At 38.9% G+C, this 57,671-nt stretch carries 51 protein-coding genes and 1 tRNA gene (1 of these 52 running past the window's edge); 19 read left to right on the forward strand and 33 right to left on the reverse strand.

The features are described 5' to 3' along the window. The first annotated feature begins 732 nt into the window (after positions 1–732). The 4 genes from tgt to mgtE are packed head-to-tail and all read left to right on the forward strand — an operon-like array spanning position 733 to position 5,106. The gene (gene tgt, locus J4N46_RS11155) at positions 733–1,863 is read left to right on the forward strand and encodes a tRNA guanosine(34) transglycosylase Tgt (RefSeq protein WP_208059357.1); all 1,131 of its coding nucleotides are present in this window, start codon (positions 733–735) and stop codon (positions 1,861–1,863) included. Positions 1,864–1,876: 13 nt separating this feature from the next. After that, positions 1,877–2,953, forward strand: a complete 1,077-nt coding sequence (locus tag J4N46_RS11160) for an LptF/LptG family permease (RefSeq protein ID WP_009415451.1) — start codon at positions 1,877–1,879, stop codon at positions 2,951–2,953. A 4-nt stretch (positions 2,954–2,957) separates the two neighbouring features. Beyond that, a complete protein-coding gene (gene rsmA, locus J4N46_RS11165; protein ID WP_208059358.1) occupies positions 2,958–3,722 on the forward strand; it encodes a 16S rRNA (adenine(1518)-N(6)/adenine(1519)-N(6))-dimethyltransferase RsmA in 765 nt (254 codons plus the stop codon). A gap of 28 nt (positions 3,723–3,750) precedes the next feature. Beyond that, on the forward strand, positions 3,751–5,106 hold the full coding sequence (mgtE, locus tag J4N46_RS11170) for a magnesium transporter (protein ID WP_208059359.1): 1,356 nt from the start codon (positions 3,751–3,753) through the stop codon (positions 5,104–5,106). Here mgtE and J4N46_RS11175 read toward each other — a convergent pair. Beyond that, positions 5,078–5,809 (reverse strand): 16S rRNA (uracil(1498)-N(3))-methyltransferase, encoded by a 732-nt coding sequence (locus J4N46_RS11175; RefSeq protein ID WP_208059360.1) that lies wholly within the window; start codon positions 5,807–5,809, stop codon positions 5,078–5,080. The genes mgtE and J4N46_RS11175 overlap by 29 nt on opposite strands. 179 nt (positions 5,810–5,988) lie before the next feature. Between J4N46_RS11175 and J4N46_RS11180 the strand changes: the two genes are divergently transcribed. Together J4N46_RS11180 and bshC are read left to right on the forward strand one after the other, a co-directional pair. After that, on the forward strand, positions 5,989–6,291 hold the full coding sequence (locus J4N46_RS11180; RefSeq protein ID WP_208059361.1) for a hypothetical protein: 303 nt from the start codon (positions 5,989–5,991) through the stop codon (positions 6,289–6,291). A 20-nt stretch (positions 6,292–6,311) separates the two neighbouring features. Further along, positions 6,312–7,913 (forward strand): bacillithiol biosynthesis cysteine-adding enzyme BshC, encoded by a 1,602-nt coding sequence (gene bshC / locus J4N46_RS11185; RefSeq protein WP_208059362.1) that lies wholly within the window; start codon positions 6,312–6,314, stop codon positions 7,911–7,913. Positions 7,914–8,279: 366 nt separating this feature from the next. Here the strand turns inward: bshC and J4N46_RS11190 are convergent, their stop codons facing one another. The 7 genes from J4N46_RS11190 to J4N46_RS11220 form a co-directional block, all read right to left on the reverse strand. Next, on the reverse strand, positions 8,280–8,900 hold the full coding sequence (locus J4N46_RS11190) for a WbqC family protein (RefSeq protein ID WP_208059363.1): 621 nt from the start codon (positions 8,898–8,900) through the stop codon (positions 8,280–8,282). Further along, positions 8,900–10,462: a signal peptidase I gene (gene lepB, locus J4N46_RS11195; RefSeq protein ID WP_208059364.1), complete on the reverse strand. Its 1,563-nt coding sequence runs from the start codon at positions 10,460–10,462 to the stop codon at positions 8,900–8,902. Before lepB ends, J4N46_RS11190 begins: the two co-directional genes overlap by 1 nt. Before the next feature lie 16 nt (positions 10,463–10,478). Then, entirely contained in the window at positions 10,479–11,294 is an 816-nt protein-coding gene (locus J4N46_RS11200; protein WP_208059365.1) for an HAD family hydrolase, read from the reverse strand. Positions 11,295–11,375: 81 nt separating this feature from the next. After that, positions 11,376–12,077: a 4-hydroxy-tetrahydrodipicolinate reductase gene (gene dapB / locus J4N46_RS11205; RefSeq protein ID WP_208059366.1), complete on the reverse strand. Its 702-nt coding sequence runs from the start codon at positions 12,075–12,077 to the stop codon at positions 11,376–11,378. A 6-nt stretch (positions 12,078–12,083) separates the two neighbouring features. Beyond that, entirely contained in the window at positions 12,084–12,845 is a 762-nt protein-coding gene (locus tag J4N46_RS11210) for a C40 family peptidase (RefSeq protein ID WP_009415461.1), read from the reverse strand. A 24-nt stretch (positions 12,846–12,869) separates the two neighbouring features. Then, on the reverse strand, positions 12,870–15,323 hold the full coding sequence (priA, locus tag J4N46_RS11215) for a replication restart helicase PriA (protein ID WP_208059404.1): 2,454 nt from the start codon (positions 15,321–15,323) through the stop codon (positions 12,870–12,872). Then, positions 15,323–16,234, reverse strand: a complete 912-nt coding sequence (locus J4N46_RS11220; protein WP_208059367.1) for a YihY/virulence factor BrkB family protein — start codon at positions 16,232–16,234, stop codon at positions 15,323–15,325. The genes priA and J4N46_RS11220 overlap by 1 nt, the downstream gene beginning before the upstream one ends. A gap of 732 nt (positions 16,235–16,966) precedes the next feature. Here J4N46_RS11220 and J4N46_RS11225 point away from each other — a divergent pair. The 5 genes from J4N46_RS11225 (at position 16,967) to J4N46_RS11245 (ending at position 24,847) form a co-directional block, all read left to right on the forward strand. After that, on the forward strand, positions 16,967–20,122 hold the full coding sequence (locus J4N46_RS11225; RefSeq protein ID WP_236013963.1) for a SusC/RagA family TonB-linked outer membrane protein: 3,156 nt from the start codon (positions 16,967–16,969) through the stop codon (positions 20,120–20,122). 11 nt (positions 20,123–20,133) lie between these two features. Next, complete coding sequence (locus J4N46_RS11230; protein ID WP_208059368.1) at positions 20,134–21,612, forward strand: RagB/SusD family nutrient uptake outer membrane protein; 1,479 nt, start codon at positions 20,134–20,136, stop codon at positions 21,610–21,612. 126 nt (positions 21,613–21,738) lie between these two features. Beyond that, a complete protein-coding gene (locus J4N46_RS11235) occupies positions 21,739–22,896 on the forward strand; it encodes an ATP-binding cassette domain-containing protein (RefSeq protein WP_208059369.1) in 1,158 nt (385 codons plus the stop codon). A gap of 4 nt (positions 22,897–22,900) precedes the next feature. After that, positions 22,901–23,890, forward strand: a complete 990-nt coding sequence (locus J4N46_RS11240; RefSeq protein WP_208059370.1) for a hypothetical protein — start codon at positions 22,901–22,903, stop codon at positions 23,888–23,890. A 24-nt stretch (positions 23,891–23,914) separates the two neighbouring features. Continuing rightward, positions 23,915–24,847: a PorP/SprF family type IX secretion system membrane protein gene (locus J4N46_RS11245; protein WP_208059371.1), complete on the forward strand. Its 933-nt coding sequence runs from the start codon at positions 23,915–23,917 to the stop codon at positions 24,845–24,847. 126 nt (positions 24,848–24,973) lie between these two features. Here J4N46_RS11245 and J4N46_RS11250 read toward each other — a convergent pair. The 10 genes from J4N46_RS11250 to J4N46_RS11295 all read right to left on the reverse strand — a co-directional run bounded on the left by J4N46_RS11250 (position 24,974) and on the right by J4N46_RS11295 (position 31,493). Then, positions 24,974–25,047: transfer RNA gene (locus J4N46_RS11250), tRNA-Asp, on the reverse strand. A 138-nt stretch (positions 25,048–25,185) separates the two neighbouring features. Next, positions 25,186–26,529, reverse strand: a complete 1,344-nt coding sequence (gene dgt / locus J4N46_RS11255) for a dGTP triphosphohydrolase (RefSeq protein WP_208059372.1) — start codon at positions 26,527–26,529, stop codon at positions 25,186–25,188. Between the two features lie 39 nt (positions 26,530–26,568). Next, on the reverse strand, positions 26,569–26,778 hold the full coding sequence (yidD, locus tag J4N46_RS11260) for a membrane protein insertion efficiency factor YidD (RefSeq protein WP_009751382.1): 210 nt from the start codon (positions 26,776–26,778) through the stop codon (positions 26,569–26,571). Between the two features lie 22 nt (positions 26,779–26,800). Further along, the gene (locus J4N46_RS11265) at positions 26,801–27,607 is read right to left on the reverse strand and encodes an enoyl-ACP reductase FabI (RefSeq protein ID WP_208059373.1); all 807 of its coding nucleotides are present in this window, start codon (positions 27,605–27,607) and stop codon (positions 26,801–26,803) included. A gap of 139 nt (positions 27,608–27,746) precedes the next feature. After that, positions 27,747–28,991, reverse strand: a complete 1,245-nt coding sequence (gene rocD / locus J4N46_RS11270; RefSeq protein ID WP_208059374.1) for an ornithine--oxo-acid transaminase — start codon at positions 28,989–28,991, stop codon at positions 27,747–27,749. 12 nt (positions 28,992–29,003) lie between these two features. Continuing rightward, the gene (locus tag J4N46_RS11275; RefSeq protein ID WP_208059375.1) at positions 29,004–29,417 is read right to left on the reverse strand and encodes a type II toxin-antitoxin system VapC family toxin; all 414 of its coding nucleotides are present in this window, start codon (positions 29,415–29,417) and stop codon (positions 29,004–29,006) included. 3 nt (positions 29,418–29,420) lie between these two features. Further along, on the reverse strand, positions 29,421–29,753 hold the full coding sequence (locus J4N46_RS11280) for a hypothetical protein (protein ID WP_208059376.1): 333 nt from the start codon (positions 29,751–29,753) through the stop codon (positions 29,421–29,423). A gap of 34 nt (positions 29,754–29,787) precedes the next feature. Then, on the reverse strand, positions 29,788–30,006 hold the full coding sequence (locus tag J4N46_RS11285) for a PIN domain-containing protein (RefSeq protein WP_208059377.1): 219 nt from the start codon (positions 30,004–30,006) through the stop codon (positions 29,788–29,790). After that, the gene (locus J4N46_RS11290) at positions 29,987–30,205 is read right to left on the reverse strand and encodes a hypothetical protein (RefSeq protein WP_208059378.1); all 219 of its coding nucleotides are present in this window, start codon (positions 30,203–30,205) and stop codon (positions 29,987–29,989) included. The genes J4N46_RS11285 and J4N46_RS11290 overlap by 20 nt, the downstream gene beginning before the upstream one ends. Before the next feature lie 49 nt (positions 30,206–30,254). After that, positions 30,255–31,493, reverse strand: a complete 1,239-nt coding sequence (locus tag J4N46_RS11295) for a sulfate adenylyltransferase subunit 1 (protein ID WP_208059379.1) — start codon at positions 31,491–31,493, stop codon at positions 30,255–30,257. Positions 31,494–32,149: 656 nt separating this feature from the next. Here J4N46_RS11295 and J4N46_RS11300 point away from each other — a divergent pair. The 8 genes from J4N46_RS11300 to J4N46_RS11335 all read left to right on the forward strand — a co-directional run bounded on the left by J4N46_RS11300 (position 32,150) and on the right by J4N46_RS11335 (position 41,846). After that, positions 32,150–33,160, forward strand: coding sequence for an IS110 family RNA-guided transposase (locus J4N46_RS11300; protein ID WP_208059380.1), 1,011 nt, complete (start codon positions 32,150–32,152; stop codon positions 33,158–33,160). 352 nt (positions 33,161–33,512) lie between these two features. Then, entirely contained in the window at positions 33,513–35,093 is a 1,581-nt protein-coding gene (dnaB, locus tag J4N46_RS11305) for a replicative DNA helicase (RefSeq protein ID WP_009416809.1), read from the forward strand. A 183-nt stretch (positions 35,094–35,276) separates the two neighbouring features. Continuing rightward, positions 35,277–35,960: a PAS domain-containing protein gene (locus J4N46_RS11310; RefSeq protein WP_208059381.1), complete on the forward strand. Its 684-nt coding sequence runs from the start codon at positions 35,277–35,279 to the stop codon at positions 35,958–35,960. Positions 35,961–36,010: 50 nt separating this feature from the next. Continuing rightward, positions 36,011–36,688 carry a PAS domain-containing protein gene (locus J4N46_RS11315; protein WP_208059382.1) on the forward strand — a complete coding sequence of 226 codons (678 nt, stop codon included), beginning with the start codon at positions 36,011–36,013 and terminating at the stop codon, positions 36,686–36,688. A gap of 73 nt (positions 36,689–36,761) precedes the next feature. After that, entirely contained in the window at positions 36,762–39,617 is a 2,856-nt protein-coding gene (locus J4N46_RS11320; RefSeq protein WP_208059383.1) for a DEAD/DEAH box helicase, read from the forward strand. 88 nt (positions 39,618–39,705) lie between these two features. Next, positions 39,706–39,996: a hypothetical protein gene (locus J4N46_RS11325; RefSeq protein WP_009416813.1), complete on the forward strand. Its 291-nt coding sequence runs from the start codon at positions 39,706–39,708 to the stop codon at positions 39,994–39,996. 42 nt (positions 39,997–40,038) lie between these two features. Then, positions 40,039–40,551 (forward strand): DUF4252 domain-containing protein, encoded by a 513-nt coding sequence (locus tag J4N46_RS11330; RefSeq protein WP_236013964.1) that lies wholly within the window; start codon positions 40,039–40,041, stop codon positions 40,549–40,551. Between the two features lie 2 nt (positions 40,552–40,553). Next, entirely contained in the window at positions 40,554–41,846 is a 1,293-nt protein-coding gene (locus J4N46_RS11335; RefSeq protein ID WP_208059384.1) for a dihydrolipoamide acetyltransferase family protein, read from the forward strand. Between the two features lie 81 nt (positions 41,847–41,927). Here J4N46_RS11335 and ftsZ read toward each other — a convergent pair whose 3' ends face one another. From ftsZ to J4N46_RS11410, 15 genes are all read right to left on the reverse strand, one after another. Then, positions 41,928–43,682 (reverse strand): cell division protein FtsZ, encoded by a 1,755-nt coding sequence (gene ftsZ / locus J4N46_RS11340; RefSeq protein ID WP_208059385.1) that lies wholly within the window; start codon positions 43,680–43,682, stop codon positions 41,928–41,930. 47 nt (positions 43,683–43,729) lie between these two features. After that, on the reverse strand, positions 43,730–45,202 hold the full coding sequence (gene ftsA / locus J4N46_RS11345) for a cell division protein FtsA (RefSeq protein ID WP_208059386.1): 1,473 nt from the start codon (positions 45,200–45,202) through the stop codon (positions 43,730–43,732). A 216-nt stretch (positions 45,203–45,418) separates the two neighbouring features. After that, on the reverse strand, positions 45,419–46,165 hold the full coding sequence (gene kdsB / locus J4N46_RS11350) for a 3-deoxy-manno-octulosonate cytidylyltransferase (RefSeq protein WP_208059387.1): 747 nt from the start codon (positions 46,163–46,165) through the stop codon (positions 45,419–45,421). A gap of 78 nt (positions 46,166–46,243) precedes the next feature. Beyond that, entirely contained in the window at positions 46,244–47,596 is a 1,353-nt protein-coding gene (gene accC / locus J4N46_RS11355) for an acetyl-CoA carboxylase biotin carboxylase subunit (protein WP_208059388.1), read from the reverse strand. Positions 47,597–47,608: 12 nt separating this feature from the next. Then, positions 47,609–48,118, reverse strand: a complete 510-nt coding sequence (gene accB, locus J4N46_RS11360) for an acetyl-CoA carboxylase biotin carboxyl carrier protein (protein WP_208059389.1) — start codon at positions 48,116–48,118, stop codon at positions 47,609–47,611. 44 nt (positions 48,119–48,162) lie between these two features. Then, positions 48,163–49,158 (reverse strand): beta-ketoacyl-ACP synthase III, encoded by a 996-nt coding sequence (locus J4N46_RS11365; RefSeq protein ID WP_208059390.1) that lies wholly within the window; start codon positions 49,156–49,158, stop codon positions 48,163–48,165. A 202-nt stretch (positions 49,159–49,360) separates the two neighbouring features. Next, positions 49,361–51,763, reverse strand: coding sequence for a DUF2339 domain-containing protein (locus J4N46_RS11370; protein ID WP_208059407.1), 2,403 nt, complete (start codon positions 51,761–51,763; stop codon positions 49,361–49,363). A 125-nt stretch (positions 51,764–51,888) separates the two neighbouring features. Then, on the reverse strand, positions 51,889–52,626 hold the full coding sequence (locus J4N46_RS11375; protein ID WP_009416823.1) for an energy transducer TonB: 738 nt from the start codon (positions 52,624–52,626) through the stop codon (positions 51,889–51,891). 45 nt (positions 52,627–52,671) lie between these two features. Continuing rightward, positions 52,672–53,049, reverse strand: coding sequence for a VanZ family protein (locus J4N46_RS11380; protein WP_208059391.1), 378 nt, complete (start codon positions 53,047–53,049; stop codon positions 52,672–52,674). Further along, complete coding sequence (gene gcvH / locus J4N46_RS11385; protein WP_208059392.1) at positions 53,036–53,401, reverse strand: glycine cleavage system protein GcvH; 366 nt, start codon at positions 53,399–53,401, stop codon at positions 53,036–53,038. Before gcvH ends, J4N46_RS11380 begins: the two co-directional genes overlap by 14 nt. Further along, positions 53,398–54,882, reverse strand: coding sequence for a GH3 auxin-responsive promoter family protein (locus J4N46_RS11390; RefSeq protein ID WP_208059393.1), 1,485 nt, complete (start codon positions 54,880–54,882; stop codon positions 53,398–53,400). Before J4N46_RS11390 ends, gcvH begins: the two co-directional genes overlap by 4 nt. Further along, positions 54,879–55,487 (reverse strand): peptide-methionine (S)-S-oxide reductase MsrA, encoded by a 609-nt coding sequence (gene msrA, locus J4N46_RS11395; RefSeq protein ID WP_208059394.1) that lies wholly within the window; start codon positions 55,485–55,487, stop codon positions 54,879–54,881. Before msrA ends, J4N46_RS11390 begins: the two co-directional genes overlap by 4 nt. 20 nt (positions 55,488–55,507) lie before the next feature. Then, positions 55,508–56,356 carry a peptide chain release factor N(5)-glutamine methyltransferase gene (gene prmC, locus J4N46_RS11400; protein WP_208059395.1) on the reverse strand — a complete coding sequence of 283 codons (849 nt, stop codon included), beginning with the start codon at positions 56,354–56,356 and terminating at the stop codon, positions 55,508–55,510. Then, complete coding sequence (locus J4N46_RS11405; RefSeq protein ID WP_208059396.1) at positions 56,356–57,501, reverse strand: glucosaminidase domain-containing protein; 1,146 nt, start codon at positions 57,499–57,501, stop codon at positions 56,356–56,358. The genes prmC and J4N46_RS11405 overlap by 1 nt, the downstream gene beginning before the upstream one ends. Continuing rightward, positions 57,485–57,671: the end of a 1-aminocyclopropane-1-carboxylate deaminase/D-cysteine desulfhydrase gene (locus tag J4N46_RS11410; RefSeq protein WP_208059397.1), read on the reverse strand. Its footprint extends 755 nt past the window's final position; the window shows 187 of its 942 coding nt (coding positions 756–942); its start codon lies off the right edge, out of view; the stop codon is at positions 57,485–57,487. Before J4N46_RS11410 ends, J4N46_RS11405 begins: the two co-directional genes overlap by 17 nt.

Genomic DNA, 57,671 nt, shown 5'->3' on the forward strand with positions numbered 1-57,671 from the left:
GAATAACAATGAAATAATAGCTTAAATAAATTAGGCTATAGGTGGTGTTTTGGGCAAAAATTTGTTCTAAAATACAAAAAAAATCAAAAAAATACCTTTTAAAATTTGGATATTAACATAGAATGTGGGACTTGGGAGAGGTGTGGGAGGTGTGGGTAAAAAAACTTTGGCAAACTTTGAAAGTTTGCCAAAATGTGTGGCGCATTATTGTAGTGTTATCCTTCGTTACATACTCGGCTGCGCCAGCTCGCCGACTTTCCTTCGGTGCGAGCCGCACAGGCTTTTTATCCTTCGCTCATCCTTCGCTGAAGGTTCGCTCAAGGTTCGGGGGAATTTTGATTTTTGAATTAGGCACAAGCTGCAAGCTTGCGCCAGCGGAAGTCCTCACCCCCGTTGAGGGTGTCCGAAAAGTTTTGTTTCGTAAAGGCGATTTGCCAATCGCCCCTACAATGTGAATAAAAGTGATTGATTATCAGAGTAATTAACTTTGTCAAACTCTGAAAGTTTGCCAAAGTGTGTGGCGTAATCGTGCTTTTAAAACTTTTCGGACACCCTCGCAGTGCGCAGGAATTTTGAATTTTGGATTGGGCACAAGCTGCAAGCTTGCGCCAGCGGGGGAAATTTTGAATGTTGATAATTAATCATTGACAATTAAACATTATTTTGTACCTTTGCAACCTGCTAATCCCATTGGTAAATTACAAATGGTCATTTATTTTGTTTTCTGAAAATATGAATTTTGAACTAATAAAAACTGATACAGCTACTAAAGCACGTGCTGGAAAAATCACTACTGCTCACGGTGTGATTGAAACTCCTATATTTATGCCTGTAGGCACATTGGGAACGGTGAAAGGTATTCACCAACGCGAACTAAAAGAAGATATCAACCCTGATATTATCTTAGGTAATACTTATCACCTTTATTTGCGCCCCAGCACTGCTATCTTGGAAAAAGCAGGTGGATTACACCAATTTATGAATTGGGACAGGAATATTCTTACCGATAGCGGAGGGTATCAGGTCTATTCGCTGGCTGCCAACCGCAAAATTACGGAAGAAGGTGTGAAATTCAAAAGCCATATTGATGGTTCGGCTCATTTTTTTTCACCCGAAAAAGTAATGGAAATAGAGCGTAGCATTGGGGCTGATATTATTATGGCTTTTGATGAATGTACCCCCTACCCTTGCGATTACTCATACGCCAAAAAATCTCTAAAAATTACCCACCAATGGCTCGACCGCTGCGTGGCTCACTTGGATAAAGTGCCTGCTATGTATGGCTATGAGCAAAACCTATTCCCGATAGTGCAAGGCTCTGTTTTTAAAGATTTACGAATACAATCGGCTGAATATATAGCAAGCAAAGGGGCTGCAGGCAATGCCATAGGAGGGCTCTCTGTGGGCGAACCTGTGGAACAAATGTACGAAATGACCGAGCTGGTGTGCGACATACTGCCTGCCGACAAGCCGCGTTACCTAATGGGTGTGGGTACCCCTATCAACATTTTGGAAAACATTGCCTTGGGGGTAGATATGATGGATTGTGTGATGCCTACGCGCAATGCTCGCAACGGAATGCTCTTCACCTCGCAAGGGACTATCAACATTAAAAACAAAAAGTGGGAAGATGATTTTTCGCCCATAGACCCCGATGGGCATACTTATGTGGATACCTATTACAGCAAAGCTTATTTGCGACACTTATTTGCTGCCAACGAATTTTTAGGCAAACAAATTGCTTCAATACACAACTTAGGCTTCTATTTGTGGCTGGTGCGTGAGGCAAGACGACAAATAACAGCAGGTACTTTCGCCGAATGGAAGACAATGATGGTAAAAAATATGTCGAACAGATTATAAAAAAGCAAAATATATGAAAATAATTGACTGGTATATATTAAAGCGTTATCTGGTAACCTTTTTTATGATGATTATTTTGTTCATACCGATAGGTATTATTATAGATTTATCGGAAAAAGTAGACGAAATGATAGAAAGAAAAGCACCATTAAACGAAATATTGCTATATTACGTTAGCTTTATTATATATTTTGCCAACATATTGTTTCCCATACTCCTATTTTTGTCAATTATATGGTTTACTTCAAAATTAGCCAATAATACTGAGATTATAGCCATACAGAGTTCGGGCGTGTCGTATATGCGCTTTCTGCGACCTTACATTATAGGGGCTACGCTGATTTCGGTAATTGTGTTCTTTATGAGTATGTTTATCGTACCTGCGGCAAGTACTGTTTACAACGATTTTTGGAATAAATACATACGCTCGTCTAAGGTGGAAAGTGTAAGCGATTTGTACAATCAGTTTTCAGAAAATGATTATCTGTACGTAAGTTCCTTTAACTACGGCGAAAAGCGTGGGTACAATTTTTCGGTAGAGCATTTTGATGGTATTCGCCTTGTTGAGAAAATTAATGCCGAAACAATACAGTGGATTGATAGTACAAAAACCTATCAGCTCATCAATTACTCAAAGCGAAAAATAGGTGCCACTGACGATGTAATCATCAAAGGGGAACAGCTTGATACTATCTTCAAATTTAAGATAGACGATTTAATGCCGATGGAATATACGGCTGAAAACAAAAACTTATTTGAGCTGGACAAGTTTATAGAACGCGAACGTATGAAAGGCTCACCCAATCTGAATATGTATTTGCTGGTAAAATACAGGCGGTGGGGGGCTATCAGTACTGCCTTTATCCTTACGCTCATAGGGGTAGCGGTATCCTCAGTGAAAAAGCGGGGAGGTATGGGTATCAACGTGATGGTAGGGGTAGTAGTAGGTTTTAGCTTTGTGTTCTTTGACCGCGTATTTGGAACGCTGGCACAAACAGCCAACGGCTTATCGCCACTAATGGCTGTGGTTATCCCTAATGCCATATTCCTGACATTGGCAATATGGCTGTTGAAAAGAGTAAGGAGTTAGGTTTATGGAATTAGTAAAAGCCAAAAAACACTTAGGGCAGCACTTTTTAAAAGATTTAAATATAGCTGCTAAAATAGCCGATACACTTTCGTACACCGGTTACGACAAGGTAGTAGAAATAGGCGCTGGTATGGGGGTGCTCACTCAGTTTTTGCTACAAAAAAACACTGAAGTATATGTAGTAGAAATAGATAAAGAGTCGGTTGCCTATTTGGAAGCGCATTACCCTGCTTTACGAGGTAGAATTATAGGCGATGACTTTCTGAAATACGACATTGTAGGTCATATAGGCAGTCCTTTTGCTATTATAGGCAACTTTCCCTACAACATATCATCGCAAATTGTCTTTAAGATGCTTGAATTGCGCCAATATGTGCCTGAATTTAGCGGAATGTTCCAGAAAGAAGTTGCTGAACGTATTTGTGAGCCGCCAGGGAGTAAAACTTATGGCATACTTTCGGTATTGGTACAAGCTTTTTACGAGGTTAATTATCTTTTTACAGTGTCGGAAACGGTGTTCAATCCCCCTCCTAAGGTAAAAAGCGGCGTGATAAAATTAGTGCGCAAAAAAGACTTCGGGTTGGCTTGCGATGAGGGCTTGTTTTTTGCAGTAGTAAAGGCGGCTTTCAACCAAAGACGCAAAACCCTCAGAAATAGTTTAAAAGCCTTGCTTGCAAATGCTTCTCATAAAGATAACCCTATTTTTGATAAACGCCCTGAACAATTGGGATGGCGAGAATTTGTAGAAATTTGCCTGATGATAGGCTAACAAAATTCAATCATTAAAACATTACATTATGGCTTCTTTCAAAATAAGTGATGAACTAATAGGGCGTATTGAAACGCTCATTGAAGAAAAAAACAACCACGAGCTCACACAGCTCTTGGGCGACCTTCACTATGCCGATATTGCCGAGATTATTCACGAACTCGCCATTAAAGACGGTGTTTATATCATTAGGCTTATTGATGCTGAAAAAACATCGGATGTACTAACGGAATTAGACGATGATTACCGCGATAAAATATTAGAAAACCTATCGGCTAAAGAAATTGCCGATGAGCTGATAGAACTTGATACCGATGATGCCGTAGATATTATCTCGGAACTGTCTGAAGAGCGAAAAACAGAAGTCATATCGTATATAGAAGACGTAGAACACGCCAAAGATATAGTAGAGCTACTGCGCTATGACGATAACACGGCAGGGGGGCTTATGGCTAAAGAGTTGGTAAAAGTAAACGAAAACTGGAATGTACTGAAGTGCGTGAAAGAAATGCGTGAACAGGCGGCTTACGTTACCCGTGTGCATTCTATATATGTGGTTGATGACCACGATGTACTGAAAGGACGGCTCTCGCTAAAAGACTTGCTAACGACTTCTACACGCTCGGAAGTGAAAGATATTTATATTCCTAAAGTGGATTATGTGTACGTAACCGATACGGCTGAAGAGGTAGCCCACATAATGTCTAAATACGACCTTGAGGCAATACCTGTAGTAGATGAAATGAAGCGACTTGTGGGGCGTATTACAATAGACGACATCGTGGATGTGATAAAAGAAGGTGCCGAAAAAGATTACCAATTGGCAGCGGGTATCACCAACGATGTAGAGGCTGACGATAGCGTTTGGAAACTAACATTGGCGCGCTTGCCTTGGTTGCTAATAGGTATGTTTGGCGGATTGGGAGCGGCAAGTATCATCAATGGTTTTCAAGATGCAATGAACAAATACCCTATACTGCTAATATTCATTCCGCTTATTCAGGCAACCGCTGGGAATGTAGGGGTACAATCCTCGGCAATTGTGGTACAAGGGCTAGCTAATAACACTATTGATGGGGCTATCATCAAGCGACTGCTGAAAGAATTTTTGCTGGGGCTCATCAATGGAGGTACTATTGCAGGAATTGTCATATTAGTAAGCCATTTTGCTTTTCAGGCTGAATATTTGGTGAGCATAACGGTAGCTATTGCTTTAGTTACAGTAATTGTGAATGCAGCTGTTATAGGAACTTTTATCCCTATATTGCTACACAAACGAGGTATAGACCCTGCCGTAGCTACGGGACCGTTTATCACTACCAGCAACGATGTACTGGGTATATTGATTTACTTTTTTATAGCGAAGAACATTTTAGGCTTTTAAGTACAGCTATGGTGTGGCAGGCTACTATAGCAGCAGTTTCTGTACGCAACCTTGTATCGCCCAACGATATAGGCTGAAACTGTTGCGCAAGGGCTGTAGTAATTTCGTCAGGCGAAAAATCGCCCTCAGGCCCTATAAGTATCATAATGCGCTGGGCATCGTTAGGAAGTATATGGCTTAGCATTTGCTTGTGCGTATCCTCACAATGAGCGATAAACTTGGCAGTAGCATCAGGCTGCAATTGCTTGAAGAAATCGGAAGATTTTATAGGGGGATTCAGCTGTGGCAAATAACACTGCAACGATTGTTTCATTGCCGAAAGAATAATTTTTTGAAAGCGCTCTATCTTGAGGACAGTACGCTCAGAATGCTGGCAGATAATGGGGGTAATTTCATCAACACCTATTTCGGTAGCTTTTTCTAAAAACCATTCGTAACGCTCATTCATCTTAGTAGGGGCTACTACCAAATGCAGATAATAGGGACGGCGTGGCTGAGGCGTGCATTGGGTAATAGTTACCTCGCACTGCTTGGGCGAAGCAAAAGTGAGTTGCCCCTGAAAAAGAAGTCCTTTGCCATTGGTAATATGAAGCGTATCACCTTGCTGCAAGCGAAGCACCTTAGCAATGTGCTGGCTTTCTTCTTTGTCAAAAAAGAAATGAGAGGTATTGTTATCCAATGATTTATGATAAAATAATTGCATCTTAGTACTTAGTTATTAAGAGGTGAAAAAAATATATAGTATATTGGTTATTAGTTTTTTAGAGTGCAAAAATAGTAAATAAAGAGCAAGGAGAAAAAAAATATTTGAAAAAAAAAAACTTTTTTGCTTTGTAATTATAAAAAATGCCTTACATTAGCACCCGAAAAAGAGTAATATTTATGAAACGAATAATAGTAGACTACAACAAGCTTACCAGTGAGATACTTGCAATGCTGGTAGAAAAATACCCTGACGGATATACCGACTCGGATGTTATCCGTTTTAAAAACGCTAAAAATGAAACGGTAGATGCCTTAGAAGTACGCACTGATGATACTATTTATTTGGTAAAAGTGAGTACACGCTTGGCTGATACTATGGAAAATTATGACGAAGACGACTACTTTATGAATAATCAAGAAGAGGAGATATCGTCTAACACGGTAGACATTCCCGATGAGTCGTCATTAGATGAAGATTAATATTTAAAATCCTTTGGAATATGATAACAACGTATATTCCTTATCACGACATTCGCTTTTTTTCAAAACTTATCTGTGATTATATAGGGGAGCGGGAAGAAGTGCAAGCTTTTTATCACCATTTTCCAAAAATAGAAGAGTTTAAGCTTCAAATAGAGGAAAAGAAGGAGAGTTTTAGCAAAGAAAGTCGTGAAATATTAGTAAAAAGCCTACAAAATCAGTACTCAGAGTTAAAAACAAGTCCTAAAGTACTGAAAAATATTGTGCGATTGGGCGATAGTAATACTTTTACAGTTACTACAGGACACCAATTGAGCTTATTTACAGGGCATTTGTACTTTATTTTTAAGATTATCTCGGTTATCAATACTACTAAACAATTATCGGAAGCATATCCCGACTGTCATTTTGTGCCTGTATATTGGATGGCTACTGAAGACCACGACTTCGAGGAGATAAACCACTTTCATTTGAGCAATCGCACACTTTGCTGGAACTCTGAACAAACAGGAGCTACAGGGGCTTTTGATACCAAAGAGCTAACAGCCGTATTCAATACTTTTAGCAAGGCTATTGGCACCAGCAAAGATGCTGAAACACTAAAAAGACTCTTTGAAAATAGTTACCTAAAACACGGCACTTTAGCTGAAGCTACACGCTACTTGGTGAATGAGCTTTTTGAAGATTATGGCGTAGTAATTATTGACGGTAATGATGCTTCCTTAAAACAACAGCTGATACCTCATATAAAAAACGACCTGCTACATCAAACGGCTCATAATGAGGTAAACCGCACTATCGCTGCATTACAAGTCGTAGATAAATTGTACCCTGTGCAAGTAAATCCGCGTGAGATAAATGTGTTTTACTTAGCAAAGGGACTTCGCGAACGTATTGTGCGTACTGAAGAAGGATTTGAGGTGCATAATACAGCTATCAAATTCACCGAAGAAGCACTATTAAAAGAGCTACAAGCGCATCCCGAACGCTTTTCACCCAATGTGATACTTCGCCCCTTGTATCAGGAAGTAATATTGCCCAATTTAGCTTATATAGGCGGAGGTGGTGAAATAGCCTATTGGTTGGAGTTAAAGGGCTTTTTTGAGAAAGAAAATGTGCCGTTCCCAATGCTAATGTTGCGTAACTCGGCAATGTTGGTTTCGGAAAGGCAATTAGAGAAAATAAAGAAGCTATCACTTTCACTCACCGATGTATTCCTAAAACCCGAAGATTTAAAAAACCTAAAGGTAAAGCAGTTATCTGAATTTCCTATTGATTTTAGCCCCCAAAAAGAAACTCTGAAGGCACAATTTGCCCATTTATATACTTTGGCTGAAAGAACAGATATTACCTTTAAGAACGCAGTAAAAGCACAGGAAGTACGGCAGCTAAAAGGATTAGAAAAATTAGAAGCGCGCCTACTAAAAGCACAAAAGCGCAAATACGATGTGCAATTGGAGCAAATAGTAGTATTACAGAGCGAACTCTTCCCCAATAACATCCTACAAGAGCGCTTTTCCAACTTCACCGATTTTTACTTAGTAAAAGGTGAACAGCTGATAAGCGAGTTGGTAAATGATTTTAACCCCTTTGATTTTCGGTTTGTAGTGATACAATACTAAGCTAAATCATAAAAAATGTATAATATAAAACTGTGTAAATATACCTTTCGCATAGGTATAATTACACAGTTTATTTTATTAGTACTGCCAGCAGAAGGAGCTTACACACAAACTTCATATTGATAATGAAATAGTTATAAAAACAATAGCAAAATAATAAAGTTTGGCACGGAATTTTCAATATAGTAATCAGAAATAAGGTTGTTTGTTTTGACAATATAAAACAAAAACTTATGTAAAAAACTTTATTACTTCTTATAGTAATATATTTCTGATTTTCTTCATATCTTTGGAGTTAGTAGTAGTATTTATATGCATTGTGAAAAGAGGCTCTCTAATTAGTTTTAGAGAGCCTTTTTTTATGCATTATAATATCACTTTAGTAAGGTAATCGCCTGTATTAGGCCCTTCGTGGAAGAGTAAATCTAAAACCGACAGATTAGGTATAAACCCGTGCTTATCGGCAAATATTTGGTGGTACTCAGGCATCGTAACGGGGTATTGTTTTTTGGCACTACTCAAGTAACGATAATCAGCAATTGATGGAGCCGCTTCGTATATTTCGGTTTTATCAAAGTTCACATCTGCTTGCAGGCAAGCCAATAGCGTTTCTATCGTATCTATATTTACATCTAATAAGAAAGTATAAGACTTTTCAAAAATACGCACCAAATCATCTTCGTAATACTCAAAATAAGGCGAAGTGCGATAAGCTGTTTCTAAACTCTTCCAATGCAATCGTTGCCAAGCAAAATGGTCTTCTACTTTCACATCTCGGAATAGTTGCCTACCAGTATCGCCGCCCACGTGCTTTATAGGCAGGTTGAGTGCCTGCTTGCCATTAGCCCCATATATATAGGTACGATTGCGGAGGGTTTGTTTTTGGTAGTTATCCGATACCTCAAGCACACAAGGATTGCACCATATAAGATGAAATTGTGCTATAGATGGAAAATAAGTGGGGTGTAATAATACTTGTTCTATCATTATTCTTTTACTTTCTTCTTTTTAAAGGTACTATACAAAAACCACAAAGCCAACGCTCCAAGCACATAATACAAGTATGATTTAGGCTCTCCATCTCCATTAATAGTAGTAATAAGCCGTTCCCAACGTATCTTTTTAAAGCCCGATTGGTGTTTATCCAAGCTCATCCATATCAGTACAGGCTTACCCACTATATGGTCTTCGGGTACAAAGCCCCAAAAGCGGCTATCCTCAGAGTTATGGCGGTTATCCCCCATCATCCAATAGTAGTTTTGAGCAAAAGTATATTCTGTAGCCTTATTACCATTGATAAATATATCATTCCCCTTCACCTCCAATGTATTATGCTCATAATCTTTGATAATACGCTTATACAAAGGCAAGTTTTCTACGTTTAGCGGCACTTTAGTTCCTTTTGCAGGAATGGTAATAGGACCATAGTTATCTTCATTCCACGCATATTGAGGCGAATGAGGGAATACTAACGGGTTATATACTCCCGCTTTGTTAATTTGTGGTATTACCGATTCTATATTGGGGTTATTTTTCAAATATTGAGCTACTTCTTGTGTAAGAGAGCTAAACATATAAGTATTTTCTATAGGCTTACCTGTAGCATCTTCAAGTTGCCCAAAGGGGTCGGTTACGCCAAATTGTTGATACATCAGTTGTGGGGTAAGAACTATATGAGGTTTGGTAACCACATAATACGATGTTTGGAGCTTAGCACGCACAGGATATACCTCTTTAGCTCCGTTTATCCACACATCGCCGTTTTTTATTTCCAAAACATCACCAGCTACTGCTACGGTGCGCTTCACATAGTTAGATTTTTTGTCAATAGGCTTATCAATATGTATTTTAGATTTATCCCTAAAAAATCGCACCGTATCGGTAGGCCAGTTGAATACAGTAATATCGTTGCGCTCTATTTTTTGCAGAGCAGGCAAACGAAAATAAGGTAGCTGTGGCACTTTAATATATGACCTTGTGCCTACCAATGGAATCGAGTCGTGTACCATTGGTAATGATAGAGGTGTCATCGGGATACGCACTCCGTAATGAAATTTACTCACAAAGAGAAAATCGCCTACCAATAAGGTTTTTTCTAATGATGAAGTAGGAATCATATAAGGCTGAATAAAGTAGCTATGGATAACTGAGGCAGCTACTACAGCAAAGAGTACGGCATTCACCCAAGGCGATACGTTCTTTTTAATAACCTCATTATCTTTACCCAAATACTCTGTTTTAGGAAGATACATTACATAGGCAGTATAAAGCCCCAAAGTAAGAACAGAATACAGCGTATAGCGTTTTTTGCGGTAGCCAAACACGTGCAGCCATTCATAGGTCATTACTACATACATAATATTGCCTATCACAGGCATATATAGCAAGAAAAGCCACCACCAAGGGCGTCCTATAATTTTCAGGAATATCACCGTATTATAAAAAGGCACAAAAGCCTGCCAAGCTGCATAACCTGCCTTCTGATAGCCTTTCCAAAGAAAAAGCCCATTTAGTAATTGTGCTACGATTAAAATATATATGTACAACATTTTCTTTATTTTAGTATTATTTGTTTATTTGTTTTTTAAGAAATTCTGCTACCCCATCTTCTTTGTGATGCAAGGTAACGTATTTAGCTATCTGTTTCACCTCTTCACGAGCATTGGCTACAGCTACACCGCAACCTACCCCTTGTAGCATCTCCAAATCGTTGTAGTTATCACCAAAGGCTAATGCCTCTTCTAAGGAAAAATGATATATTTCATCCAAAATCACCTTTATCCCTGTTAGTTTAGATACACTCTTGTCCGAAAGCTCTATATAAGTTTCTTTTCCCCTATATATTTGCATCGCATCGGCAAATTGTTTGTTTAGCAAAGCAAACATTTTGCTTATGAGCTGTTCTTCTCCCATCAGCATTAGCTTGTGAGCCCCTTTTTGGGTAGGCTGCCATTGGGTAAGCACTTCGCGATTGGGTAGCACTTCTGGTTTCACCAAAGTATTGTTTTCCTCACGCTGTGCCCATTGGTCATATTCAGGCACATACCACTCGTTGTTGTTATAAAAACTGATGTGAATCTTCCCTTGAAAATACTGCTCATTTAGGGCAACTACTTTCTCTAAAACAGCAAACGGAATCGTTGTCGAGTGCAAAATACGTTCGCCGTTAGTTACCAGTCCGCCATTATAGGCTATAAGCGGCAAACCATTGATACCCAAATCATTTTGCAAGTGGTACATTTGGCGCGGCATACGCGATGATACCAATATAAAAGGAATCTTTCCTGCGAGTTTTTTTACCTCGTTAATTGTGTTATTTGATAGCGCACGCAAGCCATTTAGCAACGTACCATCAATATCTGAAAAGATGATTTTATACATCGTTTTTATATTTTATTTTTTTTATTTCTATTTTGAGTGCAAAGATAATACCATTTTTTTATTTATTGGCTACAAATTCAATTATATCCCTAACACTTCTTGCATTGTATGCACTCCTTTTTTGTTTACTAACCATTCAGCAGCTATTACCGCACCAAGAGCAAAGCCCGTACGGCTGTGGGCTGTGTGTTTAATCTCAATCGTATCCACCTCGCTTTCGTAGGTAATAATGTGTGTCCCTGGGGTAGTGCCTATGCGTTTTGCCTCTATTGGGATAATCTTTTCATCGGCAGTAGCTCCCAGTTGCCAAGCGGTTTTATCGGTTTCTGCTATGATACCTTCTGCCAAAGTGATAGCTGTACCACTAGGGGCATCAAGTTTTTGGGTATGGTGTATTTCCTCTATATGCACGTTATAGTTATGCAGGGGTGCCATTAGTTTGGCTAACGTTTTGTTCAGGGCAAAGAAGATATTCACCCCCACGCTGAAGTTAGAAGCGTACAGAAAAGCCGTATGATGCTCTTCACACACCTTTACAGCCTCGTCATAGTGAGCCAACCATCCCGTTGTACCAGCCACCACCGGCACACCTTGCGAAAGACTATGGGTTATATTCTGGTAGGCACTTTGTGGGGTGCTAAACTCAATTGCTATATCGGCAAGGGTGATATCGTAATCCGTATGAGGGCTATCTATTTTCAAAACAATCTCGTGTCCGCGTTGGGTAGCTATTTGTTCAATAGCTTTTCCCATCTTGCCATAACCAAGTAATGCTATTTTCATCTGTTGTTAAATGTCTATTTTTCTTAATAATCTAAGCTGATGTGTGTAGTTGCGCAGTTCGTTATTGAAGATACCTATATGGTCTAATCGGTCTATACGCACCTTGCCATACGAATGTATAATTTTATTGTCGCCTAATAAAATACCTACGTGAATGATATTTCCTTCTTCGTCATCAAAAAAAGCCAAATCGCCTGCTTTGCTTTCTTCCAAAAAACTTATAGACGAGCCACAAGATGCCTGTGCTTGCGCCGTACGTGGCAAATGTACCCCACATAGTTTGAAAACAATTTGTACTAAGCCTGCCGCATCTATGCCAAAGGGTGTCCTACCTCCTGCCAAAAAAGGAACATTGATGTATTCTTTGGCAGTTGCTACTACACTTGGGTGGGGGGCTCGCTGGGTAGATTGCGAGGTGTGCAACAAATGATTATGCGAAAAAGTAGCGCCTTTGGGTATGTGCAAGTAAAGGTCAGCGCCCGTTTTCAAGCGCAATTTTGTAAGCCATTTGTGTGCGTATTTCTCTTTCTTTTTCAGCGCTTTTTTATAATCTTTATCACTAATTTCGGTAAACTGATTAGTAGCTACCCACCCCTCACTATTGTCGTATAGCAAGCGTATCAAGCACCAATTATCGTGTTTTTCGGTTACCTGCAAAAGTTCGCCAAAAAGCAACTGAGTGCACATTTCGGCACTCTCGCAAGGCGATACCCGTACGGGTACTACACTCAAATGACATATTCCATAAGGCGTTTCTAATATCTTCATATACTTTTTATTAGTACGAATTTTCTATTCTACAAAATACGACAAACGTATGGCTCTGAAATTGCCTATACTCTGAAAACTAACTTCTATGCGTTTTATTTGCTGTCTGGCTTGCTGAAATACAGCGTTTCGCAAGGGCAATTTCAGCAAAATCTCTTTTATATACTCATTCCTGATACGCGAAATAAGCGGAAATTCAGGACCCAACACTTCTATTTCAGAGCCGTTAGCAAAGGTTTCACGCAAGGCATTTGCCAGCCAAGCCGCTCCTTCGTTGATACGATTGAAATCGGAGTGCTTGAGCGTTATTTTTATCATCTGTACAAAAGGCGGATAGCGAAACGCTTGCCGTTCTTCTATTTGGTACTGATACATTGCTCTAAAATCGTGTCGCAATACTTGCTGAATCACAAAGTGCTGGGGGTTGTAGGTTTGTATCAGCACCTTCCCCTGCCTATCGCTTCTGCCTGCTCGCCCCGATACCTGCAAAAACAGCTGAAAACTGCGCTCGTAAGCCCTATAATCGGGGTAGTGAATAGAGGCATCGGCGTTCATCACTCCCACAAGTCCTACATTGGCAAAGTCTAAGCCTTTGGTAATCATCTGTGTACCTACTAATATTTGTGTTTCCTGTTGCTCAAATTTTGCCAATATTTTTTCGTAACCATACTTGCCATTGGTAGTATCCTGATCCATACGGTCGGCAACCACATTGGGGAACAGCAAGTTCAGTTCGTCTGTTATTTGTTCGGTGCCAAATCCTTTGGTTTTCAAATCCACACTACCGCAAGCCACACAAGTTTTAGGCATCGGTATTACATAGCCGCAATAGTGGCAACGCAACTGCTGACTGCTTTGGTGATAGGTAAGACTCACATCGCAATGCGGACATTGGGGCACGGTACCACAATGCATACATTGCACTACAGGCGCATAACCTCGCTTGTTTTGGAAAAGCAGCACCTGCCTCCCCTCCCCTATTGTACGATTGACCTCTTCAATAAGCACATCCGAGAAATGCCCCGTCATTCGCTTTCTATGATGTTTGTCTTTAATATCTATAAGAACCATTTCGGGGGGCAAAAAGCTCCCATAACGCTTTGCTAAATACACATAGCCATATTTTTCCTTCTTAACGTTGTGCATCGTTTCTATTGAAGGGGTTGCTGTGCCTAATAGCGTTTTAGCATTCCATTGGCTAGCAAGCATTATAGCGGTGTCGCGCGCTTGCAAGTGTGGGGCTGGGTCAAACTGGCGATACGAATTGTCGTGCTCCTCATCTATAATCACCAATCCCAAATGAGTGTAAGGTAAAAATACTGCCGACCGCACCCCTACTATCAGTTGGGCTTTAGGCTTATTAGCAAGTACATTCTGCCATACCTCTACCCGCTCGTTGATGCTGTATTTAGAATGATATACCGATAGGTTTTTGCCAAAATGCTGCTTTAGCCTATTGATAAGATGCACAGTAATAGCTATTTCAGGCAACAAATACAGCACCTGCTTGCCTTGTTGCAAATAGGCATCAATAAGCTCTATGTATATTTCGGTTTTCCCCGAAGCGGTTACTCCGTGCAGCAAAACCGTATTTTTGTGTTCTAATTGTAGTTTTATATGCTTTAATGCCTCCTGCTGAGCCTCTGTAAGGTTATTTTTCTTGTCGGTTTGGTCTTCGGCAAAGCTAATTCGGTCTTTTTGAAGGTAATATTCTTCAAAAATTCCTTTATCTACTACTGCCTTTAGTATTGCAGGCGTTACTTCGGCTTTTTCTATCAAGGTTTCAGCCTTTAGGGGGGCTTTCTCTCGATTGATATAATCAAAATAAGCCATTAGCAGTTGTTTTTGCTTTACAGCCTTGTTCAGCAATGCCAACGCTTGCTGCAATCCCTCTTGCGATTGATAGGCTTCTGCCAAGCGAATGTATTTTATGAGTTTAGGCACATAGCGTTCGCGTAACTTTTCCGATAGTTTAGCAGCTCCCTTATCTACCAAGTTAGCAAGTACTTTCAGCGCCTTGCGTTTGGGGAGCAGCTGGTGTACTTCGCTCACTTTCAGTGCCGATTTGTAGTGCAGTGCCTCATACACCTGCCATTCATCATCGGTAAAACGCTCGGTAGGGAGGTCTTTTTCAGCCAATTCTATTACGGTTTCACTTTCCAGCAAAAAAGCCACAGGCATAGCCGTTTTAAGCACTTCACCCAGCGAACACATATAAAAATTGGCTATCCATTGCCAATGCTCAAGCTGTTGAGGAGTAACAATAGGCTGCTCGTCTAGTATATAAGCAATTTCTTTGGTTTCGTAATTAGGCTCTTGGGTATGCACGGTATGTACTAAAGCTGTGTATATCTTTGCTTTGCCAAAAGGCACTGCCACACGCATCCCTTGTTGTAAGAAATGTGCTTCTTCCTCATTTACTTGGTAAGTGAACAACTTTGGCAACGACAAAGGCAAGATTACATCTACATAGTACATCATTCATTCTTTTTAAGTTGCATAAGAGCAGCATTAAGTTCAAAACCAAGTAGTAATATATTAGCATTCAGCCATATATACAACAAAAATATCAGCAATGCACCAATAGAGCCATAAAGTTGGTTATATTGTGAGAAATTTTCTATATAAATACCAAAAAGATAGGTAGTTAAACCAAACAGAAGCATTGTAAGCACCGAACCAGGAGAAAAGAACTTGCCTTGTTGCCCCTCAATAGTGCCAAAGTAAAACAATATTGATGTACCAAAATAGGTGATAAGGGCTACAAAGCCTATTTTTGAAATTTGTAAAAGAGTTTCGTTGGTAGTAAGGAAATTAATTTTATCTAAGTAAGGCACTAAGTACACCTCGTAGTAAATAAACATAACTACAACAAAAAGTATGAGCAGTGCCAAAATGATAGCCACCATTAGGGCGTAGAGGTATTGCTTTATGTAAGTGCGTGTAATATGAATGTGATAAGAGAATTCAAAGCCTCCAAATATAGCCACAATGCCATTGGTCATCAAGAAAATAGAAAGAAAGAACACCGAAGAGAGCAAGCCACCGCGTTTTTTTTCGGCAATATCAAAGAAAATATTTGAAAAAAAATCGTGAGTACCTGGTGGCAACAAATCGTTGATAAACGACCAAAAATCCACCTGAAAGTTTTCTATAGGGATATAAGGAATGAGGTTCAGTATAAAAAGGAGAAAAGGAAATATAGCCAAAAAGAAACTATAAGAAATAGCACTTGCGCGCGTAGTAACTGTCCCTTTGATTATACCTACGATATAAAGATGCAGCAAGTCATAAAGTGAGAAAGCATTTTTGGAGAGCCTCACGCTTTTAAGTAGTGCAACAAGCTGTTTCACAATAGGAAGACTAATGAGCTTATCTTTTAAAATCATTGGTTATTAATTTGTTACGTTTTTTTTATATGTGAAATAAGAGAGCGTATGCCCCAATAAGGCAAGAGCACACAAAGCAACAAAAGCAGCCAAAATCCTATAAGAAAAATGGCTGTAAATAGCAAAAAACCTAAGTATTGAACTATTGGTAACATATAGGTTTGATTATCACGGTGCAAATATAATAAAAAACAAGTAATTACCAAATTTTTTATTTTTATATACACCGCTGGCGCAAGCTTGTAGCTTGTACCCAATTCAAAATTCTTCTCAGCGAAGGATGAGCGAAGGTTGAGCGAAGGTTGAGCGAAGGATAAGCGAAGGATAAAAGCCTGTGCGGCTCGCACCGAGCTGGCGCAGCCGAGTATGTGAAGCCTATACAGCGCCCCCCGCTGACGCCCAATTCAGAATTCAAAATTCAAAATTCAAAATTCTTCTCACCGAAGAATAAAGCACCAAAACTAATAAATAATGAATATAAACTAACGATTGAAGACTTAAAATTATTAACTAAAAACTAAGTGTTATTTTTTGATGATAGCTCAAAAAACGAGGGTGTTTTTTAGCAAGTATGCAAAAAACACCCTCTCAAAAAGACCGTTTTTTAAAAGAATCTCAAAAACAAAAAAAATAGATTTTCTAAGAAAAATGTTAAATTTTATATTTTTTACATCAAAAACTTGCATATTACGAAACTTAACAATAATTTTGCGACATTAAAACGAAACAATAATGATTAGTAGAAAAAAAATTATTTTGCTCCTCTTGTTGCCTCTGTGTTCTTTATGGACGATGGCGCAAGAACTTACCGTAAAAGGTACTGTAAAAGATGACTCTGGGCTTGAACTATTAGGTGCTTCAATAGTGGTGAAAGGAACCACTAAAGGGGTAGCTGCCGATGGAGAGGGTCATTATGAAATAAAAGTAAAAAATGGAGATATACTGGTGTTCTCAAGTATGGGATATACCTCACAAGAACGAAAAGTAACCAAAGCAGGTACTATCAATATTGTATTAAGTTCTGATGTACAGCAATTGGAAGGTACTGATGTAGTAGCAGTGGCTTATGGTACTACCGATAAAAAGTCTTTCACAGGCTCTATGGCTACCATAAAAGCTGAAAATATCACACAACGCCAAAGTGCCGATGTGGCTAAAACCTTAGAAGGGGCTGTTTCAGGGGTACAAATTTCTAATAGTTCTGGCGACCCTGGAGCTGGTAGTGCCATCCGCATACGTGGGATTGGCTCTATTTACGGCTCAAGTGCCCCGCTTATTATCTTAGATGGTGCTCCTTATCACGGCAGCCTAAACTCTATCAACAACAGCGATATCGAAAGCCTCAACGTACTAAAAGACGCTTCATCAGCAGCACTTTACGGGGCTCGTGGGGCAAATGGGGTGATTATTATCACTACCAAAAGTGGTAAAAGAGACAAGCTCTCTATTACTGTAGATGCCCGCACAGGCTTCAACACGCGTGGCATACCCGAATATGACAAAATAAGCTCTACCAGCGAATATTACGAAACTTTGTACAACTCTTTGTACAACAAATCATACTTCACTCAAACTACTACCAACACTACCGAACGTTACAACACAGCTACCGCTTGGGCTGCCGATAACTTGATAAAAAACGTAGGGAATGGCTATAATATCTATGATGTACCCGATGACCAATTGGTACTCCCTAACGGAAAACTAAACCCTAATGCCAAACTTAAGTACAAAGATGCCAATTTTAACGATTGGGAAAAAGCACTCTTCAAACCTGGCATACGCGATGAGTACAACCTTAGCCTTACCAAGGGCAACGAAAGCAATAGTTTTTACTTCTCTTTCGGGTATTTAGGTGATGAGGGGTATAACCTCAACTCCTATTTTAATCGCTACTCCTCTCGCTTTTCGTATAAAGGCGACGTTACCCAATGGCTAAAAGCTAATGCCTCTACAATGCTCACTTATACCGAAAAACAAGGTACTGAGTATTCAGGCACTAATAACCCCTTTGAATGGACGCGCTTTATCGCTCCTATATACCCTATTTTTGAACACGATGCCAATGGGTACCCTACTAATAAATACGACTTTGGCGGCGCACGTAAATTCAACGGAAATACCAATCCTGTCGCTACCCAAAAACACGACATTCTATTTTCTAAAAATTACTACCTGAACCAGTCCTTATCATTAGATATCAACTTACTGAAGAACTTAACCTTCAGCACTTCAGGCAACTTCTATGCTAATTTTTACAACAGCAATGAGTTTACTACTCCTTTGGGAGGCTATGGCAAAGACAGCAATGGTATAGGCAGCCGCTATAGTACCCACGATGTGATTATGACATTCAACCAATTGCTAAAATACAACCAAAGCTGGGGCAACTATAGCTTTGACGTTTTGTTAGGTCACGAAAGCAACAAAGAAAGATATGCTTCATTGTCAGGAGGTAAAAAGAACTTTTTAGACCCTCTAAACTCTGAGTTTGACAATGCAGCTGTAACCACCTCATTAGGCTCTTCCACTACAGGGTATTTTGTAGAAGGGTATTTTGGGCAGCTAAATATGAATTACGATTATAAGTATTTTCTTTCTGCCAGCTTGCGCCGCGATGCTTCATCAGTGTTCGCACCTGAAAATCGCTGGGGTACTTTCTGGTCAGTGGGTGGCTCTTGGCTGGTAAATCGTGAGAAGTTTTTAGAAAAAGTAAGCTTTATCAACAGCTTAAAGCTTAAAGCTAGCTACGGAATACAAGGAAATGACTATTTATTCTTGCCTGGCGGTGGGCGTTCTTACGCTCCTTATCTAAACTTGTATTACGTTACTACCGATGGTACCAAACCAGGTTTGCAAGCGGGCTACAAAGGCAATCGCAAAATCACTTGGGAAGAGAGTGGCAACTTCAATACTGGTATAGAAGCCGACTTGTGGGACAACCGCTTGAGCATAGAAGCCGACTTCTTTGTAAAAACTACCAAAAATATGTTGTTCAATATGCCGCTTCCTGCCTCTACAGGATTCCCTTCTGAACCTCGCAACGTGGCTGATATGCAAAATAAAGGGGTTGAGTTCTCTATATCGGTAACCCCCGTGCGAACTGAAAATGTAGAATGGCAAGTAACTGCTAATGGAATGTGGTATAACAACAAAGTGCTAAAATTGCCTGAAGAACTACGTGAAAAAGGACTTGCTTGGGGCGGACAACAAATTATCAAAGAAGGAGGTAGTATTTATGACTTCTATATGGTAAAATATGGTGGTGTTGACCCTGAAACAGGAGATGCTCTATTCTGGACTTATACTAAAACAACCTCCAGCGATGCCCAAGAAAGCTGGAACTTATTGGGCAGCGACAAGTATAATTACGAAAAGAGCAAGCAATTTGTAGGAACTTCTATCCCCGACTTGCAAGGTGGCTTTGGCACTTCACTACGTGTGTACAACATAGACCTTTCGGTACAATTCTCTTACCAAATAGGAGGTAAGTTCTATGACAACCAATATTCTTCGTTAATGGGTACCGGCGACTTAGGACGCAATTGGCATACCGATATACGCAAGCGATGGACACCCGAAAACCGAAATACAGATGTACCTCGTTTAGAGTTTGCAGGACTACAAGGAAGCTCATCCGACCGCTTTTTGGTGAGTGCAAGTTACCTATCATTGCGCAACGTGAGCATAGGCTACAACGTACCCCAAGAGGCTGCCGAAAAACTAAAACTTAGCAGCATACGATACTATGTTACAGGTGATAACCTTTACTTGTGGAGCTATCGCAAAGGATTAGACCCTCGCGCAAGCCTTAGCGGTAATGGCTCTGACCGCGCAAGTTACTCACCTATACGCACCATATCGATGGGATTAACACTCAATTTTTAAAACTTACTACGATGAATACATATAAAAAAATCATATTCGCATCGCTCCTTACCTTTCTTTTGGTGGGTTGTTCTAAAGATAATTTTGACCCTCAGCTCACGGGCTACATTTCCGAAGAGCGATTGGAAGAACTGAAACAAAACCCCGAACAAAAAGCCAAACTCATAGATATTGAGCTAAACGGGATTTATAACAGTAATGCCAACTCTACCGATGCTATCAACTTTGGTATCAAATCTATTGACCTGCGCTTAGACCATATGGGATTAGACCTCGTGATGCCTTCCTACCATTGGTTAGGCTACGACTATAACTTTACGGCTGGGCTTTCAAGTGATTATTACAGTAATTCCTATGTATGGAGCTTTTTGTATAGCCAAATTAGTAGTATCAATACTATTTTGAAAAAGTACTTCCCCAATGGGGTAAATACCTCTACTGATCAAAAAGAATTTCAAAAATATGCTGAGCTAAAATCATTGCGCGCTATTTATTATTTCTACTTAGTAAATATCTATCAGGCTACTTATAAAGGCAACGAAAACACCCCAGGTGTACCTTTGCTATTGGTGCCCACTACCGAAAAATTTGCGCGCTCTACCGTAGAAGAGGTGTACCAGCAAATCCTTAGCGACTTTTCTGTAGTAGATGATGCTCGTTTTCAAATCACTACCTCAAAACACGATGTAGATAAAGTAGTGGCGTTGGCTTACCTCTCAAAAGCTTATGCACAACGCGAAGAGTGGAGCCGAGTGAAACAGTATGCCAAAATGATAGTAGATAACGGCAGTATCACCCTTACAAGTGCTGCCGAAGTGGCTTCTAAAGATTGGGATATAAGCAGCAGTTCGTGGCTATGGGGGTATGATATTACAAACCTAACTTCAGGTACGTGGCAGTCGTTCTATTCTTATATAGACAATACGTTGCCTGTGGGCTTTGCACAATATACTCCTAAAGCAATGTTCAGCTTGCTTTATGACAAAATAGGTAATAATGATATACGAAAAAAGCTGTATATCAACCAAACTCTATTCCCCGATATCGCTGCTGAATACGAAATGGACGACTATTCTAGCCTGAAATACGTTACCAAAAAAGATGCTACAGGCGATTATTGTTTTATTCGCAAAGAAGACCCTTATTTGCTATATGTAGAGGCTTTAGTGGAATTGGGTGAACTTACTGAAGCAAAAGCAAAACTAACAGATTTGGTAAAAATTTACCGCAACGATACAGCTTACGATATTAGTAGCCTAAATCAAGCTCAGCTACGCGAAGAAGTACGCACCCAACGCCGCATTGAGTTATGGGCTGAAGGTAGTTCTTTCTTCGATTTCAAACGTTGGCGAATGGGTGCTGATAGAACAGTAACTAACTCCAACCATAGCAACAAAATAAACGTACCTGCCAACGACCCAAGATGGATATACCAAATCCCTGATGACGAAATGCAAAATAATACAAAAATGGTTCAGAATAACAGATAGTAACTCTTTTCCATAAAAAGTTGGTTTTTATTTGACAGAGAAATCTTGCTAAAGTTTTTATAGCTTTGGCAAGATTTACTTTTTTTTACTATCTTTGCAAATGATATAACACAAGATACTTGTATAATGACTAAACATCAAGAGCGCGTAGCCGAAACCCTACAGTGTTTTCAGAATAATGACACTGCTATTGCCTTCAGAAAACTGCTGGATTGTGTAGCCGATACGCAACGAATGGAGTTTTACCAAAAGGCTATTACTTTGGTGGAATGGAAAGAGCAACACCCCAACGAAGTAACTACACTTGCCGAAAAAGCTACCGAACTACTTGAGCAGGTAGCCAAATGCTCGGTGAAAGAAGTAGCTACACAACACCCTGTGCTAAAGGCTGAAAACTTACAAAAAAAATATGGTGCTTTCTTCTCATTAGGTCCTATTTCGCTTACGATTCGCAAGGGTCAGGTATATGGCTTAGTGGGCGAAAACGGCAATGGTAAAACAACTTTGTTAAGACTTTTAGCCTATGATTTAGCTTATGATAGTGGCAAACTTACCTACTACTTCCTGCGAGCTCCTAAAAACGACTACGAGCTGCGCACTAAGTTGGCTTATATACCTCAGCGCACCGAACGATGGTATGGTAGTTTAAAGGATAATCTCAAATTTGCATTGGCTAACTATGGTGTTCCTGCTGAAGAAAATGAGCTGCGCACCCTCTTAATGATTGCACGCTTAGGCTTATGGCAATATAAGCACCTCACTTGGGATGCGCTTTCATCAGGGTATAAAATGCGTTTTGAGCTAGCGCGTACCTTATTGCGCCAGCCTGAATTACTGCTATTAGACGAGCCTTTAGGAAACTTAGACGTTTTGGCACAGCAAACTATATTGCAAGACCTAAAGATGATTGCCAACTCGGTTGCTAACCCAATAGCATTGATACTGAGTTCACAACAGTTATTTGAGGTAGAAAAAGTATCTGATAAAGTAATTTTCTTGCGAAAAGGAGAATATAAAGAAAATAGGGACGAGAATCTCAATGAGAGCACTCCAACACAATTGATTGTAGAAATAGAAACTCCTAATAGCCGAGAAGAATTATTGGCAGTATTCAAAAGTTTTGCTCTTGAAAAGCTGCAGTACAATGGAGGTAACTATGTAGCCTATTTCCGCCCCAATACTGATTTTTCGCAACTACTACAGGCTCTTGGCAATGCAGGTATCACGCTTACTTATATACGTAACATATCGTCTTCTACAAGGCGTTTCTTTATGAACCAATAGAAAAATGAAAAAAATAAATCAATATCTTTTAGAGCGTTATCCATCAATTTGGAATACTAAATTGGTATGGATGATAAGTGCTGCAGCAGTAATACATTTGCTGTTCTTCGTAATAGGCTTTTTCAGCATAAATGAGCAAGAATTAAAAACGAGCTACTTTAGGATTTTTGGTAGTTATTTTGGATATCCCTTTTTGCTAAATCTTGTTTTTAGTATACTCTTATTAGTGGGGTGGCTCACTCAACTAAATAAAAACAATGCTTTTAAGCACTTCTACCCTAGCAATCCGCATAAGCTCTTTGGGCAGTTTGTTCAATACTTTGTAATTATATTTGCCTCTACTACTTTCTTTATATCGTTTGTAATGGGCGAAAAAGTATCTATCCGGCTTAAATACCCCGAAAGCTATATAACTGAGCTAAAAAGCAATTATTTAGAAGAAGAAAAAGAGGCTGATGAAGATAGTTATTACGATGATATGTGGGGCTCAGACCATTACCTTATAAAAAATGTAGAAGATGCCTATGAAGATGCTTTAATACTCTCACCTTTCCTATTAGGAAACTATTTCTTATTACCTACCTTATTTGTAGCACTTATAGTGTTTTGCGTGCGTGTTACGAGCCTACGGGCGTTCCTACTAGGAATTGTATTCTCACACGTATTGGCACTGGTTTTGGCTTTCTTTTCAGTGTTTATATCTATTATAACAAGCTACGATGCTATAGGGTATTTGTATATATTTACAGCCTTTGCTGTAATAGCCCTCACCACAGTTTCATTAGGAAAACTACCTAAAAACTTTATAGCTATAGGTATTAACTTTTCTCTGATTGTATTTGCCCCTGCATTATTTTCGCTATTATTATTGTTTGAATCAAAACAACTGCTTCCTACAGCTACTCCCGTGAGTTACGTGATGCTGTTAGGTACCTTAGCTTTTGTGTATGGCTATTCTAAATTCATACACCAATGGAAAGCAACTCCCGAATAAAACTTCTTTTCAACTATAAAAATAATGAAGAAAATATTACTTTTTGCTGCAATGCTATCTATAGGAAGTGTGATAGCACAAAGCACCGATGCTACTTATATTTTTTATCATCAGCACGCCAATTTGGTAAACCCTGCGGTAGTGGGGTTGGAAATGGGGCATACTGTATCTGTAGATATTCGCAATCAGTTTCGCGATATGATAGAAGCGCCTCTTACACAAACCTTCTTTACTACTCACAAGCTGTCGCAACGTGTAGGATTGGGCGTTTCTATAGCCAATAACAAAGTGTTTATACAAAAACAAGCGGGTATTTATGCTGACTTATCGTATGCTATCCCTATTACCTACAATTCTAACCTTATAGGCGGCGTAAAATTTGGTGGTGATGTTTTTAATATTGATGGTAGCGAAATGGGGCATTACAACCAATTATACAATTCATACTACCCCAATGGCAATCGTATGCACCCCACATATTATTACAACTCTTATTTGCAGACTATTTCAGGAGAGTTTCAAACTAATTTTGGAACAGGACTATATTATGACCATCCTAATTTTTATATAGGATTTTCAATGCCTAATATGTTATCTTCTAAACACGTGCATATTGATAATGAAGTAATGACTTCAATGGCTGAAACTACTTACTATTATATTATGGGAGGATATTTTTGGCGCGTCGCTCCTGATTTCACTATCAAACCACGCTTACAGATGTGTTTAGCTGAAGGTCGTACTCCTTCTACCGACCTTACCATTGCTGCTAATTTTGTAGAACGTGCTGAATTGGGAATTACCTACCGTACTGCCAAAGCTGCAAGTATCTACCTACTATTCAACCTTCCTGATTACTATGTTTCCATAGGGTATGGTTTTGAAAGCTATTTCCAAACTCACCTCAATTTACAATCACGTAATTCACACGAATTTTTGGTACAATTCAAGTGGTAGTTAGTTTCCTACCTTATAACATATATAAAAAAAAGAAAGCTCTCCTTAAAAAGGAAAGCTTTCATCGGTTTACTATAAACCCGTGTAAAAATATTTACACAAAACAACACAACTAAATTTTAATTGCGGTCTGGACGGGACTCGAACCCGCGACCCCATGCGTGACAGGCATGTATTCTAACCAACTGAACTACCAGACCCATTAAACTGTGCAATTCATTTCTTCATTGCGGTTGCAAAGGTACTACTTTTTTCATTACCTGCAAATTTTTTGACAACTTTTTTTTATTTTTTTTTCATTTTTACAACACTACAACTGATTATCAACAACTTACATTTTAAATATTTTTACTACTACTTGCTGTTTTTAGGTGCAATTCTACTGCTTTGCTATCGGTAAGACTTGCAATATAGCAGGTTATTGCCATCACTTTTTGATATAATGTACCTTTTTGATGATATTTTTCAGGTAGTTTTTTAAGTAATAATTTATCAAATGAGGTAACTTTTCCTTTTTCTTCATTGATAATTGCGGTAAAAAATATATCTAACAAGTGCTGTAAAATTACATAACCCTGCACTTCCTTTTCTACAACCTCATCTGATTGATAAATATGTTGTACACTATAACTAATGATTTTGTCAATTTGTGCTTTATACTGGCTTAATTTCAAAAGTGACTGATGAAAATCTCCCTGTAAAATAGCCGCTTCATTGGCTAAGAAAATATCTGTAGCTTCTTGTATAAGCGTACCTATAGCTACAGCGCGCAAATAAGCTATTCGTTCCTCTTTAGTTTGTAGTTGCTCGTATTTGTTGCGATTTATTCGCTCCTGAATAATACCCTCCATATATTCTAAAGCTAAAGATTCGGGTATTAGTCCTAAATTGATACCATCTTCAAAATCAATAATAGTATAGCATATATCATCGGCTGCTTCTACTAAAAATGCTAATGGATGCCGTGCATAGCGCAAATCCTCATTATTGCTATTCGATTTGAGACCTAAACTTTCGGCAACCTCCTTAAAGAACGCTTTATCCTCTTGAAAAAATCCATATTTTTTATCCTCTACATTATCAGTAGGCTGCACAGGCAATGATTCTTTAGGATACTTGGTAAAAGCACCTAAAGTAGCATACGTAAGGCGCAAACCACCTTCTACTCCCATACGTGTTTCATTCAATATTCTAAAGCCATTGGCGTTCCCTTCAAAGTTACACAAGTCGGCGTATTGTTTTGCTGTAAGCAGACTTTTAAGGTCGGCTCCTTTTTTATACTGAAAGAACTCACCTATGGCTTTTTCGCCACTATGCCCGAAGGGTGGATTACCAATATCGTGAGCTACCGCAGCGGCTGCTACAATAGCTCCAAAATCGTTAGTTTGATAGCCTAATTCGCGCAAGTGAGGGTATTTAGCAAGCAAATGCTTTCCTACGCTACGTCCTAAACTACGCCCTACTACTGATACTTCAATACTATGCGTTAGGCGTGTATGAACAAAACCCGTTTTGGAAAGCGGGATTACTTGTGTTTTATCTTGCAAGCTGCGGAAAGCACTTGAAAACACCACCCTATCGTAGTCCATATCAAAGCTAAGGCGCGTTTCATCTTCTTTAAGGCGAGGTCGTGTGGTAGTGTCGCCGTATTTATTGAGTGAAAGTAAGTTCTCCCAAATCATATTTTTCTTCAATTAGTAAATTGTATCTATTTATTGCCACTAAGGTACAGGGTCGTAACCACTTCCGCCCCAAGGGTGGCAGCTACTGATGCGTTTTATAGCCAGCCAGCCTCCTTTAAAAGCACCATATTTTTTAAGAGCTTCAAGGGCGTATTGCGAACAGGTAGGGGTATAACGACAAGAAGGTGGTTTCAGAGGAGAAACCACCACTTGATAAAAACGTACCAAAAAAATCAAAAGATATTTCATTGGTAAATTGTCTGTTAGCCAATTAGCTAAAACGTTGAATAACCTCGTTGCTTACTCCAGTGTTGGAGAAACCACCATCGTGGTAAAGATTTTGCATAGTTACCTTACGAGTAAGGTCGGAGAAGAGGCTAACGGTATAATCGGCGCAATCTTGAGCTGAAGCGTTTCCTAATGGCGACATAGCATCGGCATAGGCAATAAAGCCGCTAAATCCTTTCACTCCTTGCCCAGCAGTAGTAGGCGTAGGTGATTGCGAAATGGTGTTTACACGCACCTTTTTATCTTTACCGAAGAAGTAGCCAAAACTACGCGCTACAGACTCTAAATAAGCCTTGTTATCAGCCATATCGTTATAGTCGGGGAAAGTGCGTTGTGCAGCCATATAAGTAAGAGCTACGATGCTTCCCCACTCATTCATCGCATCATTTCTGTAAAGCACTTGACATACTTTGTGGAATGAAAGTGCTGATACGTCCCAACCTTTTTCGGTATTTACGTAGTTGGATTCGGTGTAAGGAATGTTTTTGCGCACATTTACCGACATACCGATAGAGTGCAATACAAAATCTAACTTACCGCCCAATATTTCCATAGCTTTGGTTACCAAGTTTTCTAAATCTTCCATATTGGTAGCATCGGCAGGGATAATTTCAGAGCCTGTTTTTTCGGCTAAGTTTTTTATTTGCCCCATACGCATTGCCACAGGAGCATTAGTAAGCACAAACTTACCACCTTCTTCGTGTACACGTTCGGCGGTTTTCGAAGCTATTGAGTTTTCGTCTAAAGCGCCGAAGATAATACCTTTTTTTCCTTTTAATAAATTATACATCTTTTTAAAATTAATGTTTTACGTTTTTCTGATGGCAAAGATATAAAATAATGTTTAATTATTGATGGTTAATGGTTAAAAATAGTGATTAGGAGGTTGCATAAAAAGCACAAGCAACAAGCTTGCACCAGCGGGGCAACTAAGCCTCAAATTCTTTTAGGGTACTGATGATAATAGATAGGCAGTCTTTTAGCTGCTGTTCATTCATTACTAATGGAGGTGCAAACCTGATAATATTGCCGTGAGTAGGTTTGGCAAGCAAGCCTTTATCGCGCATTCTTAGGCAGATATTCCACGCTGTATCACTATCTTCGGTATCGTTGATAACTACAGCATTCAGCAATCCTTTACCTCGTACTAAAGTAGCGACATTAGAAGTTTTGATATAATCACTGAGTTCTTTGCGGAAAATTTCGCCCAAACGTGCTGCGTTTTCGGCTAACTGCTCATCTTTTACTACTTGCAAGGCTTCTATAGCCACTGCTGCAGCTAATGGATTTCCGCCAAAGGTACTACCGTGTTGTCCTGCTTTTATAACGTGCATAATGCTATTATCGGCGAGAACGGCACTCACTGGGTATACGCCCCCACTAAGAGCTTTACCAAGAACTAAAATATCGGGTTTTACGTTTTCGTGGTCTACGGCTAAACGTTTTCCTGTACGCGCTACGCCTGTTTGTACTTCATCGGCTATGAAAAGAGCGTTGTACTTTTCGCACAAGGCTTTAGCTTTGCTTAGGTAACCTTCAGAAGGCACATATACGCCCGCTTCTCCTTGTATAGGCTCTACCAAAAAGCCCGCTACAGTGGTAGGATTTTCGGCAAGTACTTTTTCTAAGGCGGGCAGGTTGTTATAGGGTACGGATACGAAACCAGGTGTGTAAGGTCCGAAGTTAGAACGAGCATTCTTATCCGATGAAAAAGAAACTACTGTAGTGGTGCGCCCGTGGAAGTTTTGGTCGCATACGATGATAATAGCCGCACTTTCGGGCACTCCTTTTTGTTCGTATGCCCATTTGCGACATATTTTGATGGCTGTTTCTACTGCTTCGGCTCCTGTATTCATTGGCAATACTTTCTCAAAACCGAAATATTCGGTAATATACTTTTCGTAGAGTCCAAGCTTATCGTTGTAGAAAGCACGTGAGGTAAGTGTAAGTGTTTGAGCTTGCTCGGTAAGTGCTTTGATAATACGCGGGTGGCAATGCCCTTGATTGACTGCGGAGTAGGAAGATAGAAAATCGTAATAGCGTTTGCCTTCTACGTCCCACACGTATACCCCTTGTCCTTTGCTAAGCACTACTGGCAGCGGATGATAGTTATGAGCTCCGTACTTATCTTCAAGAGCCATAGCTTGTTCTGAGGTTAATGTATTTTTTGTCATATAATTAATTTGTTAATTTGTTCTGTACATTGAAAGGAATTGTTCGGGGGTTAGTACCGATATATCATCTACTACAAAATCCTTTACATTGCGTGTTACTACAATAGGAATACCGTATTCTTTAGCAGTAAAGTATTGATACCCATCTTCTATATCTTTAAAATTGGAATAGAGTGCGTTTTCAAGTGCTTGCTTACTAAAAGGTAAAGCTCTAAAAATTTGATAAAGATATTTCAATATATTTACACACTCTTTTTGGTTATATTCTTTTGAAAGTTGATAGGTAATAATAGCAAATGAAAGTGTTGATAAATAAGATTTTATTTTTCTTTCTTCGGTTAATGAAAATATCATTTGCGCATTTTTGTAATACTTTCTTTTTAGCAACATATCTAATACAACATTCGCATCTACAAAAATTTTCATATTTTATTTTCTTAAATGATATATGTAATATTCCTTTTTCCAATCCTCATCATCAGAGGCTTTTATTTTTTGAATAAGCTCTTCTTCAGTACCTAAAATACCTGTTAGCATTTTTGCAAGCGGTGTAATTTCTATATCATACTCTTCTTTTTCAACAGACTGAGCATCGGTTATAACTGATATATCTCGCTTTTCAGTATTGTCAGTAGAGTTTCTTGTTAAAATACCCGTTAGCATTTTAGCAAGTGGCGTAATTTCTATATCGTCTATATCAAGTTTTTCTTGATATGCGATATTATCTTCTACTAAGGTAGTATTTAATTCTACTATATTCATTTTTCTATTTTACAATCTAATGATTAGGCAATATTTAATTTGTTCTGTACATTGAAAGGAATTGTTCGGGGGTTAGTACCGATATATCATCTACTACAAAATCCTTTACGTTGCGCGTTACTACAATAGGAATATCGTATTCTTTAGCAGTAAAGTATTGATAACCATCTTCTTTATCTTTAAAATTGGAATAGAGTGCGTTTTCAAATAGTAAATCTAAAGCTATATTAGTATCAATAAATATCTTCTTCATAATACTTTTCTAATATTCCTTTACATATATCATTTTTCCAATCATCTTCATTTAAAGTATTCAATTTTTGAAGAAATTCTTTTGGTGTTCCTAAAGCTCCGCTCAAATTTTCTATTGCTGTTAAAAACTCATCATTTCCTTCAGTATTGGTAACTGTTGGTATAGGTATTTCTTCTGTAGTAACAACTCTTGCATTCATTTTTCTATTTTACTATTTGATATTTAGGTAATTATATGCTACAAAAATATTATTGTAGCATTAGGGCTCCTACGGTGGCGTTGCTGGTTTCGTCTATCAGTATGGCACTTCCCATAGGTGGATTTTCGGCAAAGGGGTCGTATACTAAAGGGGCTGCTGCTTTTAGGCGTATTTTGGCTATTTCGTTGAGTTTTATACTTTCTGCTTCGTCTTGTTGCTGAAGTGTATTTACATCTATCTTGTAAATAATTTCTTTTACAATAACTCTCACCAAGCGGCTGCGCTGTTGCAATAGGTATTTGTTGCCTTCGCTAAGGGAGCGTTTATCCATCCAGCATACTATGGCTTCTACTTCTTGATTTTGAACAGGCTGAGTGGCTTCACTCACGAGGTAATCTCCTCTCGAAATATCGATATCGTCATCAATATGTATTACTACGGGGGTTCCTGCCTTCGCCTCTGACACCTCTTTACCATTATGCTCTATCTTGCTGATAGTGGTACTAATACCTTCGGGAAGTACTACAATGGCATCGCCTTTACGATAAGTGCCTGAAATGATTTCGCCTGCATAGCCTCGATAGTCGTGGAGGGCTTCTGTTTGAGGGCGTATGACGTATTGCACTTGAAAGCGAGGCTGTGTATAGCTATGAGGGTTGATTTCTACTGTTTCTAAGAAATCTAAAAGTGATTTTCCCTTATACCAAGCCATTGCTTGGGTTGTATTGACGATATTATCGCCTACAAAAGCTGAAATAGGGAAGTAATGAACACTTTTAAGCCCTAAATGTGTTGCGATTTGTTGATATTCGTTTTTAATTGAGTTGAAAGTTTCTTCTGAATAGCCTACTAAATCCATTTTATTGACAGCTACTACTACTTCGGGGATATTGAGCAGTGAAGCGATAATGGAATGACGGCGTGTTTGCTCGGTAATACCATTGCGGGCATCTACTAAAATGACAATAAGCTGCGAATTGGAAGCTCCTGTTATCATATTTCGGGTATACTGGGTATGCCCAGGTGCATCGGCAATGATAAATTTGCGTTTTGGGGTTGCAAAATAGCGATAAGCTACATCAATGGTAATGCCTTGTTCTCGTTCGGCACGGAGCCCATCGGTGAGGATGGCAAGGTCTATCCCATCTTCATTTTTGTTTTTAGATTGTTGTTCAAGAGCTTCTAACTGGTCGGCTAAGATACTTTTGCTATCATAGAGTAATCGCCCTATAAGAGTACTTTTACCGTCATCTACGCTTCCTGCTGTAATAAATCGTAATATATTCATTTTCTATTATTCGTTATTGCTGTTAGTGATTAAACTCTGCAAAGATATGAAATAATTTTGAATTATGAATTATGAATTGTGTTTTTCTTGCTGGGAGGCTTTTATCCTTCGCTAAACCTTCGTCACATACTCGGCTGTGCCAGCTCGCCGACTTTCCTTCGCTTATCCTTCGCTCATCCTTCGCTAAACCTTCGCTGAGAAGAATTTTGAATTTTGAATTTTGAATTTTGAATTGGTGGGACGGGTCTTTACTTTGCACCCTGAAAATAAGAAGTTATTTTCAAAGAAAAGCAGAGGAGAATAAAAGTCTGTTCATTCTGCCTCTGCCCGTTCTTTGAATACCCTGATTTTCAAAATAGAATGGTAAAATAAAGACTTGAACAATCAGGGCTGGAATTGATTTGAAATGCAAAGTTATAAAATATTTTTGAATATAATATCCTATATATAAAAGAAAAATAGTATTTTTATATTTCAAAGAAGCAACAGAGGTGAACTAGGAGGACGGGTTAAGATAACGTCTTATGTCGCACATTAGTCCTCTGCCAATTCTTTGATTTAAAGCCTTATTTTTAAATAGAATGGTAGACGTTAGGGTCTAATAAAGACTTTAGAAGCAAAGGCTTATTTTTAATATCAATAATCATATTTAGAAAATGAAAAACTATGTTCTTTTTACAGGGATCGATGTATCCAAAGACAAATTAGATATTTGTTATGTGGATAAAAATGGCAATGTATTAGGTTCAAAAGTAATTGACTATAAACCTAAAAACATTAAATCTATTGTGAAGGATTTGGAAAGGTTAGGTTATAACCTGACTCAAACGCTTATTTGTTTTGAAAATACAGGGGTGTATTCAATCAAATTAGGTGAAGTGCTCTCTGAGCTAAATGCTTATTATAGTGAGGTTTCAGCTCTTGAAATCAATAAATCTAAAGGTATTACTAGAGGTAAAGATGACAAAACCGATGCTAAAATGATTGCTCTTTATGCCTTGAGAAATATTGATAAAATAGTGCTTTCAAAGGTAACGGATGAAGCCATACAGGAACTTAAACTTCTCTTTGCTGAAAGGGAAAAAATACAAAAGTCAATAACAAGTTTGAAAATGACCCAAGAGAATGAAGGACGGGTAAATAGCAAGGCTTATGAGAGTGTTCAAAAAATAAATCAACAAACAAGAGTTGCTCTTAAAAATAGTCTAAAAGCTATTGAAAATGAAATAGAAAGGGTTTTTAAAGAGCATCCTGAATTGAAAAAGAATCGCGATTTATTGAAGAGTATAAAGGGAATTGGTACTATAATTTCGGCTTATTTAGTAATGATTACTCATAACTTTACTAAATTTAAAAATAGCCGTAAATTTGCTTGCTATTCGGGAATAGCGCCCTTTGAACATAGCTCGGGAAAGTCGGTAAGAGGAAAGACTCAAGTAAATCATTTTGCAAATAAAAAAGTTAAGGCTTTGCTGAGTATGGCGGTTCAGTCGGCTAAAAAATATAACTCTCAAATAAAGGCATATTTTGAGAAGAAGAAAGAGCAAGGGAAGCATATTTTGCTGATAAGCAATAACATAAAGTTTAAACTTGTAAATATTGCTTTTGCAGTAATCAAGAGAGGAACCCCTTATGTAGACATATATAAATATGCTACCATAGCATAGGAGAAAAAAGAGTGTATTAATACTCTTAAATATTTGAATAACAATGAAATAATAGCTTAAATAAATTAGGCTATAGGTGATGTTTTGCTCAAAAATTTGTTCTAAAATACAAAAAAAAATCAAAAAAATACCTTTTAAAATTTGGATATTAACATAGAATGTAGGTCTTGTGAGACTTTTGGGACGGGTAGGACTTGTGGGAGTGGTGAGTGAATTTTGAATTTTGAATTTTGAATTGGGCACAAGCTGCAAGCTTGCGCCAGCGGATAAAAAGAGATACAGACTTCGCTAGAAAGATATTATCAGCGAAACTATAGTTAATAATTGAACTTTATTTTGTACCTTTGCGGCTATGAATGAGACTAACAACATTGCTAATGTACCGAGCTTAGTACCTATGAATGAGCGTACTAACAATTTTACACCTACCACTACACCTACCATTGAGCGTGGTAAAATACCTCCGCAGGATATTGATACTGAGGAGGTAATACTGGGCGCTATGCTAATTGACAAAAAGGGGGTAGATGATGTGATTGATATCCTTAACCCTGAGGTGTTTTACACTAAAGCGCATCAGCTTATTTATCAGGCTATGTTTGAGCTTTTCACACAATCGGAGGCTATTGACTTGCGGACGGTAACAAACCAATTGCGCAAGATGGGTAACTTGGAGGCTGTGGGGGGTGAACTTTACCTTATCAACCTTACGCAACGGGTATCGTCATCGGCTCACGTGCAGTTTCACGCGCGTATTGTGCTGCAAAAATTCATCAAACGGAAATTGATTGAAATTGCTGCTAATATTATTGAGGAGGCGTATGACGACACTGTGGATGTGTTTGACTCGTTGGATAACGCTGAACAGAAGCTGTATGAAGTTACACAGGGTAACCTGAAACGTTCAAGCGAATCGGCTAGTGATTTGGTTACTAAAGCTTTGAAGAAGATTCAGGATTTGGCAAACAAGACTGATGGTTTCAGTGGTATACAAACGGGCTTTACGAAGCTGGACTTGCTAACATCGGGCTGGCAGGCGAGTGACCTTATTATAATTGCAGCGCGCCCTGCGATGGGGAAAACGGCGCTGACACTTACTATGGCGCGCAATATTGCGGTGGGACAACAGATTCCTGTGGCTTTCTTTTCGCTGGAAATGTCGTCAGTACAGCTAATTACTCGTTTGATATCTTCGGAAACGGGACTTACTTCGGAGAAATTGCGTACGGGGAAACTGGAGGATGCTGAGTGGGAAATTTTGAGCAACCGAGTGAAGGATTTGCAGAAAGCGCCTTTGTATATAGATGATACACCTTCTATTTCTATTTTTGACCTTCGTGCTAAGGCGAGACGTCTTTCAACACAATTTGGTATCAAACTTATTATTATAGATTATTTGCAGCTAATGACAGCTGGTAGTAAGGGTGTTGGGAATAGGGAACAGGAGATTTCTACGATTTCGCGTAACTTGAAGGCTTTGGCTAAGGAGCTTGATATTCCTGTAATTGCGCTTTCGCAGTTGTCGCGTGGTGTGGAAACGCGCCAAAGTAGCGGTCATAAACGTCCGCAATTGTCGGATTTGCGAGAATCGGGGGCTATAGAGCAGGACGCTGATATTGTTTCGTTTATTTATCGTCCTGAATATTACAAGATAGAGGTTTGGGATGATGAGTCGCAAACACCTACTTCGGGACAGGCTGAATTTATAGTGGCGAAACACCGTAATGGAGGTTTGGATAATATTCGCTTGAAATTTGAGGGGGCATTGGGTAAATTCTCTAATTTGGATGAATTTACGGCATTGCCTTATGCTACGCAAGAGTTTGGTTCGCGTATGAATACGGGTAGTGGTGAGGTAAATTTTGCACCATTACCTACAGGGTCGCCACAGGAGGCTTTTGGGGGCAATAGTGATGATGATGTACCTTATTAATGGTTATTGTTAAGGGTTAAATTCTAACTAATAACAGCTATAAACAACTGATAGTAAGAGTTTTAACTTACTACTGATGGTTTTTTTCAAAAAAAAGTTGAAAAGTTTTTTGTAAAAAGTATGTTTATTTGTAAAAAATTACTTACTTTTGTGCGATAAATAACCAAAAAATAAATTTTTGCAATGATTAGAGATTATAGAGACATTGAGCTCACAGTAGAGCGTCCTACGCCTATTGACAAAGAGGTTTCTTGGGATAAGAGTAAGGTGATTATCAGTGAGACTGACGTTTATGGTCGTATTACCGATGCTAATGATGTGTTTTGTACAGTGTGTGGTTATAGCCGTGAGGAGCTAATAGGTCAGCCTCATAACATTATTCGTCACCCTGATATGCCAAAGATTACATTCAAATTGCTTTGGGATAACTTGAAGTTGGGCAATAACTTTGCAGGTGTAGTAAAGAATTTGGCTAAGAACGGTGAATATTATTGGGTTATTACAGACTTTGAAATGCGCCGTGACTCTATGGGTAACATTACGCACTATATAGCTCGCCGTAAATCAGTGCCTAAAGGTGTGATAGACAACTATGTAACGCCTTTGTACCAAACCCTTTTGAAATTGGAAAAGGTGGGGGGTATGGACTTGAGTGCTCGTTTCTTCAAAAACTACTTGGACAAACAAGGTAAGGACTATATAGACTTTATCATTGATGTGATGAACGAGAACCGTGAAAATGTTGCTTTCCAAGAGATACCTATGGGCAATGTAGATACAAGTGCGGTTGTATCGGACGACATCGTAACTGTAAGCGATGCTATGAACGAAAAACGCAAAAGTTTCTTTGGTAGATTATTTTCATAATGACTTGGGATAAAGAGTTATTACTTTCAACAATTAAAAACTAATTATATATGTCGAATTTTATAAATCCTGTACCTACAATTCAGCGACCTACCCCTATTGACCGCGAAGTGCAATGGGATAAGAGTAAGGTGCTTATCAGCGAAACAGATGTCGCTGGTACTATTACCAAGGTGAATGATGTGTTCTGTAATGTATCACACTACACAGAAAGCGAGCTTATAGGACAACCACATAACCTTATACGCCACCCTGATATGCCACGCCTTGTATTCAAACTACTATGGGACAACTTGAAAATAGGTAACAACTTTGTGGGTGTTATTAAAAACTTGGCTAAAACGGGTGAATACTATTGGGTAGTAACAGACTTTGAAATGCGCCGTGATGGAATGGGTAATATTACTCATTATATAGGTCGCCGTAAGGCTGTTCCACAAGGTGCTATTGATAATTATTTGGCTCCTTTTTATGAATCGTTGCTAAAAATGGAGAAAATAGGTGGTGTAGAACTTAGTAGCCGTTTCTTTAAAAACTACTTATCTAAACAAGGTAAGGACTATATAGACTTTGTGATAAGCGTAATGTCGGAATCACAAAGTGCCTTTACCGCTGATAGTGTAAGCAATGTGGATAGCAGTAACGCTACAGTTTCTGACGATATTTACCACGTGGATAATTCAATGAACGAAAAACGTAAAAACTTTTTTGAGCGTTTGTTTACTTAATTGTAGTCATATTGATAATAGAAAAATCCCTGCGTATGGTATATGCGGGGATTTTTTTTGAGTTTAAATTTCTATGTTTCTTTTTTTTGATTTTACTTTTCACCCTACTATAGAGCTGGTACTCCCTAATGCATATATTGCTGAGGAGCGAAATGGTTATTGTGTATTTTACAAAAGAGCAAACCAAGAGGTGCTACAGAGCTTGCCTAACTGGCAACTATCGGTAGTGGAACGACAGGCGTTGGCTATTGCTAATGAGTTGTTGCCTAATGTGTTATACCAAAAGCTACTAAAAAAAGGGGATACTTTTGAAAAGGCTTACCAAAACAAACAGACAAAAAAACACATTGAAGAGTACATTGAAAAAAAAACGGCTGAGCTACTACAACTAATTGCTGATAATGAGCTGTTTATCACTACTAACTACACTCATAAAGACGAATTGGTAAAGAAGCAATTGCAGGCGCAAAAGACGCTTGTAGTGCCTTTACTGGAATTTACAAAGACAGATGAGGGTATTGAATACCGCTTGCTACTAAAGGATGGTGCTGCAAGTATTATCCCTTCGCAACACTCTATTGAACTGCTAAACAACTTGTATGGTTGGATTGTGATTGACCACAAAGTAGTAAGGGTGGAACACTTTAAGGGGTCATACTTAACTCCTTTTTTGAATAAGGAAACTATTCATATACCGAAGCGCAATTTTCCTGAATACTTTGAGAAATTCTTGAAAAAGCTGCTAAAACATACTGAAATAGACCCTAAGGGATTTGAAATTATTAAAAAAAATGATATTGTAGCTACTGAAATTGAATTGGTATATGATTTTTTTGCTAATCATTACAAATTACAGCTAAATTTTGACTATGATGGTTATATATTTGGCAGTCATCAGCGTAAAGAGGTACAATCGGAGTTGAAAATATACGATGATGGGGGTATTGTTATCTATCAATACAAGCGAAATAAAGAAGAGGAGGCTAAAAAATACAATTTTTTGACTGCTATAGGCTTTAATGAGGAAGCAGGGAGCTTTTGGGTGAAAGATGAGAATCCTTTTGGCAGTTACTTTCTGTTGGTTGCTCATAAAGATGAACTTGAGAGGTCGGGGTTTAGTTTCAAAAAATTTGTAATAGAGGGAGATAAGGAGGTTGGTTTTGGGGATAGTAGGCTTATTTTTGGGGATACTCAAGGGGATAATGATTGGTTTGATTTATCTATTAGGGTAGCGCAAGGCGATGAGGAGTTTGCTTTTAAGGATTTGATAGAGAATATAAAGGCGGGGAACCCTGTATATGATTTGGGGAATGGGAAAGTGTTTATCATTCCGCAGGAATGGTTTAGTAGGTTTCATTCGATTGCTAAATATGCGAGGGTAACACAAGAAAAGTTGCAATTGCCTAAAAGTAACTATGCCCTATTGGAGTCGGTACCAGAAATAAAACCTCAGACATTAGTAGAGAATGTGGTTTATACGGCTTCTCCTAATTTGAAAGCTACTTTACGTCCGTACCAAATAGAGGGGGTTACGTGGCTTTTGCAGCATTATTACAATGGTGTAGGGGCTTGCCTTGCAGATGATATGGGACTGGGGAAGACCTTGCAAACGATTGCTCTTTTGGTGCATATACACGATAGCTTGCCTGAAAAACTGGGTGAAGGGGGTGATTTATTTTCGGGAATAACATCGCAAAAAGAGCCGCTACGGGCTTTGGTGATATTGCCTTCATCGTTGATATTCAATTGGTATGATGAGACCAAGCGCTTTGCTCCGCATTTGAAATGTACCCAATATGTGGGCAATACGGCTGAACGCAAGCGCAAAGTGCGCCGCCTTGTAAATTACGATATTATTTTCAGTAGTTATCCGATAGTGGAACGGGATAGTAAAGAGCTGCAACAGCTTGATTTTAGGTATATTATACTGGACGAGAGCCAGCGTATAAAGAATAAAAATTCTAAGACTTTTAAGGCTATCAATGGGTTGCAGGGGGTGCATAGGATTGCGCTAAGTGGTACGCCTATAGAAAATTCATTGAGCGATTTATGGTCGCAGATGCAATTTATCAATCCTAATATTCTGAAAAGTTATGCGGCTTTTCACAAGAACTATGAGGTGGCGATTAGCAAAAATAAGGATACGCAGGCTCTGGAAGAGCTAAAAACAATCATTAGTCCGTTTTTGCTAAGGCGTACTAAGGAACAGGTGCTGGACGACTTGCCTGAAATGGAGAGCCAGATAGCTTATTGTGAGATGAGTGAGGAACAAAAGAAGTGGTATGAGAGTGAAAAATCTAAGGTGAGAAATCAGCTATTGGAGATAGATGCGCCACTGACGGAGTTCAACGCTCTGAATATGCTTACGAAATTGCGACAGATAAGCAATCACCCTAAATTGGTGGACAAAGAAAGTGCCATAGCTTCGGGCAAATACGAAGAGGTAGTGCATTGTATGGAAGAATTGCTACAAGCATCGCATAAGGCACTTATATTCAGTAGTTTTGTATCGCACTTAGCTCTTTACGAACAATGGTGCGATGCTCACAAAATAAAATATGCAAAACTGACGGGAAGCACGCCTACTGAGGAGCGCAAGAATGAAGTAGCTTTATTTCAGCAACAAGCTGATGTGCCTTTCTTTTTTATATCGCTAAAAGCTGGCGAGGTGGGGCTGAACCTTACTGCGGCTTCCTATGTGTTGCTGTTAGACCCTTGGTGGAATCCTTTTTCGGAACGACAGGCTATTGCGAGAGCACATCGTATAGGACAACGCAACAAGGTGAATGTAGTGCGATTTGTGAGCAAAGATACTGTAGAAGAGAAGATTATCAGGCTGCAACAGGCAAAGACGAGCTTATTTGAAGATGTAGTGGGCGAGGATAATTTCATCAGGGAAGTGATTGATAATATTGAAGAATTGCTATAACGAGGGATTATGAGGTAGCTTTGTGGCGTGAGAAAAATTCATCATTCATTATTCATTATTCAAAATTAATTTGTATCTTTGCATCATTATGAAGATAAAACTATTTAAATTACCGAAGAATAAACGCTTTAATTATACGCCACGTTATTACGAGGGGAAAGAAGCTGGAAATGCTTTTGAGATGGGCTCTCGCATTAGAAAAGATAGAGAGACAGTAAGCAACCACTTTACGGAACAATGGCGGAAAATACGCAGCGAAAGTAGAAATAAGAAAAATAGGGAGTTTAACAAGGTTTTTTGGATTGTATTGGTGGTGTTGTTACTGATAACGCTCTATTTTTTTGATTTTGATTTATCAATTTTCACGGCAAAGCGTTAAGCTGCCCGAGCGTGCTTTGCCCTTACAATAAATATGAATATTATGGCTATGAGAATAAAAAAAATAGGGTGGATAGTATTATTTTTGCTACTAACGATAAGCGGGCGAGCACAGGCTTTTTTTGATAAATTGGAGGCTCATAAAGAGATAACAAGTGCTACTGTAACACAAAAGATGTTCCAAATGCTTGCCAAAATAGCGAGTGAAGGAGGAGAATCTAAAGAATATGTAGCTTTTGTATCGAAACTAAAGAGTATGAGGGTATTTACTACCGAAAACCAACAAGCAGGGGCTTTGCTAAAAAGTGAGGCTTTGCAGTATGTGAAAGCGGCATCACTATCGGAGGTGCGTATGAAAACGCAAACACAAAATACAAAATTCTATGCTAAAGAAAATGGTTCGGATAAAATAAGTGAGTTGCTTATATTCGTAGATTCTAATGATCATAGCAAAAAGACGGTTTTGCTGTCGCTCATAGGAGATATAGAACTTAGCCAAATAGGGACCTTAACAAAGAATATGAATCTTCCAAACGAAGTAAAAGATATAAAATAGCAATGGCGAGATTTGAATTTAAATTACCAGCAATGGGCGAAAGTGTAGCAGAGGCTACTATCACTCATTGGCTAAAAAAAGTTGGCGACCGTGTAGAAGCCGAAGAAACTATTGTGGAAGTGGCTACTGATAAAGTAGACTCGGAAGTGCCGTGTGAGGTAACGGGCGTAGTAGCCGAAATACTTTTTGATGTGGATGCTGTAGTACAGGTGGGTCAGGTAATGGCTATCATAGAAACTGAAGGTGATAGTGCAGTAGTGGCTGAAGAATTGCCTCCTACAGTGGCACAAGTGGCAGAAAACTTGACTGCTGATATTGCTACTATCAAGGAAACAACGCTTGCAGTTGGTGATTTTAGCAATGCTGATAGGTTTTATTCGCCTTTAGTGAAGAGTATTGCACAAAAAGAGGGAATTGGACTGGAGGAAATGAGCCGCGTGAAGGGTACGGGCTTGAATAATAGGGTTACCAAAGATGATATTCTTAATTATGTAGCTCAACGTAGTAATAAAGCTGCGGCTACATTATCAGCTCCTCCTGCAAGCAATACAAATACACCTACAGTAGAACGTACTTACAGCCAGCGTGGTGAGGAACGCATTGAGATGAGCCGTATGGGCAAACTCATAGCAGAACATATGAGCCATAGTAAGCATACCTCAGCACACGTACAAAGCTTTAGTGAGGTGGATGTAACACGTATTTGGCAGTGGCGTAACAAGGTAAAGAAAGCTTTTGAAGCACGTGAAGGCGAAAAGTTTACTTTTACACCTATCTTTATGGAAGCTGTAGCTAAAGCATTGGTTGATTTTCCGCTAATGAATATTTCAGTGGAGGGAAATACTATCATTAAGAAGAAAAATATCAATATAGGTATGGCTACAGCGCTACCTGATGGTAACTTGATAGTTCCTGTTATAAAAAATGCTGATGAACTGAGTTTGCGAGGTATGACCAAAGTAGTAAATGACCTTGCTAATAGGGCTCGTTTGGGGCAATTAAAACCTGATGAAGTGAAAGATGGTACTTATACTGTTACCAATATAGGGTCGTTTGGGAATGTGTTTGGCACACCTATTATCAATCAACCACAAGTGGGTATTCTGGCAATAGGAGCTATACGAAAAGTACCTGCAGTAATTGAGACAGCTGAAGGTGATATGATAGGTATCCGCTATAAAATGATGCTTTCGCATAGTTATGATCACAGAGTTGTGAACGGAGCTTTAGGAGGTATGTTTGTACAACGTGTAGCTGAGTACCTTGAGCAATGGGATGTGAATAGAACATTATAAGAAGTTAATTTTATATGTATATAAAAAAACTGAAAGCCTTTGAGACTTTCAGTTTTTTTATGTGCATATAATACAAAGGTATTAATCAGCTCTGTCGTGTAAATAAGAGTTATTCTTTCGTAATTGAGTATCACCAGCGCTATCTTTAGCTACTGAAGTACGTGATTGGGCAACACTACTCCCAAAAGTGTGATTATACTTTGAGAGGTAACCTGAACGGTTGTTATTAAGCACTTGGTCTATAGTAGCATTTTCAGGGGTAGGTTTTATACCTCCTAATAGTTCTTCTTCATCAAACATAGTCATCTGAACAGGTGCTGAAGGTTGTTGTTGCTTTGTTTCAACACGATGTATAGTGATTTCGCTTTTATTAGCTTCTTTGTTTTCTGAAAAAGGCACGGGCTTAGCATCACGTAGTGTTCTTTCAAACTCCATATATTCATTATATGAATATTGTGGTGTAAGTACTGCTTTATTAGTAGGTGAAAGCTGATTAGCTGATTTATTATCGTTAGACACTTGGCGAGCTACTGCTGCTTCGGTAGTAATATGACGTTGGTTACTTGATGATTCCTGTATTGAGACTCCTTGGTTAGGAGTCGAAGGCTTTGGGGGCGTTTTATCTACTATTATAAAGCTATCGTCAGCTGTTACATATTCGCAATCTGTCCAAATATTAAACAAGTCGGAAAGTGAAGGTTCTTTTTTAATTTCGGGTACAGCAGGAATTGGGTAAGATGATTGTACTACTGCAGCTTTAGGTTCAGTAAAATCACGCTCAATGATAGTTTGGTTTTCACCAAGTACGTGGTTAATACGTTTAGGTTCAGCATTCACTATCAATTGTTGTTGTTCAGTAGTAAAGCCTGTAGCAGTAACCGTTACTGTAATAGCTCCTTTAGGTACGGTATCATCTTCGCCCATACCAATAAAGATATCAAGTTCGCCTCCTGCTTGTTCTTGGATATAGTTAGTGATAATTTCCATTTCTTCAGGAGTAATCTCATCTTCTGTATTGAACACTACCAATAATAAAGATTTTTTAGCTCCTGTAATTTTGTTATCATTAAGCAAAGGTGAGTTCAATGCCGCTGTAACAGCTTTAATAGCACGGTCTTCACCATCAGCTGTTGCTGAGCCCATAATAGCTGTACCACCATCTTTAAGCACCGAACGAGCATCCTCCATATCTATATTTACCATATAGTTAGCACTCACCAATTCGGCAATACCCTTAGCTCCTTTTAGTAATATTTCATTAGCTTTAGCAAGGCTTTCTGAAATCTTCATTTTACCATATACTTCAGTGATTTTATTATTATTAATAATAATCAAAGAGTCTACAGCTTCTTGAAGTTTTCTAATTCCTTCTTTAGCTTGTCGTGAGCGTACAGGACCTTCATATGAGAAAGGTGTAGTAACGATTCCCACAGTAAGGATTCCCTTATCTTTTGCTATTTTAGCAATTACGGGAGCAGCACCTGTACCTGTACCACCACCCATACCAGCAGTTATAAAAACCATCTCGGTATCATCGCCAATAGCTTCCTCTATTTCTTTAGAACTTTCAAGAGCAGCAGCTTCACCTACCGCTGGTTTAGCTCCTACTCCAAGTCCTTTAGTAAGTGCAAGACCCAATTGTACTTTGTTAGGTACAGGGCTATTTTCAAGGTCTTGTTTATCTGTATTACATACAATATAATCTACTCCTTTTATGCCCTGATTGAACATATAATTGACGGCATTACCTCCGCCACCTCCAACTCCTATAATCTTAATATAGTTGCTGTTATTTTTTGGTAAATTAAACTGAACTACTTGCTGTTCCATATCCATTATAATTTATTTTTTTTCACTATACGACTTCTTCCCATATTACTTTATTATTCATCCTCTTCATCATCATCCTCATCTTTTTTGTTGAATGTGTTTAAATATCCTTTTATTTTATTTCCTAATGATCTTATTGTAATAGAAATACCTTTTTTCTTTTCTTTTTTGTCATCCTCTTCATCATCTTCCTCATAATCATCATCATTATTCTTTTCTTTTGCCTTAATCTCGTGTTTTAATTGCTGTTCTTTTTCTGTCTCTTCATTTTGCTGTCTCAAAAAATCTTCTTGTTGTTTTTTCAAACGCTCCTCTTCGTCTTTTTTCTTCTGTTTTTCTGCTAACAGCTTTTTTATCTGTTCTTCTTTTTCCTTTTCAATAGCACACATTACAAGCCCTATAGAAGTAGCGTATGTAGGTACTCTCAATTCCTCTCTATTATTATCTAATACTAAATATTCATCGGGGTAGCCCACACGCGTATTCATACCCGTAATATATTTCACTAAGTGTACAATATGTTGCATTTGGCTTCCGCCTCCTGTAAGTACAATCCCCTCGTGTAGCTTGTTCTTTACATCTTCGTGACCATAGCTTTTTATCACATTATGCACCAAGTTGATAATCTCACTCACACGTGAATGAATAATTTTCGACAAGCTTTTCAGAGAAATCTCTTTAGAATTTTTCCCAGGTATAGTTATTATTTCATTTTCGGGTATTTCTCCAGGCCAAGCCGAACCAAAAGTAACTTTCACTTCTTCGGCATATTTAGCATTAATACCATATGCCGATTGTATATCTTCAGTTATGATAGCACCTCCAAAAGGAATTACTGCAGCGTGGCGAATAATACCTTCTTTAAATATAGCCACATCGGTCGTACCACCTCCTATATCCACAAGCACTACTCCACCTTCTTTTTCATCATCTGTAAGAACAGCTTCTGCCGAAGCTATAGGCTCTAAGGTAATATCAATAGCCTTTAGATTTGCCATTTCGATAGTGCGGTTCACATTGTTGATAGCACTTGTTTGTCCTATTACCAAATGATAAGTAGCGTCTAAACGCCCACCTACCATTCCTATAGGGTCTTTAATATCACTTGTGCTATCTACTTTGTAATACTGAGGAAGTGCGTGAATGATTCTCTCACCAGCTCCTAAAGTAATCGCATTCACTTGTGATTTTAAGCGTTCTAAATCATCTACATCTATTAACTTCTCTGGCGAAATACGCGATATATAATCACTATGTGTACGAGTGCTTATATTCTGCCCCGATATCCCTACCATTACCTCTTTTATATCAACATCTGCACTTCTTCTTGCCAGGTCTGTCGCCTGCATCACTGCAGTTGCTGTCTTTGATAGGCTCATAGCCACCCCTTTACTGATCTTCTCCTGAGGTTTAGAGACTCCATAACCCAAAATCTGTATCTTCCCATTTCTATTAGTCGTCCCCACCATCGCTACAACTTTTGTTGTACCTATATCTAACCCCACATAAATTTTATTACTTTCCATACTTTACTCGTTTTTGTTTATCTAACTCTATCATTTTCACTTTTTTTATTGTCATATATTTAAAAAATTAGGAAATTTATTGTTATTATCGTTTTATATGACTTCTTTTCACGTAGCAAAAGTAATTAATTTTTTTCAACCTTACATTATCTTTTTATAAATAAGTTATTAACAATTTTATAAACAATTGATAATCATTTATCAATGATAACAACTTTAACATTTCGTAAACTCCAAGCTGTATTTTTCTCTTGCAGCTACCAAATCTGCCTCTGTATCTATCCCTATACTACCTATTTCGGTAACAGCAAGGCGCAGTTTATAACCATTCTCTAAATACCTCAGCTGCTCCAATTTTTCTACCTCTTCTAATGAAGAAACAGGTAAATGTGTAAATTCTTGCAAAGCCTCCTTTCGGTAAGCATAAATACCTATATGTTTGTAATACAAAGCTTTACTTTTTTCATCACGCATAAAAGGTATTGCCGCACGCGAAAAATACAATGCATCATTATCTTTATTCATCACCACCTTTACATTGTTAGGATTGCCAATATCTTCGGGAGTAGTAATACGTTCTACCAAACTTGCCACCGATACATTCCTTTCGCTATCCTCTCGGAAAATAGCAATTAGTTTTTGTAAATTCTGCTTAGCCGTAAAAGGCTCATCTCCTTGTACATTTACAATTATATCTACATTTAAATTCTCTGAAGCCTCAGCCAAGCGGTCGCTGCCACTATTGTGTTCTTTTTGGCTCCTAATCACACTGCCACCTGCCGCCTCTATCACTTGTGCTATGCGGTCGTCATCGGTAACCACATACACTTCTTCAAATAATTCTGTACGTACCACAGCCTCATAAGTACGCACTATCACAGGTGCCCCACAAAGGTCTTGCATCAGTTTAGCAGGAAAACGAGTAGCACCATAACGTGCAGGAATCATTGCTATTATTTTCATATATCAAAATATCATTATACCATATAAAAGGGACTATCTCTTTTTCAAGACAGTCCCTTTCGCCATATATTTTTTCTATTATCCTTCTACTTGTGGCTTCATTTTGAAGTCTTCCATAAACTTGGTCGTATAATTACCCGCCAAGTAGTTAGGGTCATCCATCAATTGCAAATGGAAGGGTATAGTTGTTTTTACACCTTCTACTACAAACTCATCCAATGCTCGGCGCATTTTAGCTATCGCCTCCTCGCGTGTTTGAGCTGTCGTTATAAGCTTTGCTATCATCGAGTCGTAGTTCGGCGGAATTACATAACCACTATACACGTGCGTATCCAAACGAACACCGTGCCCACCAGGAGCGTGAAGTGTTGTTATCTTACCCGGTGAAGGACGAAAATCATTATAAGGATCTTCTGCATTGATGCGGCATTCTATAGCGTGTAATTTAGGAGTATAATTCTTCCCTGATAAAGGCACCCCCGAAGCCACCAATATTTGTTCCCTGATAAGGTCATAATCAATTACTTGTTCTGTAATAGGGTGTTCCACTTGAATACGAGTGTTCATCTCCATAAAGTAAAAGTTTCTATCCTTATCCACCAAAAATTCTATTGTTCCAGCACCTTCATATTTTATAAATTCAGCAGCTTTCACAGCAGCCTCACCCATACGCTTACGCAAATCTTCAGTCATAAAAGGTGAAGGAGTTTCCTCAGTAAGCTTTTGGTGACGGCGTTGTATAGAGCAATCGCGTTCCGATAAGTGGCAAGCCTTACCATATTGGTCGCCTACAATTTGAATTTCTATGTGGCGAGGGTCTACGATCAGTTTCTCCATATACATAGCATCATTACCAAAAGCAGCTCCCGCCTCCTGCATTGCGCTATCAAGAGCTTTTTCAAGATCCTCCTCTTTCCACACATCACGCATACCACGTCCCCCGCCTCCAGCCGTAGCTTTTAGCATTACAGGGTATCCTATTTCGGCAGCAGTTTTTTTAGCGTGTTCCAACGATTGTATTAAACCGTCAGAGCCAGGAACTGTAGGTACGCCAGCTGCTTTCATTGTAGCCTTAGCAGAAGCCTTATCACCCATTTTTTCTATCATTTCAGGTGAAGCACCTATAAATTTGATACCGTGTTCAGCACAAATTTTAGAAAACTTAGCATTTTCGCTCAAGAACCCATATCCTGGGTGAATAGCATCTGCATTTGTAATTTCGGCAGCAGCTATTATATTAGGTATTTTCAAATAGGAATCCTTGCTTGGTGGAGGTCCTATACATACAGCCTCATCAGCAAAACGAACGTGTAAACTATCGGCATCAGCGGTAGAATATACAGCTACCGATTTGATGCCCATCTCGCGGCAAGTGCGTATTACGCGCAATGCTATCTCTCCTCGATTGGCTATTAATATTTTTTTGAACATACTTGCTTTTTGTTATGAAGGATCTACCAAAAATAGTGGTTGGTCAAACTCTACAGGTGTAGAATCTTCTACCAATATCTTCACTATTTTTCCTGATATCTCCGATTCTATTTCATTAAAAAGTTTCATCGCCTCTATAATGCATATCACACTACCTTTGGCTACTGTCGAACCTACTTCTACAAAAAGTGGCTTATCAGGACCAGGACGGCGATAAAAAGTACCTATCATAGGCGATTTGATGGTTATGTATTTGCTATCTTCACTGTCAGCCGCAGGTTTTGCAGGCGCTGCTTCATTGCCTGTTGGCACTATAGGTAGTGTTTGTAAGGCTTGTTGTGGTTGGATAGACAACTGTGGTAGCTGCTGAGCTACAGGTAATTGCTGCACATATACTTCTCTGTTGGTCTCATCAGGGTTTGTTTTTATGGTAATCTTTACATCATCCATCTCCAACTTCACCTCACTCGCACCTGACTTTGCAACAAATTTAATCAAATTTTGAATGTCTCTTAAATCCATAGTGTTTATCTATTTTGCTCAATCGTTGTTTTTATGTTATATATTTAGCTGTTGTAAGCCCATTTCAAGTAAAGTGCTCCCCAAGTAAAGCCACCACCAAAGGCAGCCATTACTATGTTATCACCTTTTTTTAGTTGTTTTTCGTAATCATTAAGGGCAAGAATGATAGTTGCCGAAGTAGTATTACCATATTTGTATATATTCAGCATCACCCTTTCCGCAGGTAGCCCCATTCTATCAGCAGTAGCATCTATAATACGTTTGTTAGCCTGATGTGGCACCAACCATTGCACATCGTCTTTAGTCAACCTATTGCGCTTTATAAGCTCTTCTGCTACATCTGCCATACCCGTAACTGCGTATTTAAATACTGTTTTTCCATCCTGAAACACAAAGTGTTCCTTGGCAGCTACCGTTTCGGCAGTAGTAGGGTGCAACGAACCACCCGCTTTTATATATAAGTGGTTACGCCCTATGCCATCACTTTTTAGCAATTCATCTTGTACCCCTAAGCCTTCGTGATTAGGTTCAAAAAGTGCAGCACCAGCCCCATCGCCAAATATAATACAAGTAGCCCTATCTGTATAATCAATGATTGACGACATTTTATCAGCACCCACTAAAAGTACTTTTTTATAACGTCCCGATTCTATATATTTGGCTGCTAATGATACCCCAAACAAAAAGCTAGAACAAGCCGCTTGCAAGTCAAACGCAAAAGCGTTGGTAGCACCTATTTGTGTAGCTACATAAGGACCTGTGAGTGCTACAGGCATATCGGGAGTAGCTGTTGCCAATATAAGTAAATCAATTTCTTTAGGGTCTATTCCCTTTTTGTTTATCAAGTCTTTAGCTGCCTGAATAGCCAAAAACGAAGTCCCTTTATTAGGGTCTTTCAGTATACGTCTTTCTTTTATGCCCGTACGTGTGTATATCCATTCGTCATTGGTATCTACCATCTTTTCCAACATAGCGTTGGTAAGCACATCTTCAGGGACGTAGCCTCCTACACCCGTAATGGCAGCAGTTATTTTATTCATTACTAACTAATTTTTATGTACGTTTTTTGCGCTGTTCGCTCTATGATAAAAAGCAATCACTGCGCAACCATACAAATTTTGGCGCAAAAATACATAATTATTTTTGATTTACTACAAAAAAATTATTTTTTTAACACGATTGTCTATTTCGCTCTTTATTATTCATAGGTAATTACCTACTTAAATTTTGGTGAATCTATAGTTATTTGTCCTTGTCTTTAGCAGTGTATTTATTGTAAAGGAAGGAGGCTATCATTAGTAGTACGCCCAACAATACAAATACCACCGTTTTGCGCAAAGTATCCAAATGAGTAATATCGTAAAAGAATAACTTCAGCACACAAAAGCTAATAAGTATAATCCCCGATAGTCGCAGGTATTTTTTGCTGTTGAATATCCCTATAACTATCAGTAGTACAGCATAAGCCCCCCACAAAATTGTGAGACCCAGCTTATAATTAGCTGTAGCATCATATAGTTCCGTCCAATGCAAAAGCTCGCTACTACCTATCCACAAGCACACCAAGTGGAATAGCAGCTCCAATACTTTCTTGGGTTGCTCTTTAAATTCCAAATATTGTTGCAAACGATAGATTGTATAACACAGCACCGCAAAGGCTGCAATCCCTATATAACGCACGTTTAAGAACCACCACGAAAGTTGATATACATTATAAAACGCAATATAACGCCCACGCAATTCGCTGAAATTGTACAAGCCAAGCGTTATAAAAACTGTTCCTATAAGAAAAGCAGCTACTATTTGTATTTCGGCAAGCAGTTTGCTTTTCATATATCGTCTATTTATCCAGCTGTAGAGCCCCACAAAGAGTAAGGTATATATAATTATTGATGATTGTTTAAAGAGTTCAGCATCATTGTGTAGCACATTATCAAACACACCATTATTAAATTGCAAAGCTCTCAATTCCCAAAGCAAGTTTATTTGTCTTGTAAAGGTATCGTAAAATGGTATTACCGAAAGCGCATTGAAAACCACTGCTAAAGTGTTGTAATCCTTATCTGTTTTATGACGATAATGGGTATATGCCACCCAGCCCATAGCAACACTATAAAGCAATGAATTAATAAATAATGAATTAGCAAAAGGTACTGTATAGTCAAAAGTTGATATATCTATCACCCAGCTTATGGTGGCTAAGGTCATCACTGCATAACTGATGCGTTCATACAGTATCAGTTTTTTTGTTCTTCCAAACCAAAAAAGCAGTGCTGCCTCTACACTCCATAATAAAGTTATCCACGTACCTTCAAATTGTATCGGGATTACCAAGGTAGCAAAAGATAACGCCAATACTAGCACCAAGTATTTGAGGTTTGTATGCACTTGCTTGTGGTGAAAATAACTTGCTATAGCAAAGTGTAAAAGAGCATTAGCAAGGGTAAAGAGTGCTATAGGAGTACGTGCAGGGTTGTACTGCTCGTTTAGCAGCCAAGCTCCTATGCTGTAAAACAACAAGCTATTAGCTAAAAATACAGTTACATCTATACTGCTAAGCACTGCCCCTTTTTGTATTTTCTGAGCAATAAACGAAGCGTAAAACGTTAAGAATGTAACGATACTGAAACTAAAAAATGCCCCGAAGTGTTCAGGCTGATAGGCAAGCCCCCACATAGAGAGCAGTAATAGCCAAGTGATTAAAAATGCTGAAACAAACAGCGACCTCCATTGCTTGTAGAAGGAAATTACTATCACTCCCACATTGATAATAGCTGTATAGATAAATAGGATATCTACACGCCCCGAATTGTTACTCAGCAAGAAAGGTACTGCATAGCTACCCACAAGCCCTATAATGGCAATCACTACTTGGTTATAATTAAGAGCTGCTGCTATGGTGAAAGCGGTGAAGAGAAACATTAGTCCAAAAGTAACCTCTTGCCCAAAGTAGCCAAACATTGAGTAAGCCACAAAGGTAACAAAATAGAATATAGCCATTGCACCGCTCACCAATACAGCGCTAAAGCTAGTGTATTTTTTCTTGAGTATAGCTCCAAAAACAAAGAGCCCTACGCCTGTAAGATAGCCTAAAGCGAGGCGCATTGCAGGGCTGATAAGGTTATGGTCTATAGAGTATTTTACCCCTATAAACACACCTATTAGTATAATAGCAATTCCTATTTTGCTAAACAGGTTTTCACCTATAAAACGCTCCCAATCCCAATCGGTTTTTAGCCCCATCATATCACCTATAGATTTTTCAAAGGCTGGTGCTTCTGCTTTCTTAGGTTCTTCTATTATTTGAGGAGCTTCGGGTATTACTTCTTCTGCCGCAGGAGATATTTCGGCTTCTGTCTCTTCTACGATAGGAGGCACTTCAGTTACTACCTCTTCTGCAACAGAAGGTACTTCAGCCACTACTTCTTCTACAGTAGGAGCCTCAGCTACCACTTCTTCTGTAGCAGGAACTGTCATAGGAGCTTCAACTACCTCTTCTGTTGCCACTACTTCAGGGCGAGCGGTAGCTCTCAGTTCCCATATTGTTTGCTTGATGCCTTTCATTTCTTTGATGAAGCTGTATTGTTTATCAACCACTTCATCTACTTTATTGAGCAAGGCTTCTAAATCTTTTTCAGTAACCATAGGCGTAATCCTCATATTTAGAGTACAAATATACGTTATTTTTTTTAATTACACACTATATTAGAAAAAAAAACTTTGCCAAAGGTTTTAGTTCCTTTGGCAAAGCGCATATATGTATTTTTGTTTTAAGACTGAAGTCTGAAGTTGATAGGATAAGCAAAAGTAACTGGTGTAGGTTTGCCACGTTGCTTACCAGGTATCAATTTAGGGAGTTTTTCTATAATACGTTTAGCTTCGTTTTCAAGTAATTTATCGGTACCACGTACGCCAAGCACTGTAATAGAACCATCGGTATTGATACGGAAACTTACGTTTACTTTACCTTGAATACCCATTTCGAGTGCTGCAGGGGGATAAACAAAGTTTTTGCTAACGTGCTTATCAAGGTTTTCTTTGAAGCATTGAAATTGTTTGTCTTTAGGAACGTTTTTGCAAGCTTCAAACATAGGTTTGTCCTCAATAATTGTAAAAGGCACATCAATAGGCACATCTTCTACAGCTGTATCTGTAGATTGAATTGTGCTAACGTCAGCCACTTTATCTTCTTTTTTAGTTTCAGTAGTAGCAATTTGAGCTTCCTCAATCTTAGCGTCGTTTTCAACGATTTTCACATCTTCTACTACTGCTGGTGGCGGTGGTGGCGGTGGTGGCGGAGGCGTATCAGGAGCTTCCATTACGAAGTTCTCTTGTTCCTCATCAAGCTGCTTATTCATCTCGCTCTGGCGGTCGTCTTTTACAGTTTTGTCATACACCTTAGCTTCAAACCCCCACAAGGTAAGCCCAGAAACTATAGCAAAACCAATCGCAAAGAACAACCCACTACTTTTTGCCAAATCGGCTTTCGGATTTTTTTTAGGTTGCATAATGATGATTTTTAAAAAAGTTATTAAATATTTCCCTCTTGACAATTACCTAAAGAGCACTCGGAATCTTGTCATAAAACATAAAGCAACAATTGTGCCAAAAGTGTTAAAAAACACATCCATAATATCGCCACTGCGATTTACGGTTAAGGAACCTTGCAATAGCTCTATCAGTCCGCCCAAAATTACAGCGGTTATAAAAGCCCATAAGAAGCATTTTTTTGCGCTGTGAAAACGTTTTGTTTCGTTGTAAAACGCTGCTATAAATAGGCAAGTGTAACCAAAATAGAACCCAAAATGGGCAATTTTATCTAAATAAGGAATGCGAGGCGCATCAGGCACTTGGGGCGGCGAAATAAAGCAGAGTGTAACGATAATTATCACCCACACTGCCCATAGAATAGTGTATTTATACTTGAGCATATAATTCGTTATATTCTTCTTCCGATAGTAAAAGGTCGTATTCTTGCGGTTGGGTAGGTTTTATTTTAATAATCCAACCTTCGGTATAAGGGTGTTTATTTACTTTTTCAGGATGCTGAAGTAATGCTTCGTTGAAGGCTACAACTTCGCCTGCAATAGGCATAAAAAGATCCGAGACAGTTTTAATAGCTTCAATAGTGCCAAAGATAGCATCTTGCGCCAGAGTACTACCTACGCTTTCCACATCCACATAAACAATGTCGCCCAACTGCTGTTGTGCAAAATGTGAGATACCCACAGTAGCGGTATCTCCTTCAATAGTTACCCAAGTGTGTTCTTTACTGTATTTCATAGTTTTAATTGTTTTACTACGCTTCTATCATTAGCCAAACGTTGTATTTTGTTTTGTCCGCCCAATTTACCTTGCGCTTTCATATAGGCAGCAAAACCACCCGTTGGCACTTTAGTGATTTTGAGGGGTTGTAGTACTTTGCCTTGTATAAGGTCGTAATAATACATATTTTGTTTTTGTAGCGCCTCGTCTATAAGTCGGGCAAAAGTTTTCATATGTTTAGGCATTGTTTCAAACTCTACAAACCATTCGTGATAGGGCAATTCACCTTGTGCAGGGTTCACTTGGGGGGCCACCGTAAATTCAGTAATGCGAGCCCCTGTAGCTTCCAAAGCTACCTGCATAGCTTCTTCCACTTCTTTAGCAATCACGTGTTCGCCAAAAGCCGAAATAAAATGTTTAATACGCCCCGTAACTACGATGCGGTAAGGCGCCAATGAGGTAAATTGGACAGTGTCGCCTATATTATAGCCCCACAAACCTGCATTGGTAGAAATAATAAGTGCATAATTCACCCCCAGCTGTACCTCTTTCAGTGGAATACGCTTTGGCTGTTCTGTAAAGAAACTATCAGCTTCTATAAACTCATAGAATATCCCCGAATTGAGTTGCAAAAGCATTCCTTTTTCAGTTTGCGAATCTTGGTAGGCAAAAAAGCCTTCACTGGCAGGGTACAGCTCTATGCTATCCACTTTTCGCCCTATAAGGTGTTCAAACTTTTGCCTATAAGGTTCGTAATTAACGCCCCCGTAAATAAAAAGATTAAAATTAGGAAACAATTTGCCTACTTTTATGCCCGCACGACTGTAAAGACGCTCAAAGTACATCAGTACCCACGAAGGAATACCACTAATGAGGGTCATATCTTGAGAAAAAGTTTCTGTTACAATAGCTTCTACTTTTGTTTCCCAATCTTCAATACAATTTGTTTTATAAGAAGGCATACGGTTTCGCTGCAGATAAGCAGGTACGTAGTGGGCTACAATACCCGAAAGGCGACCTACTTTGATGCCATTCTTTTCGCTAAGTATAGGGCTACCTTGCAGAAATATCATTTTGCCATTTACAAAATCGGCTTTTTTGGTTTCGTGTATGTAGCACAATATGGCATTGCGGGCGTTCTGTATGTGGTGTGGCATAGAATCTTTGGTAATAGGGATATACTTAGCCCCACTGGTAGTACCTGATGTTTTAGCAAAATAAAGCGGCTTGCCACGCCATAGCACATTTTTTTCGCCCTCCACTACCCTATCTATATAAGGGCGCAGTGCCTCGTAATCGCGTACAGGCACACGCGCTACAAAATCTTCATAAGTTTTAATCTCGGCAAACTGGTGAGCTTTGCCAAAAGCTGTGTTTTGGGCATCGGTAATGAGCTTTTCAAACACTTTTTGTTGTGTTTCTATTGGTTTTTTTGCCCAACTATCTATCTGTTTTTTTACGATAGAAGCAAATATTTTGGACAGCAATGATTTTATCATAACTTCTTGCGCATTTTTCTGATACTATGCCGTTTTCCTGATAAGCGAATAGGATTTGCCATTTTAGCATTTGCCAGCACATCTGGGGCTATATGGCATTCGGCATTTGGAAATTTATCTAAATAGTCATTTTGCCAACTCTCAACAGGATAGAAAGCGCGAAAAGGTTCGCACTCCACCACAATAGGCTGTGTATAGCTTTTTGCCAAACGCTTGAGGGCATTTTGGGCAATTTGCTGTTGCTGCGTATCTATATAATAGATGCCTGTGCGATATTGAGTTCCCACATCATCACCCTGTTTGTTGAGGCTCGTGGGGTCTATAGTTTTAAAAAAAAGAGTTAGTATTTTCTTGAATGACAGAATTGTAGGGTCGTAAGTAAGAGCAACGCATTCGGCATAGCCTGTAGTGCCTGTACTTACCTGCTTGTAGGTAGGGTTGGGGGTATGCCCATTCACAAACCCCGATTGTGCTTTTATAACACCGCGTACTTGTTTAAAAAAATGTTCAGTACCCCAAAAGCAACCTCCTGCTAAATAAACTATAGCCGAAAGAGTTTGGGGTTGTTTTTCTATTTTCTTTTTCGCTTGTTTTTTCTTTTTCATTCCTAAATTCTACCTAAAAATCAGCGTTTTGCTAATATCATTCTGTCATTTCCTGATAAATCTTTTCTTATTTCTACCTTGCTAAATCCTTTTTGTAAAAGCATCGCCTTCATTGGCACCCCTAAATATTGATTTATTTCAAAAAACAGTCTCCCGTTTTCTTTAAGAGCTGTGTGTGCCAAAGAGGCTATTTGCTCATAAAATACCAAAGGTTGCTCATCGCCAACAAATAGTGCTGTATGGGGTTCGTAGTTGAGAACATTGGCGCTCATCTGTACTTTTTCAGACTCACGTACATAAGGGGGATTAGATACAATTACATCATATTGTCCTATAAGTGAAGGCGTAGCGAGTATATCCTGCTGCTGCCAGCGAATAGTTACCCCATTATTAGCAGCATTAGTTTGAGCTACTGCAAGGGCTTCGCCCGAAATATCAATAGCTGTTACTGAAGCCTGTGGCAGTGCTTTAGCCAGCGATATGGCAATACAACCACTACCGGTACCTATATCTAGAATACTTAGGGGGTGTTTTTCTGTTTTCAATTCGTTTAGCACCCAGTCTACCAATTCTTCGGTTTCGGGGCGCGGTATTAGTACCGCTTTATTGACGATAAACTTATGTGAATAAAACTCCGTTTCGCCCAATATGTATTGTATAGGTACATATTCTTTAAGAGCTTCAACAGCTTTTTTTATAAGCACCAAACTATTGGCTGCAACCATAGTATCAGGTGCTGCCAATAGTTCTGTTTTTGTATATTTTCCGTAATGAGTAAGCAGTAAAAAGTAGAATGCCTGTATTTCCGCAGGGTCGTAGAGGCTATTCAGGGATTGGTAAATAAAGTTTTTTAAGGCTGAAAATGTCATTAATTGATGCGTATTTGTTGCCCTACGCGCAAGTTACTACTTGATAGGTCGTCTAAATTATTGAGTTTCATCAATTGTTTTACCGGCACTTGCTGCTCGCGGGCTATTTTATAAAGCGTGTCGCCTGTTTGCACCTCATAGTAATCTTTTACGGCAGGAGGGGGGGTAACAGCTACCTCTGTTTTTTTAGGAGGTAGATTTTTAGACGATTCTTGCTTTTGTGGTTGCTGTTTAGGGGGTTCTTTTCGTTCTATAGTTTTAGCAATTTCTTTTTCAGTAGGTTTAGGAGTTTCCTTCACCTCTGTTTTTGGGGTTGTGTTGCGTGTTACTGTTTTTTTGGCAATAGCAGTATCATCGGGTTCTGGGGTTGTGGTGTTTTGCGGCAATTTGGGGGTGGGTGTAGAAACAATATCAGAGCCAAAGGTGAGGCTTGATTGTTTCATTTCGGCAACCACTTGCAAATCGTATTGGTGCAAGTTGAATTTTTGTATAAGGGCTATGAGTTTTCTTGCATAGGCAGGGTCGGTAGCATATCCTGCTTTTTTAAGACCGTGCGCCCAAGCCTCATAGTCGGTAATAAGCAAATCAAACAAAAAAGAATATCTACCTCGTTTGTTGAGGAATGTAGAGTGGTCTTCAAACGACTGTTCTTCGTTGTCGTATTTTCTGAAGCACTCGCGCTTTTCATCGTCATCGTGAGTGATAGTTTTTCCGTTCCAAGTAGCGTGGCATTTTATACCAAAATGGTTTTTGCCGTGTCGTGCTAATCGCCCTTGTCCGGAGGCACTTTCTAAAATACCTTGTGCTAAAGTGATGCTTGCTGGGATTTTGTAGCGCATCATCTCAATCATAGCAATGTCTTTATACTTTTGGATATATTCCTTAGTAACCGACTCGGTAACCCTCATAGGTGGAGGCACCTCGTGGAAATCGTCTTCGGTGAAATCTTTCTGAATGCTTTGTGCTTCTACCAAAGCTTTAGTGCGTTGTGTTAGTTCTATGTGTGTGGGTTTCTTAGTTTCTACAACAGTACGTTGCCCTCGGTAGGAAACCGTGTGAGGGTTGTTCTTACTCTTGTAATACTTATCAGAACACGATGAAAAAACAAACAGATATAGCAATAGCAAACTAAATCGTCTCATCATAATTCAAAATAATTTTTTGTTTTGCTTTTCTTTTTTTATTAATTCCTTTTATACCTTGCAAGCCTCCAGTATGTATTGCCAATATTTTGGTATTGGGTGCAAAATATCCTTTACTTGCGAGGGCAAAGATAGCAAAAATCATTTTACCTACATATATAGGGTCTAACGGG

This window comes from Capnocytophaga bilenii, from assembly GCF_017565765.1.
GTDB lineage: Bacteria > Bacteroidota > Bacteroidia > Flavobacteriales > Flavobacteriaceae > Capnocytophaga > Capnocytophaga bilenii.

Bases quoted from the DNA above. Each gene is read 5' to 3' on its own strand.
- J4N46_RS11275 (WP_208059375.1), bottom strand. From the start codon at position 29,417: ATGAAAATTTTTGTAGATGCGAATGTTGTATTAGATATGTTGCTAAAA.
- J4N46_RS11245 (WP_208059371.1), top strand. From the start codon at position 23,915: ATGAAGAAAATATTACTTTTTGCTGCAATGCTATCTATAGGAAGTGTG.
- J4N46_RS11240 (WP_208059370.1), top strand. From the start codon at position 22,901: ATGAAAAAAATAAATCAATATCTTTTAGAGCGTTATCCATCAATTTGG.
- J4N46_RS11160 (WP_009415451.1), top strand. From the start codon at position 1,877: ATGAAAATAATTGACTGGTATATATTAAAGCGTTATCTGGTAACCTTT.
- J4N46_RS11380 (WP_208059391.1), bottom strand. From the start codon at position 53,049: ATGCTCAAGTATAAATACACTATTCTATGGGCAGTGTGGGTGATAATT.
- lepB (WP_208059364.1), bottom strand. From the start codon at position 10,462: ATGTTGTACATATATATTTTAATCGTAGCACAATTACTAAATGGGCTT.
- J4N46_RS11190 (WP_208059363.1), bottom strand. From the start codon at position 8,900: ATGATAGAACAAGTATTATTACACCCCACTTATTTTCCATCTATAGCA.
- priA (WP_208059404.1), bottom strand. From the start codon at position 15,323: ATGTACTATGTAGATGTAATCTTGCCTTTGTCGTTGCCAAAGTTGTTC.
- dapB (WP_208059366.1), bottom strand. From the start codon at position 12,077: ATGAAAATAGCATTACTTGGTTATGGCAAGATGGGAAAAGCTATTGAA.
- kdsB (WP_208059387.1), bottom strand. From the start codon at position 46,165: ATGAAAATAATAGCAATGATTCCTGCACGTTATGGTGCTACTCGTTTT.
- J4N46_RS11365 (WP_208059390.1), bottom strand. From the start codon at position 49,158: ATGAATAAAATAACTGCTGCCATTACGGGTGTAGGAGGCTACGTCCCT.
- J4N46_RS11280 (WP_208059376.1), bottom strand. From the start codon at position 29,753: ATGAATATAGTAGAATTAAATACTACCTTAGTAGAAGATAATATCGCA.
- J4N46_RS11335 (WP_208059384.1), top strand. From the start codon at position 40,554: ATGGCGAGATTTGAATTTAAATTACCAGCAATGGGCGAAAGTGTAGCA.
- J4N46_RS11325 (WP_009416813.1), top strand. From the start codon at position 39,706: ATGAAGATAAAACTATTTAAATTACCGAAGAATAAACGCTTTAATTAT.
- J4N46_RS11290 (WP_208059378.1), bottom strand. From the start codon at position 30,205: ATGAATGCAAGAGTTGTTACTACAGAAGAAATACCTATACCAACAGTT.
- accB (WP_208059389.1), bottom strand. From the start codon at position 48,118: ATGGATTTAAGAGACATTCAAAATTTGATTAAATTTGTTGCAAAGTCA.
- J4N46_RS11220 (WP_208059367.1), bottom strand. From the start codon at position 16,234: ATGATTTTAAAAGATAAGCTCATTAGTCTTCCTATTGTGAAACAGCTT.
- J4N46_RS11180 (WP_208059361.1), top strand. From the start codon at position 5,989: ATGAAACGAATAATAGTAGACTACAACAAGCTTACCAGTGAGATACTT.
- J4N46_RS11225 (WP_236013963.1), top strand. From the start codon at position 16,967: ATGATTAGTAGAAAAAAAATTATTTTGCTCCTCTTGTTGCCTCTGTGT.
- J4N46_RS11310 (WP_208059381.1), top strand. From the start codon at position 35,277: ATGATTAGAGATTATAGAGACATTGAGCTCACAGTAGAGCGTCCTACG.
- ftsZ (WP_208059385.1), bottom strand. From the start codon at position 43,682: ATGGATATGGAACAGCAAGTAGTTCAGTTTAATTTACCAAAAAATAAC.
- J4N46_RS11230 (WP_208059368.1), top strand. From the start codon at position 20,134: ATGAATACATATAAAAAAATCATATTCGCATCGCTCCTTACCTTTCTT.
- J4N46_RS11330 (WP_236013964.1), top strand. From the start codon at position 40,039: ATGGCTATGAGAATAAAAAAAATAGGGTGGATAGTATTATTTTTGCTA.
- J4N46_RS11265 (WP_208059373.1), bottom strand. From the start codon at position 27,607: ATGTATAATTTATTAAAAGGAAAAAAAGGTATTATCTTCGGCGCTTTA.
- mgtE (WP_208059359.1), top strand. From the start codon at position 3,751: ATGGCTTCTTTCAAAATAAGTGATGAACTAATAGGGCGTATTGAAACG.
- msrA (WP_208059394.1), bottom strand. From the start codon at position 55,487: ATGAAAAAGAAAAAACAAGCGAAAAAGAAAATAGAAAAACAACCCCAA.
- J4N46_RS11300 (WP_208059380.1), top strand. From the start codon at position 32,150: ATGAAAAACTATGTTCTTTTTACAGGGATCGATGTATCCAAAGACAAA.
- dgt (WP_208059372.1), bottom strand. From the start codon at position 26,529: ATGATTTGGGAGAACTTACTTTCACTCAATAAATACGGCGACACTACC.
- J4N46_RS11375 (WP_009416823.1), bottom strand. From the start codon at position 52,626: ATGCAACCTAAAAAAAATCCGAAAGCCGATTTGGCAAAAAGTAGTGGG.
- rocD (WP_208059374.1), bottom strand. From the start codon at position 28,991: ATGACAAAAAATACATTAACCTCAGAACAAGCTATGGCTCTTGAAGAT.
- prmC (WP_208059395.1), bottom strand. From the start codon at position 56,356: ATGACATTTTCAGCCTTAAAAAACTTTATTTACCAATCCCTGAATAGC.
- J4N46_RS11295 (WP_208059379.1), bottom strand. From the start codon at position 31,493: ATGAATATATTACGATTTATTACAGCAGGAAGCGTAGATGACGGTAAA.
- J4N46_RS11235 (WP_208059369.1), top strand. From the start codon at position 21,739: ATGACTAAACATCAAGAGCGCGTAGCCGAAACCCTACAGTGTTTTCAG.
- J4N46_RS11175 (WP_208059360.1), bottom strand. From the start codon at position 5,809: ATGCAATTATTTTATCATAAATCATTGGATAACAATACCTCTCATTTC.
- J4N46_RS11370 (WP_208059407.1), bottom strand. From the start codon at position 51,763: ATGGTTACTGAAAAAGATTTAGAAGCCTTGCTCAATAAAGTAGATGAA.
- tgt (WP_208059357.1), top strand. From the start codon at position 733: ATGAATTTTGAACTAATAAAAACTGATACAGCTACTAAAGCACGTGCT.
- J4N46_RS11200 (WP_208059365.1), bottom strand. From the start codon at position 11,294: ATGTATAAAATCATCTTTTCAGATATTGATGGTACGTTGCTAAATGGC.
- J4N46_RS11285 (WP_208059377.1), bottom strand. From the start codon at position 30,006: ATGAAGAAGATATTTATTGATACTAATATAGCTTTAGATTTACTATTT.
- dnaB (WP_009416809.1), top strand. From the start codon at position 33,513: ATGAATGAGACTAACAACATTGCTAATGTACCGAGCTTAGTACCTATG.
- J4N46_RS11405 (WP_208059396.1), bottom strand. From the start codon at position 57,501: ATGATGAGACGATTTAGTTTGCTATTGCTATATCTGTTTGTTTTTTCA.
- J4N46_RS11390 (WP_208059393.1), bottom strand. From the start codon at position 54,882: ATGATAAAATCATTGCTGTCCAAAATATTTGCTTCTATCGTAAAAAAA.
- accC (WP_208059388.1), bottom strand. From the start codon at position 47,596: ATGTTCAAAAAAATATTAATAGCCAATCGAGGAGAGATAGCATTGCGC.
- ftsA (WP_208059386.1), bottom strand. From the start codon at position 45,202: ATGGAAAGTAATAAAATTTATGTGGGGTTAGATATAGGTACAACAAAA.
- rsmA (WP_208059358.1), top strand. From the start codon at position 2,958: ATGGAATTAGTAAAAGCCAAAAAACACTTAGGGCAGCACTTTTTAAAA.
- gcvH (WP_208059392.1), bottom strand. From the start codon at position 53,401: ATGAAATACAGTAAAGAACACACTTGGGTAACTATTGAAGGAGATACC.
- J4N46_RS11320 (WP_208059383.1), top strand. From the start codon at position 36,762: ATGTTTCTTTTTTTTGATTTTACTTTTCACCCTACTATAGAGCTGGTA.
- J4N46_RS11210 (WP_009415461.1), bottom strand. From the start codon at position 12,845: ATGAAGATATTAGAAACGCCTTATGGAATATGTCATTTGAGTGTAGTA.
- J4N46_RS11315 (WP_208059382.1), top strand. From the start codon at position 36,011: ATGTCGAATTTTATAAATCCTGTACCTACAATTCAGCGACCTACCCCT.
- yidD (WP_009751382.1), bottom strand. From the start codon at position 26,778: ATGAAATATCTTTTGATTTTTTTGGTACGTTTTTATCAAGTGGTGGTT.
- bshC (WP_208059362.1), top strand. From the start codon at position 6,312: ATGATAACAACGTATATTCCTTATCACGACATTCGCTTTTTTTCAAAA.